This window comes from Arcticibacter sp. (assembly GCF_045629565.1).
Taxonomy (GTDB): domain Bacteria; phylum Bacteroidota; class Bacteroidia; order Sphingobacteriales; family Sphingobacteriaceae; genus Arcticibacter.
The window spans coordinates 57,672-100,598 of record NZ_JAZQRL010000091.1; the positions used below are offsets into that span (position 1 = coordinate 57,672).

Annotated in this window: 27 protein-coding genes and 1 pseudogene (1 of these 28 cut by a window edge); 23 read left to right on the forward strand and 5 right to left on the reverse strand. The window is 43.0% G+C overall.

What is annotated here, in order from left to right; translation table 11 throughout:
* Positions 1-811: the 5' portion of a DEAD/DEAH box helicase gene (locus ACKI5J_RS11095; protein ID WP_407429468.1), read on the reverse strand. 323 nt of this gene lie to the left of the window's left edge; only the first 811 of its 1,134 coding nucleotides appear in the window; its start codon is at positions 809-811; the stop codon falls past the left edge of the window.
* Positions 812-1,048: 237 nt separating this feature from the next.
* On the opposite strand from ACKI5J_RS11095, the gene ACKI5J_RS11100 reads away from it, so the two are divergent.
* A complete protein-coding gene (locus ACKI5J_RS11100) occupies positions 1,049-1,492 on the forward strand; it encodes a DoxX family protein (protein ID WP_407429470.1) in 444 nt (147 codons plus the stop codon).
* 123 nt (positions 1,493-1,615) lie between these two features.
* Here ACKI5J_RS11100 and ACKI5J_RS11105 read toward each other — a convergent pair whose 3' ends face one another.
* Positions 1,616-2,365, reverse strand: a complete 750-nt coding sequence (locus ACKI5J_RS11105) for a DeoR/GlpR family DNA-binding transcription regulator (RefSeq protein WP_407429472.1) — start codon at positions 2,363-2,365, stop codon at positions 1,616-1,618.
* A 210-nt stretch (positions 2,366-2,575) separates the two neighbouring features.
* Between ACKI5J_RS11105 and ACKI5J_RS11110 the strand changes: the two genes are divergently transcribed.
* The 10 genes from ACKI5J_RS11110 (at position 2,576) to ACKI5J_RS11155 (ending at position 20,146) form a co-directional block, all read left to right on the forward strand.
* Positions 2,576-5,680 (forward strand): SusC/RagA family TonB-linked outer membrane protein, encoded by a 3,105-nt coding sequence (locus tag ACKI5J_RS11110; protein ID WP_407429474.1) that lies wholly within the window; start codon positions 2,576-2,578, stop codon positions 5,678-5,680.
* 18 nt (positions 5,681-5,698) lie between these two features.
* A complete protein-coding gene (locus ACKI5J_RS11115) occupies positions 5,699-7,510 on the forward strand; it encodes a RagB/SusD family nutrient uptake outer membrane protein (RefSeq protein WP_407429476.1) in 1,812 nt (603 codons plus the stop codon).
* 26 nt (positions 7,511-7,536) lie between these two features.
* Positions 7,537-8,736, forward strand: a complete 1,200-nt coding sequence (locus tag ACKI5J_RS11120; RefSeq protein ID WP_407429478.1) for a BT_3987 domain-containing protein — start codon at positions 7,537-7,539, stop codon at positions 8,734-8,736.
* 6 nt (positions 8,737-8,742) lie between these two features.
* On the forward strand, positions 8,743-11,001 hold the full coding sequence (locus ACKI5J_RS11125) for an alpha-N-acetylglucosaminidase (protein ID WP_407429480.1): 2,259 nt from the start codon (positions 8,743-8,745) through the stop codon (positions 10,999-11,001).
* 11 nt (positions 11,002-11,012) lie between these two features.
* Positions 11,013-13,265, forward strand: a complete 2,253-nt coding sequence (locus ACKI5J_RS11130) for an alpha-N-acetylglucosaminidase (protein WP_407429482.1) — start codon at positions 11,013-11,015, stop codon at positions 13,263-13,265.
* Between the two features lie 61 nt (positions 13,266-13,326).
* Positions 13,327-14,145, forward strand: a complete 819-nt coding sequence (locus ACKI5J_RS11135; RefSeq protein WP_407429484.1) for an N-acetylmuramic acid 6-phosphate etherase — start codon at positions 13,327-13,329, stop codon at positions 14,143-14,145.
* 17 nt (positions 14,146-14,162) lie between these two features.
* Positions 14,163-16,010 (forward strand): beta-N-acetylhexosaminidase, encoded by a 1,848-nt coding sequence (locus tag ACKI5J_RS11140; protein ID WP_407429486.1) that lies wholly within the window; start codon positions 14,163-14,165, stop codon positions 16,008-16,010.
* Between the two features lie 38 nt (positions 16,011-16,048).
* The gene (locus ACKI5J_RS11145; RefSeq protein WP_407429488.1) at positions 16,049-17,974 is read left to right on the forward strand and encodes a hypothetical protein; all 1,926 of its coding nucleotides are present in this window, start codon (positions 16,049-16,051) and stop codon (positions 17,972-17,974) included.
* 3 nt (positions 17,975-17,977) lie between these two features.
* Positions 17,978-19,285, forward strand: coding sequence for a sugar MFS transporter (locus ACKI5J_RS11150; RefSeq protein ID WP_407429490.1), 1,308 nt, complete (start codon positions 17,978-17,980; stop codon positions 19,283-19,285).
* Positions 19,286-19,291: 6 nt separating this feature from the next.
* Complete coding sequence (locus tag ACKI5J_RS11155; protein ID WP_407429492.1) at positions 19,292-20,146, forward strand: N-acetylglucosamine kinase; 855 nt, start codon at positions 19,292-19,294, stop codon at positions 20,144-20,146.
* Between the two features lie 96 nt (positions 20,147-20,242).
* Here the strand turns inward: ACKI5J_RS11155 and ACKI5J_RS11160 are convergent, their stop codons facing one another.
* The gene (locus tag ACKI5J_RS11160; RefSeq protein WP_407429494.1) at positions 20,243-24,286 is read right to left on the reverse strand and encodes a two-component regulator propeller domain-containing protein; all 4,044 of its coding nucleotides are present in this window, start codon (positions 24,284-24,286) and stop codon (positions 20,243-20,245) included.
* Positions 24,287-24,472: 186 nt separating this feature from the next.
* Here ACKI5J_RS11160 and ACKI5J_RS11165 point away from each other — a divergent pair, with 186 nt between their 5' ends.
* The 6 genes from ACKI5J_RS11165 to ACKI5J_RS11190 all read left to right on the forward strand — a co-directional run bounded on the left by ACKI5J_RS11165 (position 24,473) and on the right by ACKI5J_RS11190 (position 36,121).
* A complete protein-coding gene (locus ACKI5J_RS11165; RefSeq protein ID WP_407429496.1) occupies positions 24,473-27,754 on the forward strand; it encodes a SusC/RagA family TonB-linked outer membrane protein in 3,282 nt (1,093 codons plus the stop codon).
* 65 nt (positions 27,755-27,819) lie between these two features.
* Complete coding sequence (locus ACKI5J_RS11170) at positions 27,820-29,751, forward strand: RagB/SusD family nutrient uptake outer membrane protein (RefSeq protein ID WP_407429498.1); 1,932 nt, start codon at positions 27,820-27,822, stop codon at positions 29,749-29,751.
* A 34-nt stretch (positions 29,752-29,785) separates the two neighbouring features.
* Positions 29,786-31,027, forward strand: coding sequence for a DUF3823 domain-containing protein (locus ACKI5J_RS11175; RefSeq protein WP_407429500.1), 1,242 nt, complete (start codon positions 29,786-29,788; stop codon positions 31,025-31,027).
* Positions 31,028-31,073: 46 nt separating this feature from the next.
* Complete coding sequence (locus tag ACKI5J_RS11180) at positions 31,074-33,323, forward strand: hypothetical protein (protein ID WP_407429502.1); 2,250 nt, start codon at positions 31,074-31,076, stop codon at positions 33,321-33,323.
* Entirely contained in the window at positions 33,310-34,251 is a 942-nt protein-coding gene (locus ACKI5J_RS11185; protein WP_407429504.1) for a hypothetical protein, read from the forward strand. The genes ACKI5J_RS11180 and ACKI5J_RS11185 overlap by 14 nt, the downstream gene beginning before the upstream one ends.
* 37 nt (positions 34,252-34,288) lie before the next feature.
* Positions 34,289-36,121 carry a glycoside hydrolase family 2 protein gene (locus ACKI5J_RS11190; protein ID WP_407429506.1) on the forward strand — a complete coding sequence of 611 codons (1,833 nt, stop codon included), beginning with the start codon at positions 34,289-34,291 and terminating at the stop codon, positions 36,119-36,121.
* Positions 36,122-36,538: 417 nt separating this feature from the next.
* Here ACKI5J_RS11190 and ACKI5J_RS11195 read toward each other — a convergent pair whose 3' ends face one another.
* Positions 36,539-36,685 (reverse strand): SDR family oxidoreductase, encoded by a 147-nt coding sequence (locus ACKI5J_RS11195; RefSeq protein WP_407429508.1) that lies wholly within the window; start codon positions 36,683-36,685, stop codon positions 36,539-36,541.
* 110 nt (positions 36,686-36,795) lie between these two features.
* Positions 36,796-37,233: pseudogene (locus tag ACKI5J_RS11200) on the reverse strand (SDR family NAD(P)-dependent oxidoreductase); the annotation flags it as partial.
* Between the two features lie 121 nt (positions 37,234-37,354).
* Here ACKI5J_RS11200 and ACKI5J_RS11205 point away from each other — a divergent pair.
* From ACKI5J_RS11205 to ACKI5J_RS11230, 6 genes are all read left to right on the forward strand, one after another.
* On the forward strand, positions 37,355-37,678 hold the full coding sequence (locus ACKI5J_RS11205) for an MmcQ/YjbR family DNA-binding protein (protein WP_407429510.1): 324 nt from the start codon (positions 37,355-37,357) through the stop codon (positions 37,676-37,678).
* A gap of 367 nt (positions 37,679-38,045) precedes the next feature.
* Positions 38,046-38,507, forward strand: coding sequence for a DinB family protein (locus ACKI5J_RS11210; RefSeq protein WP_407429512.1), 462 nt, complete (start codon positions 38,046-38,048; stop codon positions 38,505-38,507).
* A gap of 242 nt (positions 38,508-38,749) precedes the next feature.
* On the forward strand, positions 38,750-39,337 hold the full coding sequence (locus ACKI5J_RS11215) for a TetR/AcrR family transcriptional regulator (RefSeq protein WP_407429514.1): 588 nt from the start codon (positions 38,750-38,752) through the stop codon (positions 39,335-39,337).
* Positions 39,338-39,388: 51 nt separating this feature from the next.
* Complete coding sequence (locus ACKI5J_RS11220) at positions 39,389-39,850, forward strand: hypothetical protein (RefSeq protein WP_407429516.1); 462 nt, start codon at positions 39,389-39,391, stop codon at positions 39,848-39,850.
* A gap of 46 nt (positions 39,851-39,896) precedes the next feature.
* Positions 39,897-40,223, forward strand: a complete 327-nt coding sequence (locus ACKI5J_RS11225) for a DUF3817 domain-containing protein (RefSeq protein WP_407429518.1) — start codon at positions 39,897-39,899, stop codon at positions 40,221-40,223.
* 315 nt (positions 40,224-40,538) lie between these two features.
* On the forward strand, positions 40,539-42,927 hold a 2,389-nt coding region (locus ACKI5J_RS11230), incomplete at its 3' end, for a glycoside hydrolase family 2 TIM barrel-domain containing protein (RefSeq protein ID WP_407429520.1).

Here is a 42,927-nt window from a genome sequence, read left to right on the forward strand (position 1 = left end):
CGTCGATATTATTCTTCCGAAGTTTATTGACAACAGCATCAGCCTGGTGCACAGAGGATGCGAAAATCAGGACTTGCTTCATTTGGTGATGGTTGATCAGGTAACGCAGGAAAGGGCCTTTTTGATCCGGCGAGACGAGGTAAGCCACCTGTCTGATCGAATCCAATGAAGCTTCTTCTGCCGCTATCTTAACCACCACTGGTTCTCTAAGCATGATTTGGTGGATATGTTCGATATCGTCACTCAGCGTGGCCGATAACAATATATTCTGGCGTTTCACCGGCAAAAGTGCTATAATTTTATCCAGCTCATCTTTGAAGCCTAAACTGAGCATTTTATCCGCCTCATCAAGCACAAGTGTTTGAACGCCCGATAAGTTTATGGAATTGGCACCGACTAATTCCAATAATCTTCCCGGCGTGGCAACCAGCACATTCACGCCTTGTAATGCCATCATTTGTGGATTAATGGACACTCCGCCATATACTGCCATTGTCTTAACAGATTGCGGTAGTGCGCCGCTAAAAACCTGGAAAACACCATTTATTTGTTCAGCTAATTCACGGCTGGGGACCAAAACCAGCACATTGGCATGGCGGTTTTTCAGCCCTATAGATCCTTGCAAATTCGTGAGCAGAGGCAATACATAACTAGCGGTTTTTCCAGAGCCTGTTTTGGCTATAACCAAAACGTCTTTGTTAGCTAAAATAGCTGGTATGGCACGCTCCTGGATAGGAGTGGGTGTTGTAAAAGTTTGCTGTTCCAGCGTCTTTAACAAAGCAGGGGATAAACCAAGAGAACTAAATGGCATAGAGGTCGATTTTTTTAATGCACGAAGATACAATTACGAAATACATCAACAGCAGTGCCTTTGTATTTTACAGCGTTATGCAAATAAATTCAGTTTATCCAAACCGGCCGGAGACCAGTCACCCGTGGCCAGCGCAATCGGGTTGCCGGGAGATGAGCATCAGGCTTGTTTAAAAATATGATGTTGGAATTATTGAAAATCGATAAGAATGCATAACATTGCAGCTACCGACAGAGTATGATAACAAGGCTGTTAGAAACTGATAACTCACGTACTACCATTATAATCAGATTGATGGTCGGTGCAGTATTTGTTTCTGAAGGAATTCAGAAATTCCTTTTTACAGAGAAAATTGGTGCGGGAAGGTTTGCCCGAATAGGATTGCCCAATCCAGATTTCTTGGGTCCTTTCGTCGGGACCGTCGAAATACTGTGCGGAACATTGGTTCTTTTGGGCTTTTTAACCCGGTTTGCATCTGTTCCCTTGCTTATCATCATGATCGTTGCACTGACCTCCACGAAGTTACAGTTATTAAATGATAGTGGCTTCTGGACGATGCTTCACGATAGCAGAACGGACTGGTCCATGTTGCTGGGAAGCATATTTTTGATAATTAAAGGTGGTGGTAAGTGGTCTATAGATAACATGCGTATCTATTTTCTATTTCGTCAAGATAAATAGCTTTAAGGCGGTTCTGCCATTAAACGGTTCTCTTTCATCAGCCCCGGTGAAAAGTAAAATCACCATTTTTTCGGGATTTAGAGACAAACCAGCTTAGTTTGAAGTAAGGCTTCTTTTGGGCGGTTATAATAATTTCAAACCGTCATTGCGGTAGGCAACCAAAGACGGACTGTCACTTGGTAGTTCGGTGATTAAATAATTGACCTGATTGAAATCACAGATTTTTATCCTTTGCACGGTATTCAGCTTTTCTGAAATGGTTAAGATAGCTACTTTTTTCGCCGAACGGATTATTGCTTTCTTAACCTGGACGACTTCCCAGTCCATATCGCTGAGTCCGTCTTGAATGGAAAAAGCATTTGCTCCTAATAAACACAGATCGACTTTTATTTCAGATAGTTGGTTAACTACGATAGAACCGATGTGCAGGTTGGCGTTTTTATTTAACTTTCCTCCAATGGTAATGACGTCAAGATTGGTATGATCGGACAGCGTAATGGCTACCTGGGGACTTATAGTGAAAAAAGTGACCTTCAGGTTATCTGGGATCATCTTCGCCAATTCGAGGATTGTCGTTCCTCCTTCTGTGAGGATCACCATATTATTCTTGATAAGGCTTATCGTCTTTTCTGCAATCTTCTGCTTTTCGCTAACTGCGTATACTTCATTCTGGCTATTAAAAGGAGCAACAAAAGACTTACTTGCAGCTCCTCCATGTACTTTCAGAATCAATCCGCTTTCAGCTAATTCTTTGAGATCCCGCCTGACTGTATCGTCCGAAACATCTAGGAGTGTGCTTAAGTCTGTAGATAATACCTTGTTATGTAAATTAATCTCACGCAGAATTAATTTATGTCGGTCTTCTTTACGCATGGTGGCTTACTAAATTGACTAGGTGCAAAGCTATCAATTATTTTTTCAAAAAAATTTGCATTGATGAGTAAATGCGGTTATACTTGTTTACATAAACGCATAAAAAACGCAAATGCAGGATTTCTCAGTTAGTTACAAACATTATTGCGGTTTAAAATTCTATTTTGCGGATTTTGTGCGTTTTCCTGCGTCTCTAATTATCATTAATATATGTATAAAATTTTACAATTTCTATTAATTCTTTTGCTGGTAGTGGCAGAAGCTAGAGCCGGAAAGACACATTTACGTCCGGAATTTGCAGCCCGGGGGGCTAGCATCACAGGTGAGGGAGTACAGGTATCCTCTCACTATCAACAGGTTCTGGTTACGGGTCGGGTTGTAGACGAGAGGGATTTACCGCTTCCGGGGGTTTCCGTCCGGATAAAGGGAACAAGTCGAGGAAGCGTGACCAATGCCGATGGAAAATTCTCTATTGAGGCGAAACCTGCTGATTCCTTGCAGTTCTCATTTGTGGGCTATAAAGTACAGACTGTTGGGGTGGGTGCCAGGCGGATTCTTTCAATTAAGCTCTTACCGGATTTGGGAGTCCTTGATGAAGTTACGATTGTTGGTTACGGAACGCAGAAGAAAGTTTCGGTTACAGCTTCTCTATCCTCAGTTTCCGTTAAAGAGATGCAACGGGTTTCCACGCCATCTATTTCTAATGCAATCGCCGGAAAACTCCCTGGTATCATAACCCGGCAATCGAGCGGCGAACCAGGCTATGACGCGGCGCAGGTGTACATCAGAGGATTGTCGACCTTTGCGAACAACGGGCCACTCGTGTTGATTGACGGTGTAGAGCGTGATATGAACCAGATCAACGCTCAGGAAATAGAAAATTTTACTATTTTAAAAGATGCGTCTGCGACAGCGGTATACGGGGTGAGAGGTGCTAATGGTGTAATACTCATCAATACAAAGCGGGGCGAGCTAGGGAAACCTCAGGTGACGTTCAGGTCCGAAGCCGCCGGATTAACGGCAATGCGTCTTCCCGAATATATCAATGGAGCCGAATATGCTTCGTTGATGAATGAGGCACTTTCTTATGCGAATCAGGCTCCACGTTGGAGCGACGAAGAAATTCAAAAGTTTGCCGACGGGACTGACCCATACTTATATCCCAGTTCTGACTGGACGAAAGCGGTGCTCAAAAAAGACACCTGGCAGACCATCCAAAATCTAAGCGTTACAGGTGGATCTGATGTAATAAAATATTACACCAACGTGGGATTCACTCTACAGGACGGGATATATAAGCAGGATCCCGCAAATAAATTTAATACAAATGCAAATATCAAGCGATATAACTTTCGTAGCAATGTGGACATCAACTTATCCAAGAGTTTGACCATGCAACTTGGGTTAGGTGGAATCATTCAGAACGGGAATTATCCAGGATTTTCAGCACCTGATATTTTTAATTCTCTGAAGGTTATTTCGCCAATAGCCTACCCTATTACCAATCCAGATGGGACACCGGGAGGGGCGCAGACTTTTATCGGATGGAATCCATGGGGTCGCGTATCCCAATCGGGATATTCTACCCAGGACAGAAGCACCTTGCAAGGCACTTTCGCGGCTAACTGGGACCTGTCTAGTTTTACTACCAAAGGTTTGTCGCTAAGAGGCTTGTTTTCTTATGACCGCTACGCTCAGACAAACAACGTCAGGATAAAAGAATTTGAAGTGAAAAGGTACCTTGGGACGAACCCAGAGACCGGAGAAGATATGTACAGCGCTTCTTTTCGTGAGGAAAAACCCCTTTCGTATGGGATACAAAACGGGGGTAACCGTGCCATCTATACCGAGCTTCAACTTAACTACGATCGTGTTTTCAACCGCCATGCTGTAACATCCATGCTGCTATTCAATGAACGGGATTATGTGGATCTGACAGCCGGTGAATCAGTTTTGAATATTCCATATCGCAGGCGCGGGCTCGCAGGCAGGGCTACTTACAGTTACGATAATCGCTATTTGCTGGAAGCTAACTTCGGATATAATGGTTCTGAAAACTTTCCTAAAGGGAAAAAGTATGGATTTTTTCCTTCTTTATCGGCGGGTTGGGTCATTTCTAATGAGAAGTTCTGGGATATCCCCGTCGTGAGTAATTTCAAGATCAGAGCGTCACGTGGAAAGGTCGGAAATGACCAAATTGGTAGAAGATTCCTGTATATGAGTACCATCCGAACCAATGGACAGTCATACTTATTTGGCCCGGGTCAGGAGCTGATGTACGGAATGGAAGAGAATGCTATCGGAAATCCGGATGTCACCTGGGAAACAGCGATGAAGAACAATATAGGCCTCGATCTTGGGTTGTTTAGCGATAAGGTAACGCTCCAAATCGACGCCTTTAATGAGCATAGAAAAAACATATTGCTGCAGCGCCAGACCGTTCCGGCCGTAGCCGGGTTCTTTCCATGGTCGATCCCATTTGGAAACCTTGGTCAGGTTAAGAACAAAGGGATCGATGGCTTACTTGAAATTAGAAATACCACCTCTAAAGGTTTGTTTTATTCCTTCAGAGGGAACTTTACCTTTGCAAAGAATAAAGTTATTGAGAACGACGAACCCGTTCAACGTTTTCCATACCTAACCGGGAAGGGTCTTCCCCTTGGACAGTCATTTGCATTTGTTGCAGATGGTTTCTTTCAGAGTCAGGAAGAAATTGCAATGAGTCCCCGCCAGGTATTCTCTAACGTGAGGGTTGGAGATGTGAAATACAAGGATATTAATGGGGATGGTTTAGTAGACGCCTATGACCAGATACCAGTGGGAAATCCCCGTCTGCCTCAAATGACCTTCGGGTTCGGTACTACGTTTGCATTCAAAAACCTGGATGTCAGTGTCTATTTCACCGGTGCTGCCAAAACGAGCATTTTCTTGAGCGGACTATCGATGTGGCCGTTCTACGAAGGCCTGGGGGTTAATAACGTCCTAAACGAATACTATGATAACCGCTGGACTCCTGATAACCCTAATGCTCTGTATCCAGCTATTGATGTAGGGAATAATCCTAACAACTTCTTGAACTCTACTCTCTGGATGCGCAACGGAAATTATTTGCGCTTACGTAATGCGGAGTTGGGCTACACCTTTCCACAAAAGCTGTCGCGGAAGTTTGGCATGAGCACACTTCGGTTCTTCGTGAACGCAGTTAATCTGGTAACCTGGGATCACATCAAGATTATAGATCCGGAATCAAACGATGGTACCGGGGGATATCCGTTGCAAAGATCATTTAATGGTGGCTTTCAGGTCAATTTTTAAATCAATAGTCGTATTAACATGAAGAAATATATCAAATATATAGCCTCAGGCATCTTGATGCTCCAATTAGTAGCAGCCTCATCGTGTCGTAAAGATTTCCTGGATAAAAGCCCTGAAGAAGATATCGCCATTGAAGATGCTTTTCTGCAACGCCGGTATGCGGAGGCGTTTTTGGTAGACATATATGCGGGCTTACCGAATGAGATCTATTTCACGGATATGTCCGACATTAATCCCTTTATTGTGGCATCTGATGAGATGAATATCCCTTGGCCGGAGAAGTTTCCCAAGATGATGAATAAAGGGTCATGGAATGCGTTTAACGTAGCCGGCCAGATCTATAAGAACATGTACGAAGGGATCAGAAAAGCGAATATCTTTCTGAAGTACATTCCTCTTACACCCATTTCAGCTGAGTTTACTGAGGCAACCAAGCAGCGATGGATTGGTGAGGCGACTTTTCTCAGAGCCTTTTATCACTTTCAACTGATGCGTATTTACGGCCCTGTTGCGATCATGGATTATCCGGCAGGGGTGGCGGATGACTTCACTGCGATCAGGCGGAAACCACTGGAGGAATGTGTTGCCTTCGTTGTTGGCGAATGCGACAGGTCAATTGCCATGCTGCCCATGCACGTGGTCGAAAACAGAGACCTGGGCAGGCCCACAGCCGCTGCCGCACTCGCTTTAAAAGCGAGGGTTCTTTTGTATAACGCAAGTCCTCTTTGGAATGGAAATCCGGACTATAGGTCTTTCGCCGACAATCAGGGAACGAAGTTGTTCTCCCAGGAATACGATAGGAACAAATGGGCGTTGGCGGCTACGGCTGCAAAAGAATGTATATCTGCATGTGAGGCGGCGGGTTACCATCTGTATAGGAGATATCCTGCTAATCCTGTGCAAAATTATCAGCAACTTTTCATTGATAATAATAATTCCGAAGTGTTGTTTGCAAGAAATTCTGGACGTGATGCCTGGATGGAGTTGAGTGCATTTCCCGGAAGTTTGGGAGGTTGGAATGGCTGGAACCCTACACAAGGTCAAGTTGATGCATATGAAATGGAAAACGGCGTTCAGCCAATCACGGGATATATGGCAGATGGTTCGGCGATCATAGATCCTGCATCTGGATACACCGAATCAGGATATGCCGCCACAAAGGACTCGGAGGGACGCTGGCTGGAGGGGACGAACAATATGTACGTCCGCCGGGACCCCCGATTTTACGCTACCATCAATTTCAACGGCGCCTTTTTCGTTGATCGTCGCCTTCAGTTCTGGCAAACTGGTGCTGATGGAAGGGGGAACGCCGGCAGAGATTTCAACACTACGGGCTATCTGCTTAAAAAGTTCGTAGATCCCGGCGTCAGTATCACCCAACAGCGATACACGCTTAAAACCTGGATTTTCTTTCGTCTTGGGGAGTTCTATCTAAACTATGCTGAAGCACTCAATGAAGCAGAAGGCCCGGTAGCAGATGTTTACAAACATGTAAACGACATCCGCAATCGTGCCGGAATGCCAGACTTGCCATTGGGCCTTAGTGCGGAAGAGATGCGAAAAAGAATCTGGAACGAGCGTCGTGTCGAACTTGCCTTTGAGACACACCGATATTTTGACTGCCACCGCTGGAAGATCGCGGCTCAAACAGACAAAGCTCCCGTATATGGAATGAATATTTCGGCGGGTACGAGTTTAACTGATGATAGCTTCTATAAACGCACTTTAGTAGAAACGCGCGTGTTCAGTGCTCCTAAGCATTACCTGTTCCCGATCCCACAAAGTGAAATAGACAAAAATCCTAATCTAATTCAAAATCCCGGATGGTAATGCATTTCAAAAAGAGAATCACAGTCATGAAAAATATACTATATGTTCTAACTGCCCTCACCGGTATAGTACTGGTGGGATGCAGTAAGGAAGTTGAAATAGAGCTGGATATTCCGGGAGGACCGGAGTACGCGATGGTGTACATGCCTCAGGCAAACGAGAATCCAAAGGAGGTTGCACTGAGTATCACCGACTCCATTTTCCAGCTTACATACAGCGCCTACCTTGGCGGTACACATAAAGCTTCAGGTCCTATACGCGTTAAATTTGATGTGCTGCCCGCTATGGTAGACAGCTTCAATGTCAAAAACGGAACGTCCTTTCAGCTCATGCCGGAAGGAAGCTTTCAAATTGAAAATGCAGAAGCTATTATTGCCAAAGGCTCGTCATCCTCTGATGCGTTGAAGGTTAATATCAGATCTAAAGGTTTTATTGAACCGTTCCAATCTTACTTACTTCCCATAAGTCTTACCGAGGCTGAATCCAAGGTAAACACCTCACTCAGTACAGCCTACTTCATCATTACAGGCTCCTACGCTCCGGGCGAGGTTGAGCGCGAGAAAGCCTATGCGTTTGGTCAGGATGCGGGTCTTTCATTATTTGATTTTAATGGAAAGCTGGTTCAAAGGACACCTGATGGTGAATTACTTCTTTTCTCGGCTGACGAAAACGGACAGTTTGTGACGCCGAAGCAAATTGGTACCGGATGGGATGTATTCGACATGATCATTCCCTTTGGTGGAGACAGGTTTATTGGCCGATGGGCGAGCGGAGCGGGTGATATTACTCAGTATAAGGTAAGTGCGGACGGGGTCTTTGGTGCAAGCAAAACGATCGGATTTGGGTGGGGCACCTTTGCCAGGATCATACCATACAAAGAGAATCTTCTGGGCATTGATGCGGCTGGCGCGATGACGATGTATCCTTTAAACTCTGCCGGCGACTTTGATTTCGGGCGCATCAAGAATATCGGTGGAGGCTGGGGGATTTTCAAGCAGATTATTCCTTATCAAAATTCCCTGCTGGCGATCGATCAAGCTGGTGACATGTACGAATACCCATTGTCTGAGACCGGAGTATTCGGAAACCGGAAGAAAGTCGGTTCTGGCTGGGATATGCATACACTGGTAGTTGCGTCGGGCACCGACCTCCTTGCCCTCGATTCTGCAGGAGATCTGTGGAGATACAAATTTAATCCGCTGGGATTCTGGCCTCTAAAAAAATAAAATCTGATGAAGTTGATGATAATGAAGTCTTTGATAATTGCAGCTGTATGCTCAGTATTTACCATTCACTCGGCAGTCGGGAAGACATTAAGAGAGCCCCAAGCGCCTGACCTGAAGCCAGCTGCTGACTTGATTAAGAGAGTTCTTCCCAAGTATGCTGACCGGTTTAAGATTGTATACATCCCGAAGGAGGACAATAAAGATGTATTTGAGCTGGAAACCGAAGGCAGCAAGGTCGTTTTAAAAGGGAATAACGGCGTTTCCATTGCAAGCGCATTTAATTATTGGCTCAAAAACTATGCACATTGCGATATCAGCTGGAATGGAAGTAATCTGAATATTCCAAAGCCTTTCCCGCTGGTTTCTGAAAAGGTGCGGAAAGTTACCCCATATAAATACCGTCATTATCTTAACTATTGCACATTCAATTACACCGCCTCGTGGTGGGACTGGGAGCGTTGGCAATGGGAAATCGACTTCATGGCAATGAACGGAATCAATATGCCACTTGCTCTAACCGGTCAAAATTCAATATGGGATAAAGTGTACCGAAGCATGGGCTTTGGGGATCAGGATATGGATGCGTTCTTTAGCGGCCCAGCCTATTTTAACTGGTTTTGGATGGGAAATCTTGATGCCTGGGGAGGACCTTTATCAAAGGACTTCATGAAATTTCATGAGGATCTGCAGAAGCAAATTCTTGCCCGGGAGAGGGAGCTTGGAATGACCCCTGTACTGCCATCTTTCACCGGCCACGTTCCGCCTTCCTTTAAAGAAAAGTTTCCTGAAGTTAAATTAAACACTACTCAGTGGGGTATAAATGTGGCACCGGTATATGTTTTGGACCCGGAGACACCATTGTTTACAGAGATTGGCAAGAAGTTTCTGGAAGAACTTACCCGCACGTTCGGCACAGACCATCTTTACTCCGCAGATACGTTCAATGAGATGATCCCTCCAAGCAACGATTCCCTCTATCTGAATGGAATGGCTAAAAAGATCTTTAATTCGATGACTGCCGTCGACACGCAGGCCACCTGGGTGATGCAGGGCTGGATGTTTTTGGATAAGCCGAACTTCTGGCAACCCACACAGATGAAAGCGCTGTTTAGTGCCGTACCAGAGGATAAGCTGATTGTTCTAGACCTGAACAGTGAAGTATATCCCGTATGGAGCCGAACAGAGGCATTTTATGGTGAAAACTGGATATGGAACATGCTCCATAATTTCGGAGGAAGAGTAAGCATGTATGGCGATATGGAGAAAATTGCGAAGGATCCTGCCGACGCTCTTAATGATCCGAAGTCCGGAAAGATGGTTGGCATAGGTCTGACTATGGAGGCTATAGAGCAGAATCCTGCTATCTACGCGCTGATGTTTGAAAACGTGTGGCGGAAAGAGAGGATTCCCCTGGGAGATTGGCTAAAAGACTATGCGCATCGCCGTTACGGCAGCCGGAATCCGGAAGCAGAGAAAGGGTGGGAAATTCTTGAAAAAACCGTCTATGGGCACCAACCCTGGTGGGGAACCTCTTCTATCATAACAGGCAGACCAACTTTTGAAAAGGAGACAACGTGGACTTATACTCATATTCCTTATAATTCACTGGAGCTGTTTGGCGCATTGGAGCACTTCATAGCTGCTTCTGGTAATTTGAGGAAAAGTGAAGGGTTTCAATACGACCTGGTGGATATTACCAGGCAGGTACTTGCAAATTACTCCAACGTTTTGCAACAGGACTTTGCTAAAGATTACCACAATAAAGACATCCGCGCCTATTTGGAAAAAAGAAATCGTTTTCTTCAACTCATTGATGACATGGACAAGCTCCTGGCAACCCGAAAAGACTTTTTGCTGGGCCGGTGGTTGAACGAGGCTAGACGCCGCGGTTCCAACGATAGAGAGAAAGACCTTTTTGAGAAAAATGCGCGTGACCTGATCACACTGTGGCTCGATAAGGATTGTAATATCCATGAATACGCGGCAAAGGAGTGGTCAGGTATGCTGCGCGGATTCTATAAACCGCGGTGGGAAAAATTTTTCGCCTACGTTGACGAATGCGACGCCTCAGGGAAGGCCCCGGATATGAAACAATTTGAAGAGAACATTAAACACTGGGAATGGTCCTGGGTGAACGCAAATGAACCATACACCGAAAAACCGACTGGCGATCCGGTTAATGTGGCATTAGCCATGTTCAAAAAATACGCACCATTGATTAAAAGTGCTTATCCAAACTCGACACTTAGTAAAAATAATAAATAAACCCTACGATTATGACGAAAAAGAAATGGATGCTTTGCAAGCTTATTGCAATGATTATTTTCTTCACAGCCATTAGCAGTCATTTAGCACAAGCGCGGCAAGTTGATGAGACCAAGTTTAATAAACAAAGTTGTCTGGATCTCATTAAGAGAATACTTCCAAAATATGCAGATCGATTTGAAGTGGAGTATGTTCCGCAAAAAAATAATAAAGACGTATTTGAACTGGAAAGCAGAAACGGCAAGGTGGTCTTGCGAGGTAACAACGGGGTCTCTGTTGCCAGTGCGTTCAACCATTGGTTGAAGAATTATGCTCGTTGCGACATAAGCTGGAACGGAACAAACTTGGATATTCCATCGCCCTTTCCAATGCCGCAAGGCAAAATACATAAGGTGACACCTCATGACTACCGGCATTACTTTAATTACTGCACATTTAATTACACATCATCCTGGTGGGATTGGGAGCGATGGGAATGGGAAATCGACTTTATGGCTTTAAACGGCATTAATATGCCTTTGGCCATGACTGGACAGAATGCGCTCTGGGATCGGGTTTACCGAAGCATGGGATTCGACGACGCGGATATGGACGCGTTCTTCACTGGACCGGCCTACTTTATGTGGTTTTGGGCGGGAAATATTGACGGCTTAAACGGACCTCTCCCAAAGAGTTGGATGAAAAGCCATGAAGAGTTGCAGAAGAAGATACTCGCTCGCGAACGTGAGCTCGGGATGAAGCCGATCCTTCCGGCTTTTAGCGGACACGTTCCACCAACCTTTAAGAAGCGATTTCCAAACGCTCAGGTCGATACCCTCAATTGGGAAGGCCGCTTTGCAGATACATACGTTTTAAGTCCTGACGATCCTTTATTTCAGGAGATTGGTGATAAATTCATGCAGGAACAGGACAAGGCGTTTGGTAATACCGACCATCTTTATGGTGCCGATACCTTCAATGAGATGTTTCTTCCACACGAAGACACTGCTTATGTAAGAAAGATCGGTAGAGCTGTATACAACGGGATGGCCAAAGTTGATCCCCAAGCAGTGTGGGTAATGCAGGGATGGATGTTTTGGGACAAACGCGACTTTTGGAAGCCAGAACGGGTGAAGAACTACCTCAGCGACGTACCTGACGATAACCTGATTATACTTGATTTGTTCGGGGAAGAACAACCCATCTGGAACAAAACGGATGCCTTTTACGGAAAAAAATGGATCTGGTGCATGCTTCACAACTTCGGCGGCAAAAATCCTTTGTTCGGAGACCTTGATTATATAGGCCGAGAACCTGCAGAAATGGTGCACGATCCAAACAGGGGACGCCTGTCGGGAATCGGTCTGGTGCCTGAAGGTATTGAACAGAATCCGGTGGTGTATTCTCTGATGCTTAATCACGTTTGGGATGATCAACCTGTGAATGTCAAAGAGTGGCTTATAGATTATGCACACAGTCGTTATGGGAAGAGAAACCAATTTACGGAAGAGGCATGGAGGACGTTACACCAAACGGCTTATGCTCAGGAAGGGAGTCATGAAACCATCATTGTTGCGCGGCCTACCTTCGAAAAGGATAATGACTGGGCTTATACAAAAACGCCTTATGCACCTGAAAAATTGATTCCTGCCTGGGAAAGCTTTCTTAACGCAGCCGATGAATTAGGCAAGAACGATTGCTTTCAGTTTGATCTCGTAACTGTAGGCAGGCAGGTGCTTGCCGACTTCGCTTTGGTTGAACAGCAAAAGATGGCAAAGGCCTTTAAGGATGGTGATATGGAAGGCTTCAAGAGGTCGAGCTCGGATTTTCTGCGCTTGATTGAGGACATGGACAAGCTGATGGCAACCAGACGGGATTTTCTCTTGGGAAGATGGCTTAATGACGCCAAAAAATGGGGTACAAATCAAAGCGAAAAGCGCTTGTACGAAAAGAATGCCAGGGACCTGATCACCCTTTGGGGAGGAAAAGACGCTTCCTTACATGAGTATGCAAATAAGCAATGGTCTGGTTTGTTCAATGGGTTCTATAAAAAACGCTGGGAGATGTTCGTACGTGAGGTCGAATCTACAACAAGAGCAGGGAAGAAATTTGATCAGCAAGCTTTTAACGAGAAGGTCAAAGATTGGGAGTGGAATTGGGTAAACAGCACAGAAAGCTATCCAGACAAACCTAAGGGGAATCCCATAGCGGTTTCTAAAGCGATGTTCAAGAAATACGCTGATAAAATGAAAAAAGCTTACAGTGTTGCGCTGGCCGACAGGTAACCTGCAACCATATTAATAACAACAACGATACTAAATAACAACAACAGGAAAATTTATTGACATGATAAGAATTACAGAACAACCTTCTTTGTATAACGATTTGGAACAAAAAAGAATAGAAGAAATCACCGCGGGGATCAATACAGAAGACAAGAAGGTGGCTCTAGCAATAGAACAGGCACTCCCACAGGTAAACAAACTCATAGAAGCTATAGTAAATAAGCTGAAAAATGGAGGGAGGATGTTTTACCTCGGTGCGGGTAGCGGCGGGCGGCTCTCCGTTCTTGATGCGATAGAATTGCCTACCACTTATGGAGTGGACAGCGACCTTGTGAACGTTGTGCTCGCTGGAGGTGTGGAGAATCTGGTCAGTGCGCTTGAAGAAAAGGAAGATGATGTCGAGGAAGGCTGGGACACATTAAAGGAAGCGAATATCACTACTAAAGACATCGTGGTCGGGATCTCAGCAAGTGGTACGACGCCTTTTGTTATATCCGCACTTAAAGAGTGTCGGAAGAATAATATCACCACCGGATGTTTAGTGAGTAATGCAGACTCGCCGATCGCTGCTGAATCCGATTTTCCGGTGGAGGTGATTACAGGGCCGGAGTTTATCACAGGTAGTACCAGAATGAAATGTGGTACCGCACAGAAAATGCTATTTGACATGATTTCAACCACAGTAATGATCCAGTTGGGCAGGGTAGAAGGCAATAGTATGGTTAACGTGAAATTGATAAACGATAAGATCGTCGACCGTGGAGTAAAGATGTTGATGGCCAAGACCAATATTATCAATTACGACCAGGCCAAATCCTTTCTTCTGCAATATGGTAGCGTAAAAAAGGCTCTTGAAAATTACCTGACTATCACACACTAGTACGCCATTGATTGCTTATGAATTTCAAATTTATATTCAGTTGCCTCTTTCTCTTTTTCGCAGAAATCTGCAACGGGCAAACAAGTGAGCTGCCTATTATACCCGCACCTGCCAACGTGGTGCGGGGCAAAGGCAGCTTTGCGGTGACAACCCGAACTGAAATTGTTTATTCAAACGAGCAGTCACGCAAAAAAGCATCAATCCTTGCCGACTATTTCAAGAAGAACTACAATTTGAAGTTAGCACTTAAGAAAAAGCGGGAGGATAGCGAAATCAATACCATCAACTTTGTATGGGAAGACCGGCCAGAAGCGGAGAAAGAAGCCTATTTGCTTTCTGTTAAGCCGGGTTTAATAAGCATTTCAGGGGATGATGCCGGGTTGTTTTATGGACTTCAGACGCTCCTTCAAATGATGAGCAGCAAGGACGGAAAGGTCTCGATCGCATGTGCCGAGATCGTTGATAAGCCACGTTACCCATTTCGAGGTATCATGCAAGACGTAGGCTATCATATCTATCCGATATCGTTCATTAAAAGTCAGATTGAGATGCTTGCGAAGTATAAAATGAATGTCTACCACTGGCATTTGACTGAAGACCATGGTTGGCGTATCGAAATTAAGAAATATCCAAGACTGACTTCTGTTGGTGCTTACCGGGCAAGTAGTCCAGTAAGCCACTATACAGATTCACTTAGTGGAAACGACCACCTTGGTTATGGAGGTTTTTATACACAGGACGAGATTAAAGATGTGGTTGCTTTTGCGGCGGAACGACACGTTGCGGTTATTCCGGAAATTGAGTTACCAGGGCACTCACTCGCTGCACTGGCAGCATATCCCGAACTGGCATGCGGAGATAGTCCGGGCCCCTTCAAGGTAGCCGAGCAATGGGGCATTTATGAGGACGTTTATTGCGCCGGAAAGGAACAGACATTTAAATTTCTACAGGACGTTCTGACCGAAGTAATCGATCTGTTTCCGGCCACCTATATTCATATCGGCGGAGATGAGTGCCCAAAGGTGAAGTGGAAAGATTGCAAATATTGCCAAAAGCGGATTCAAGACAATAAACTGGAGGATGAATTTGAGCTGCAAAGCTACTTTGTAAAACGGATCGAAAAATTTGTCAATTCAAAAGGAAAAAAGATTATTGGTTGGGACGAAATCCTGGAAGGTGGTCTCGCCCCGAATGCGACAGTGATGAGTTGGAGAAATATCGAAGAAGGGGTGAAGGCAGCGCGGCAGGGCCATGATGTGGTCATGGCTCCAATGTCTCATCTTTATTTTGACTTTATTCAGGGAAAACGAGAACTGGAGCCCTTGGCCATAGGATGGGGATACAATACACTTCCTCGCGTTTACGCATACGATCCGACTCCGGGAGAACTAACCAGCGAGCAGAAAAAACACATTATTGGTGTGGAAGCACCAATCTGGACCGAACACATGGACACCCATCGCAAGGTGGAGTACATGCTATATCCCAGGTTAATGGCGCTTTCAGAAGTGGCCTGGACACAGCCAGAAAGAAAGGACTCGATTAGCTTTTTTGAACAGCGTCTACCTGTACATCTTGCACAGCTGGATAAGACCTCGAGGATTTACAGAGTTCCCGAACCAATCGGAATCTTGGATACTACATATTTCGGAAATGAATTTAAGCTCGAACTGAAAGCTCCGGTTGCTGGTGCAAGCATATACTACAATTTCGAAGGTCAGGATGCGCGGGAAACGGACTTCTTGTACGAGAAGCCGATTCATATCATTCTTCACAAAGGAGAGAAGAGACAAGTTAAAGCAATCGTAGTCACACCTTCCGGAAAACGGAGCCTGAATACTTCTGCGTTATTTATTAATCCCTAAAGGACGCACTTAATGCTCCTTCGACAACATAAGAAAACATGCAGCGAATATCTCATACATTATTTTCACTTATCTTTCTGTTGAGCTGTTTGACAGGTACAAGTCAAACCTCGTACCGCGCCGGTTTTGCAAAGGCAAGTATTGAACCCGGCTCGTTTCCCTTTTCTTTGGCTCTTGCCGGGTATGGCGCGCCAAGGGAAGGTCGTTTCTCTCTGGATTGGATTAAATGTGATAAGGTTAGTCCTGCTACGGCATTTACCGGACAGGCGGGCGATCTGCTAATCATAAGTGACGGTGATGTCAGACAAGCCTCGGTGTCCCTGATGAATTGGAGTACTTTAGCCGGGGCAAATGGAATTAAACTTCTGGCAGGCGGACAAAGAAATTTGTACGGCATAGATTCCCTTGGCAATGTGTATTTGTCGGCACCTCGGAAACGCCTGGGATGGAGAAAAGTGGGCTTTGTGAAAGACCCGGTAGCAGTTGCTGCTTCGGCTAAGGAGCTTTTTGTTGCTGACAGGTCTGGCGTCATATATCGGGCCGCTACATCTCAGAGAACGCTTAAATGGGATCGCTTGACGGGCCTGCCGGGTGTACAAAGCATTGTTTCCCACCTCGGCAGCATCTATGCCCTTACCAGTAATAATGATATTTTAAAGTTTGACTTGAGTAACAGCGGCGGAAAATGGCTCAAAGTTGCCGGCTTTAATAACGTCTCATATGATGTTCATATTCAACATTTAGCTGTTTCTGCAAATACGCTGTACGGTATCGATGACGATGGCAACATTTATAAAGGAGCCCATCAAACAGATGGCAACCTTTCTGTAACAGCACTTGCTATAGGATCAGGCAAGCAAACAGCGATCATCGTGGGAGCAGATTTATGTGGCTTCAATCATGAGTTCATCTCAAGTATAAAGGAGGAGGTTTTTAGAAAGCTTAAAATTCCTGCCTCAGCCATATTGATAAACGCATCCCACACTCATTTTGCTCCTGTAAGTCAGAATTGGCTCACCTGGGGAGAGCATACTCAAATACCTGATAGCGTTTATCTTAATAACACTGTTCGACCAGCCCTTGTAAATTCAATTGTAAACGCCGTGCGAAACATGTCGGATGCGGAACTCTTTTTTGGGAGAGGAAGCACCGCTATAGGTGCAAACCGCAGTATAACTGAAAGCCCTGTTCCGCACGACAAGGATGTCGATGTGCTAACTGTAATTCAAAAGAAAAGTAAAGAAAAGACCGTTCTGTTTTCAACGGGTTGCCATCCGGTATTCAACAATTCTGGTGCAGAGGGTTTTAGGATCAGTCCTAATTTCCCGGGGGTCACACGCAGCATACTCGAAAAGGATAGTGGCATCAGTAACGGGATATTTATTCAGGGATGTGCAGGAGATATCAATCCCCTGGACATGAGTCATCAGGTCACCGGAGAGAAGTTAGCATCAGAAATCAAAAAGGTTTTAGGTCGCCCCATGCAAAAACTCAGCGGCGGGGTTTCCTGCTTCCTCGACTCTTTGAATTTTCCGGTGAAGCACTGGGATAAGGACCGTATCCTCGCTTTCAGAAAGGAGAATCAAGAAGATAAGGGAAATGTGGGTTTGGAAAAAAACGTGAGGTGGGCTGATCTTATGTTAAAACTGGAAAAAGAAAATAACGTCCCCTCTACATTGCCGGTTTACGTTCAAACACTGAATATTGGTAGTTGGAAACTTGTGGGTCTATCCCGAGAAGCGGTTACGGAGTACAGTATCGGGATTAAAAAGATTTGGCCAGACAAGCTTGTTAGCGTAGCCGGATATTGCAACGACGTATCTAGTTATCTGCCAACCGAGCGTCACATCAACGCTGGTGTCTATGAGGGGATCGACTCTTTTTTCTGGTATGGACAGCCTTCGTTGTTTCCTGAATCAGTACTGGGAGATATTATTAGCAGAATAAAGGAAAATAATCATTAAGGCATGACCATAATAACAGACGAAGTACAACCAGTACGTGTTACAAAACCGGGAATGAACCCCCTGTTTATTATAGGAGCATTATTCTTTGTTTTCGGTTTTATCACCTGGCTAAGCTCCGTTTTAATACCTTATCTACAGATTGCCTGTGAACTAAACAACTTTGAATCCTATTTAGTCGCCTTTTCATTTTACGTCTCCTATCTGGTTATGGCCATTCCTTCAGGTTGGTTTTTGAAACTGACAGGCTTCAAGAATGGGATGTCGTATGGATTACTTATAATAGCAGTAGGCTCCCTGATTTTTATCCCTGCGGCTTTAACACGGACATATGGGTTGTTCCTGTTTGGATTGTTTGTTCAAGGCACAGGCCTGGCTGTGCTACAGACAGCCTCAAATCCATATGTAGCCGTGCTCGGCCCACTGGAGAGTGCTGCCAGGCGAATAAGTATTATGGGAATTTGCAATGGGATAGCAGGTGCTATAGCACCCGTAATATTGGGAGCTGTGATCTTGAGCGATGCCGACAAAATTAAAACCGATCTTTCCGCAATGTCTGCACAGCAAAGGATAATGGAATTGGATTCGCTCGCAAGAGAAGTCATCTTGCCATATGTATTAATTTTTCTTGTTCTCGGAGCCCTGGCATTCATCGTGTACCGATCGTCTTTGCCAGACATTGATACAGATACAGAAGACGACTTGAACGGTGTAGTGAATATGGATAAAACCAGTATCCTTCAATTTCCGCACCTGTTGCTAGGTGTGTTGTCACTATTCTGCTATGTGGGAGCCGAAGTTATTGCCGGCAATACCATTGTGGGCTATGCGAACTGGCAAGGGATGAACTTATCCGATGCCAAGTTCTTTACCTCATTGACCTTAATCGGCATGCTTGGGGGATATTTTGTCGGAATAGTTTGCATCCCAAGATATGTCTCCCAGGAAAATGCACTGAGGATATCAGCTGTCCTGGGTATCATTCTAACCCTGGCCGTATTGCATACTAATGGTGTCACTTCTGTGCTATTCGTTGCCCTGTTAGGTATAGCGAATTCGCTGATTTGGCCTTCGATTTGGCCACTTGCCATTGCTGATCTCGGGCGGTTTACAAAAATAGGATCCTCTTTGCTGGTGATGGCTATAGTTGGAGGGGCAGTGATCCCTCTTTTATACGGATACGTTGCAGATCTATCTGATCTCAGGACTGCCTATTGGTTATTGGTGCCATGTTATAGTGCGGTTTTATTTTATGCCCTATGGGGATATAAAATTCGTGCCGTAAGAAATACCTTAAATGAATTTAAATAATCGCACATGATATTAATTGCAGATGGAGGCTCTACCAAAACCAGCTGGTGTTTGGTTAACAATGAAGGCCGCGAAACTTATTTTGAAACGGAAGGATACAACCCGTATTTTGTAGATAGCAGCTATATTCTTAGATCTTTACATGAAAGCCTTCCTCCCCATCTAAAAGCCGATAAGGTAACTTCAGTAAGTTTTTACGGTGCGGGCTGCGGGAGTGAGAAAGACAGTGTAGTCATGGAAGCGCTTCAAGTTGTCTTTGCAAATGCCAGAGTAGAGGTGGCAATGGATCTGGTCGCTGCCGCCAGGGCACTGCTGGGTTCAACAGCAGGATTTGCCGCTATCTTAGGGACGGGAACCAATACCTGTTTATACGATGGGCGGGAGATAATTCAGAATATAGATTCCCTTGGCTTTATCCTTGGAGATGAAGGCAGCGGGGGAGCTATGGGAAAGAGGTTCCTCGGTGATTATATTCGGGGACTTCTTCCTCAAGAATTATCTGAGATCTTCGTTAAGACATACGACCTTAGTCCTGCTGAGATCATCGACCAAATCTATTCAAAACCGATGGCTAACAGGTTCTGTGCGGGTTTTAGTAAATTTATATATGACCACCTTGAATTTGACTATGCAACCAACCTGGTGAGAAGTAACTTTGACACCTTTTTCTCATCTCTGGTGAGTAAATATCCTGACTATACGAGTTACTCCTTCAACTGTATCGGTTCGGTAGGGTTCAGCTTCAGGCCCATTCTCGAAAAGTCGGCAGCCAGTTTCGGTATGCCCGTAGGTCGTGTGTTGAAATCACCCATGCCTGGTTTAGTTTCATACCATATGGAGTTAGCCGGTTGTCACCAATAGTGGAACCGTGTTTTAGCTCTTTTTAGTCATGGTCTAAGGCATGCTTATTCTGCAGCTGGGGTCATATTAGGTTTGAAAATGATTTAGATGTATATATTAATCATAATGGTATTCATCTGCACTGTTGGTTTTTTTGTTGCTGTCAAAATATTCCCTAGGGGTCATTCCAAATTGTTTTTGAAAATTCTTCGCAAAGTAGCTTTGTGAACTAAATCCGACAATATCACACACCTCAAAGATCTTATATTCTCCCAGTGCTAACAATTCTGCCCCCTTTTTCAAACGTGCAATCTTTATCATTTCATTAGGAGTTAAACTGGATATTGCTTTTATTTTCCTGTAAAGGGTAGGTCTGCTCATGTTCATTTCGCTCGCCAAAAACTCAATATCCAGATCTGTATCAGCCATGTTTTGTTGGATGACTTCGTTCAGTTTTTCAAGGAAAAGTTGGTCAGTTTTCGAACACCCTATTGATTTCATGTTCAAAAGGGGAGTGCGAGCGAAATACTCCTTAATTTTGTTTCGGTTAGAAAGTAGATTAGAGATCTGTACGTGAAGATGTTCGGGCGAAAAGGGCTTCTCAATGTAGGAATCAGCTCCGAGTTCCAGCCCTTTGATTTTTGAGCTTAAAGTATTCTTCGAGGTAAGCAGAATTAACGGAATATGGCTGAATTCTATGTTTGATTTTATGTATTCGCATAATTCAAAGCCATCCATTACCGGCATTCTCACATCACTTATAATCAGCTGGACCATAGTGTTTTCAATTATATTTATCGCCTCCCGGCCATTGGGTGCAGTGGAGACGGCATAGAAGGGAGATAGTTCTCGGGATAAATATTCAAGAATATCTTTATTGTCTTCGACGAGCAGGACAGTAGGTTTTAAAGTAGAAGGTACTTCATTTTCTTTCGATTCAACTGGATGGATTTCCTCTGTTTGGTCTTTTTCGTGATGTAATTGAAACTCTTTTTCATGACGAGCCGGTAGCGTTAATATAAATACATTCAAGTAGCTTATTGAGGTGACACATAAACTGCCTTTATGCAACTCAGTCAACGACCTCGCGATGGGTAAGCCTATTCCGGTCCCCAACTCGTTCTCAGACACCTCCATTCTATAGAATGGTTCAAATATTCTATCTCTTATCTCCTCTGGGATATATACCCCGTCATTTTTAATGCGTATGACAAAATTTTCTTCTTCCGCATCATGGGGAGCGAGTTCGATATAGACGTTTTTTTCCGAATATTTTATTGCATTGCTAAACAGATTACTCAAAATCTTGGTCACTGCCGCGACGTCGACGTAAGCCAGCACGTCTTTTTCCGGAAGCTCGATAATATAGGTTAAACCTTTGGAGTCTGCGGCGAGTTTGAATCTAAGAAAGGTCTCATGCAATAATTTTGAAATATTAACTCTGATGAAGGATAGACTGAAGCCCTTCGATTCTGCCTTTCTGAAATCCAATAGTTGATTAGTCAAATCTAAAAGATGATGTGTATTCTTTTCCATGATCTTCAGGCTATCTTTTATCTCCAAAGGACTCTTTTCGTTTTTTATTATATTTTCAAGGGGAGCCAATATGAGTGTAAGTGGAGTCCTGATTTCGTGTGTGACGTTGGTGAAGAACTCAATTTTGGCGTGATAAATCTCTCTCTCTTTCTCCGCTTCAAGATGTTCTATTTCACGCTCTTTTTCTATTTCTAATAGTTGTATTTTTCTTTTGTTTTTTTGTTCTTGTCGCTTATGGTAGTCGCGAACACAATAATACGTTGCTGCCAAAGCTAGCATAAAATAAATAATATATGCCCAATTTGATGCCCAGTATGGAGGGGAAATTTCAATAGTTAACCTCGCCGGCTCATCATTCCATACGCCGCTGTTATTAGCACCTTTCACGAGAAAGGTGTAGATTCCCGGAGGGAGGTTTGTAAAGTATATTTTTCTGTTGGTTTTTAAATAACTCCACTCATCATCCAGCCCTTCCATCTTATAGGCATACTCATTTACTTCTGGTGCGGTATAGCTTAATGCGGCAAAATCAATGCTGAATGTGGCCTGATTGTAATCGAGATGTATATAATTGGTAGAGGTAATCGATTCTTTGAGTGGCGAGTTCTCTTGGTTGATAGTTAATTCCCTGTCGTAGATCTGAAAGCCTGTTATATAAATTGGCGGCGTAAATCTGTTTCTCGAGAAGTTGTTAGGATCAAAGCTTATCATTCCGTCCACACTGCCGAAATACATTCGTCCATTGGTATCTTTATAAGCCGAATTGTAGTTAAACTGGTCTGTGAGCAGACCGTCAGCTTTTGTGAAAACCTTCACCGTTTCCAGTTTGGGATCAAAAAAAGTTAGACCCCTCGATGTACTTATCCATAGCTTCTTTGTTTTGTCTTCCAATATTCGGAACATGATATTGCTCGGAAAACCATCCTTAGTTGAATAACGCTTGAAAGTATTGGTCTTTCTGTGAAACTTGCAGAGGCCTCCCCCCTCAGTAGCAAACCACAAATCGTGATTGCTGTCTTCAAAAATGCTGTTGATAGCATTGCTGCTTATACTGTTACTGTCAGTTGCATGGTACCTATAATTACCACTTTCTTTTGTTTTGGGTCGGAAATAAAAAACACCGTTCTCAAGAGTTCCAGCCCAGATTGTTCCCGTGTGGTCTTCGAACACGGAGTAAATAAAGTCATTGGTAGCTATATCAGGCACCACGGTGAAGTTATCTTTAAGTGAATCATACCGATATAAACCAAGTCCGGTGCCGGCAAATATTTCCCCCGCAGATGTTTTATAAAGGGAGATTATAAAGTTGCTTCTGGAGGAACTGGTTCCATTATTCAAAGAATAGTGCTTGATCACATTGCCGGTATGGATATTAAGAACATCCAGACCTCTCTCAAAAGTGCCAATCCACAGCTCGTTGTCATTGGCTAGCAAACCATGGATATTAGAATAAGCCAGGCCTTTGGCAGTCCCTGTTGGCTTAATATGAATGAATTTTCCCGTCCTTTTGTCTAATTTGTTTAAGCCTGCATCCTCTGTTCCTATCCATAGGTTTTCGTTTTTATCTGCACAGATTTCTCTAACAGCATGTCCGCTTATGGAATTAACCAAACTTTGCGGAAAGAACTTTTCGAAAGGAGCATAAGGCTTAGGGAAATAGCTGATACCGCCGAAGTAGGTTCCTGCCCAAATTCCGCCTTCTTTATCTTTACACAAAGTATAAACGGCATTGTCAGCTAGCGAATATGGATTCGTATTACTCTTTTGTAGGTTGATAAAGTCGTTCTTGCCTGGATTGTAGATATAGATACCTGATTCGGTCGCTATCCAATACTCTCCATCCGCATTCTTGATGAAATCCCTGGCATAAATCTCTGTCTTATCTTGGTTGTAAGTTAAAACATCCTGATATGTCTTCTTTTCAATATCAAAAAGCTTAACACCCTGGCTGGAAGTGCCTATTAGTATGGTCTGATCACCTGTATAGTATATTTTTTTTATCCATTTGGAAGATGTATACTTTGATTGATTGAAGAGATCGAAATTCAGAAACGAATTGTTTTCTGGCAGGTATTTCTTAATATGACCATCGCCGGTAGATATCCATATATTATTATTTTCGATGCAGATAGATGTAATATTAAAGTTATCCCTCGCCTTGAAAGGTATCAGCTTTCTTGTTTTGATATTGTATTTTACAAGCGTTAAGCCTGAAAGGAACCACAGATTTCCCTGATCGTCCAGTTTTACATCACCAATATTATTACCGGCAGTGATTCCCAAGAGTGTAAAATCTTCTGTTTTTTCATTATATCGATATAAGCCTTTTGTTGTTCCAATCCACAGCGTACCGTAAGCATCTTCATAAATAGAACTTATGTAGTTGCTGCCTAGCGATTTCTTTTTTTTAGGATTGTGTCTGAACACTTTAAAGCTATATCCATCAAATCTGTTAAGGCCATCCCTCGTTCCGAACCACATAAATCCTTTCTTATCCTGAAGACTACAAAATACAATGTTATTAGAGAGCCCGTTTTCTACTTTAAAATGCTTAAAATAATACTGGGCATTAAGGTTTTGACTGCCTGCTATAAACAGGATAAGAAAGTAGGCTAGATATTTCAAGATTATAAATGGTTTATGCAAATATAAGTTTGAGAACCAATAAAGAGCGTTGTAGAGTAAGATTGAGACTTTCTTTTTCAATTCTGTTACGATTTTACTAATCATAACAGGTCAAAATAGTTTCCTTTGAACTACCAATTATACGGACCTGACGACCAACATTTAAACTTAAATAAACCTTAAATTATGAGACCAATTTTACGCAAAGTAGAGGGTGCCTGCCACTACGAGCATACATCTCTCGAGGATAATCAAAAAGTCAAAGAGACAGATTTCCCACTGTTCTTATTATTTTTTTTCTTGTTTATGGCTGCTGCAATCTTTGTTCAAGCACAGACAACCATCAAGGGAAAGGTTTCAGATGAAAAAGGTGAAGCTCTTCCCGGAGTAACAGTAAAAGTGAAAAACAGTACTATAGGCACTTTTACTGATCTTCAAGGTAATTATAGCATCTCCATTCCAGAACCCAATGCTCCTCTTGTTTTTAGTTTTATTGGATATACCCAGCAGGAGGTCGCGGTAAGAAACCAGCAGATTATTGACGTAACGATGAAGGCTCAAGCTGGAAGTTTGGAGGAGATCGTCGTTGTGGGTTATGCCACACAACGGAAAGGAAGCGTTGCAGCAGCGGTGAGCACAGTAAGAGCTGATGATCTGGCAAGAACAACCTCAACTACGGTAAGCGGGGCTCTGGTAGGTAAAACTTCGGGAATTTCATTCAGGCAGAAATCCGGTCAGCCAGGCAACGCTACCGCCATACAGATAAGAAATCTAGGCACTCCTTTGTATGTCATTGATGGTGTAATGAAGGACGAGGGCCAGTTCAATAATCTGGATGTAAATGATATTGAAAGCATTTCGGTGCTTAAAGACGGTTCCGCGGCAATTTATGGTGTCAAAGCGGCAAACGGAGTTATATTGGTTAGCACAAAAAAAGGGGGAATTAACCAGAAACCAGCCGTGACAGTTAATACCTATTACGGCGAGCAAGAGTGGTTCAGGTATCCTCAGTTGCTCACTGCATATGAATGGCACTATGCTAATTTGATGAAAGATGTTAATAACGGATCGTACACCGGAAATGTAGAGGCAGATAGAGCGATGTTGGAAAAATGGAGAACTGGAGTCTATAATTCTGAAACTGGAGAGGATTACAGGGGGTATGACTGGAAAGATAACTTTGTTAGCAACTCGGCGCCGCAAAAGTATATCAATGCGAACGTTTCGGGAGGTTCAGGAAAGTCGAGCTATTATATCTCATTAGGTCACATCGATCAGGACGCTGTATTTGCAGACTACAACTTCAACAGAACGAACGTTCAAACCAATTTTGAGACGAGTTTAACAGACCGATTTAAAGTTGGTGTTCAGGTTAATGGACGGATAGAATCAAGAGATAATCCAGGAATGCCCGGCGGTGATGATTATGAAGCTGCAAGAGCCGCCGTCTTTCTTCTTCCACCCATTTACAGACCATATGCTAATGATAATCCTTTGTATTTGAATGCAATACCGAACCGACTGGGTGCTAACTTAGCCGCAATGACAAACGAAAATGCAGGTCACTTTCAAAGCGATTGGCGGGTCTTGCAGTCAAACTGGAATGCAGAATATAAAACAGTCGTAAAGGGATTGACTTTAAGAGGATTATATTCATACTATTACGCCAACAGAACTACAGACAACTTTGAGAAAGGTTGGCAAGAATACACGTATGACAGGATCGCAGATAGCTATAAAGTAGCTTACGATAAAACCGCAGCCGGTAATACCTATTTAGTAAAAGGACGTGAAAATATCCAGGAACATACGGGCCAGCTTACATTAAATTTTGACAATACATTTAACCATTTGCATCATATTACGGGTGTTGCTGGCTTCGAATTCTATGAAAGAGGCGGCAATTCTCTAAGCGTACAGCAGAATCCGGTAGATAACAATTTTATAGATCTTATTGCTACTAATCCCCAGAATACAGTTTCAAATACTAGGTACACCCATTCCACAGCAAGTTTCGTTCTAAGGGCGGGGTATGATTATAAGCAAAAGTATATTTTAGAATTTGCCGGTAGATACGATGGTTCATGGAAGTTTCCCAAGAATAAACGCTGGGGATTGTTTCCATCTGTGCAAACCGCTTGGAGACTATCTGAAGAAAGTTTCTTTAAAAACTCTTCCATCTCAAACTGGTTTACAAGTGCTAAACTCCGCGCTTCCTATGGAGAAATGGGAGATGACAATCTGGGCTTCTATCCCGATTTCGCTTATTTGCCAGGCTACAACTACAATGCAGGAGGCTATTACATGACACCTTTCCCAAGTAGCACCACAGAGGGGAGAAGAATTTCAGGCATTCAATATAAAGGATTACCTATTACCGACATTTCATGGATGACATCTTCGATGCTGAATGCCGGAATTGACTTGGGCTTTTTAAATAATCGCCTTAACGCGGAATTTGATTTGTTTAAGAGAAAGCGTTCCGGAATCCCAATTATTCCGAATGATATTAGATTCCCGTTAGAAACAGGCTTGGGCGCTCTGCCTCAAAACTTAGATGCAGACCAAACAATAGGGTTTGATGCTTTTATCAGGTGGAATGATAAAATCGATCATTTCGGATATCATATTGGTGTAAATGTAACGCTCGCCCGTCAGAAGTTTGGTGCCAGGTATGGTGAACTTTTCTTCAATTCATGGGACCAGTATCGCTGGTCTCAGAAAGATCGTTGGTCTAATGTATCCGGAGATACACAAACCTGGATGTGGGAAGTGATAGGCCAGTTCCAAACTCAGGAAGAAATTGATAATTACCCCGTAAATATAGATGGTGCAAATAACGCGAACCTTCGCCCGGGCGACTTGATCTTCAAGGACATCAACGGGGACGGCATCATGGATCAGCATGATGAAAGGCCCTTAGGCTATGCCGGTGCAGACTTTCCTGGGAATTCTTCGCTTGGCAATAGAACTCCTCTGATGACTATGGGTTTTAATGTGGGACTTACTTGGAAAGGGATAGATATTGCTGCAGATTTTGCAGGAGGGTTTATGAACACCTTTGTCGGAGATTGGCAAACAAAATGGGGGGTTGACAGAACAACAAATGGCTATTATTATAACAGCATGGACGTTTGGCGGCATGAAGATATTTTAGATCCCAAAAGTCCCTGGATACCGGGCGAATTCCCTTCTATAGGTACGGTATCTGCCCGCTGGTGGAATAACTTTTATACCACCAATGTGAACTACCTGCGCTTGCGAAACTTAGTTTTTGGCTATACGCTACCATTGAAATGGACCCAGAGAGCAGCAGTCTCGAAATTCAGGCTGTATTTCCAAGGTTCTAATCTCGCCTCATGGGATAACCTGAAACGACAGGGATTTGACCCTGAAATTTCTACTGTGAACGGTCAAGACTATCCACAGCATAAGATTTTAACTTTTGGATTAGCAGCAACTTTTTAAATCAGTAATCCTATCGGATTTTAACAAGAGAGATTCTCTTTTGAAAGGCACAATTTATTATGAAAATGAAAACTTTAAATATTTACGAATGCATGCTACTGGTTTTAACATCCTTGGGATTAGGAGCCTGCAGCGACAATTTTTTAGACCAGGAACCTAGCAATCTGATATCTACAACCCAGGCCTATTCATCGCTGGAAGGTGTCAACGGCATCGCCGCGAACTTGTATGCAAGGATCCGGTATGAGCAAGATTTTGCCAGAGACAATGAATCATATGACATCTCAAGGATCGATGAACTGTATAACAATAGCGCTTACAGCTTCGGGCAAGACCCCCTGGGAAATGGTTACAGGCAGTACTATGATTATGGCCTAATTCGCGAAATAAATCTTCATCTGCAAGGCCTTAACAATGTCGGTAATGCGATAACCCCGGTGCAACAAAAATATTTCATAGCAGAAGCACGGTTTATCAGAGCAATGGTGTATTTCCAGATGGTATCGAGAATGGGAGGAATACCCATTATAACAGAAGCCTATGATTATACGAATCAGCCAGCAGTATATGCCAAAGCCAGAGATAAAGAAAGCGATGTCTATGACTTCATCGCTAAAGAGGTTGATGAAATATCAGACGATCTGAATCTCTCAGTAAATGGAAATTACAGTAAAAACAGGGCAACAAAAGGTGCCGCCCTTGCACTTAAATGCCGTGCAATGTTGTATGCTGGTTCCCTTGCACGGAATGAAGCAAAAAGTCGTTCCAAAAACGTTTTCCTTCAAAGTGGAGCTGTTGGTATTCCAGCTAGTATGGCAAACGGATATTTTCAGAAATGTCTGGATGCATTTGAGGAAATCAAAGCGATGGGCTATACATTATACCAGGCTGACAATAATCTTTCGGAGAATTTCTCCAATGCTTTCCAAAGAAAGGGTAATGAAAATAAGGAATTGATCTTTATTAGAGATTACGATGGTGTAACTGTTTTGAATACGTTTACCCAAAGAGCTATTCCTCGTTCACAACGCACAGTAAATAACTCAGGTTCTCAGGTGAATCCCACCTTAAACCTGGCTGAATCTTTCGAGGTGGTTGCAACGCGTCTAAACAGCCCTTTTAGAACCAATGCATTGGCAGAGGTGGTCGAAGAAATGGAGACTCAAAGCTCGAGGCTTTCTTACGTGGTTTACGACCGTCCCAATGATATTTTTAATGGTAGAGATCCACGTCTGGCCGGTACAATTTTAACCCCGGGCTCTCAGTTTCGTGGCAAAGACGTACAGCTTCAGGCAGGATTAGCTGTCTGGAATGGTACTGGTTACGATTTCAAAGCTGTCGACGTGATAGAAAATGTAGGTGCTCCAGTAGGTTTATTCAATGGAATACCCATGACGGGAATAGACGGCCCACATTTCAGGAGCTTCTATACCTCACATTCGGGGTTTTTATTAAGAAAGTTTGTAGATGTAGACCCTGGTTCTGAATCTGTCGGAAAGAGCGATGTGCCCTATGTGATATTCAGGTACGGAGAAATGCTTTTAAACGCCGCAGAAGCAGCCTTTGAACTTGGACTTATGCCTCAAGCCCTGGCTTACATCAATCAGCTCAGAGAAAGGGCTGGCGGTAATACATTTAAGATCACGGAGGGGGAATTAACATTCGAAAGAATCATGAATGAGAGAAGAGTGGAGCTGGCCTGTGAAGACCATCGTTTTTATGATGTTAAACGGTGGAGAACAGCAGATGAGATTTGGAACGGAAGCCAGACCAATCCTTCGGCGGTATTGTACGCCCTGTGGCCTTACAGGATTTACCGCCCGGGGCATGAAACTGACGGTAAATGGCTTTTCAGACGTCTTAGGTTACGGGGAACTCACATCGTAAATGGAGCTGGAAGACAGCCGTTGAAGTTTAACCTCGGAGTTTATTATTCAGACATTCCAGGAAACGCTCTCGGTAATAATCCTTTACTCGAAAAAAACCCTAACCATTAAGTTCCGATATCCAAAGGATGAAAAAGATAAATTTATGAAAAAGACACTATATACATTGACGCTTTTTATCGTTGTTTTCTGCGCTTCCTGCGAATACGATAATTATGACCCACCCCAAATAGAATTTTCAGGTAGATTGACCTATGCGGGCAAAACACTTCAATTCGACGGCGCAGATGGAAGTTTGTCGAAGATAGTAGAGCTTTACCAAACCGGATTCGACAAAGCAGGTGGTGCCATTCCTGCAGTGGTATCGGCAAATGGGACTTTTAAACAACTCGTTTTTCCGGGAGATTACCAGGTTGTCATGAGGAACACACCTTACCCCTTTACTTTCGATAGTTGGGCAACCAAGCCTAACGGAGGGTATGATTCTCTCAGGGTTAGTATAACAGACAGCTATAACCTTGATATACCAGTCACTCCATATTTTGATATAAGTGATGTCAAATGGGAGACGTTAGGGACAAACCTGAATGTAACTTTCAAAATAAATCAGATACAACCAGGTGCTAGGGTAACAAAAGCCCGTGTATTTGTGAATACAGCTGCTATCGTGAATAGCAGTGCGAGGTCAAGTGCGGAAACAACTGTTACCGATATTTCAAATCCGGTAACGGTGCGAGTTAGCATACCAGATTACAGGTCAAAATATGCCAATAACTTTCGCGAATATGCTTTTATAAGAGTGGCACTCGAAACAGACAAATCCCCTACATACTTTCTCTGGTCGGAGGTATACAACGTCAAAGGTCTTCCTGTTGAATTTAATGACGTAACAGCAGACTATTTGACTAATTACAAACAGGAGTTCGAGCATACTCCATTAATTGATGGTCGAAGAGCAACCGTGATAGGCTGGAGCTTCGACTCATCGATGCAAGCAACAATGTATGACGGCTGGAGCGACCGCAGGTTTATGGGAGCCGAAAACTGGGGTGGACCGAATCTCCTTGCAGGATCGGTATGGCAAAGTCCAACATTGCCTGCAGGTAAGTATGTATTCGTGGCGCGGCGTGGCTGGAATTCAGGTGATCTGGGAGGACGTACCGACAGAGCTTACCTTGTGGTCTCCAAAGGAGAGACACTACAACTTGAAGGCTCCGGTCTTTTAGGTAAAGCCGATTGCGGCTTACCTGCAAACAGCCAGTCTATGTCTATAAATTTTGAATTAAATGAACAAACCAGAGTGAGCATGGGCTATAGTGTAAACTTTAAGGCGAGAGAAACCAACGCGGTATCCTTTACAAGTTTCTCGATTCTTAAGGTAGATTAAACTATGTGACCTGCTCTTTTCCGGTTGATGATCAAACATTATTTAAATGATTTTATCTAAATATTTAACTGCTGTGCTCATTATTTTTTGCTGCAGTAAAGTAATCTCGCAGCAGTTATCTTATAAGGAGGCGCGATTAGTTGTGGTAGGAATTGGAACTCAAAACAAAGGAATAGCGTTTATCTACAATGGCAATACTTATACCGGTCCGACAAAACACCCGGTTACTTTGATTAAGGATTCCGTTCATCTGAACAGCTATTATTCCACAGTGAAGCAGGAGGGTAAACTAATCATTTGTAAGGCGACTATCAAAACGGAAGCAGGCTCGGTATTTGACGTTACGGATAAGTACAGCAGTGATAGTCTGGGTTTCCGGCTGGACAGAGAAATTAAGGTGGCCAAGGATAATCCTGCCGATTTGTGGTTCAACTCTTTTTTTACATTAAGGACTGCTGTTAAATCCGAACTGGATGATTTTGAGTTTTTCGCGCCCGGGATATGGTATAAAGACAATAATTATCTGTCTTCGAATGCATTGGCCAGTGATTACAGTCACCATTACTTTTACTTTAGGGAAGACCGGCTGCCCTTGCCTGTTGTCATGCGCAGGAATAAAGTATCTGGAGCAACGGTCACCTTAATTCATTCTAATGCCTTTCCCAGAACGTTCAATAAAGATTTTGGGCTCAGTCGAATTGTAGATGAGCGAATGCAGTTCGGTGCCCTTGGCTTTAGCCAGTTAAACGAGAAGAATGCTATCACGTTCATGTTTCCGGGATCAGAGGGAGAGAAGACTTATATTTCTGCGAGAAGAATCCATGGCAGAGAGAACAAGCAATGGGCTTTGCGCAGTCATCCGGTGAAGAAAGTTGTATCCCACCGTTACCAATTAATAGTTAGGTTTTCTAATTCTAAAACTTATCCACAGGCTGTAAGTGAGGCCTGGAGAACAGCTTATAAAGCCTATGATCCTATCATTCACAAAGAGAACATGCAGCATGTCTATCAGGAAGAGATAAAGCTTCTGAACGACTATTGGAGAAATATCAATGGTGCGCCTGGATGGCCATTCTCTATTTATATCCCGAATGGAAATGTACGAGCATACAATTACCAGATGGGCTTTATTGGTTTTCAATTACCCAATGCCTATTACCTGTTGCGGAGTGGTTTGGAAAACGGGAATGCTGAGATGATTAAGAAGGCTTCTCTTGTAGTGGATTTTTGGGTGAATAATTCCTTAACGGCCCAGGGTTTACCCAAACCCTGGGTAACTCCAAATATAGACCAACCCGCAGAGTGGCGTAAATACCCATCGTATATGAGAATTTCAGGAGACGGGATGGAAGGGGCTTTAAATGCCTGGAGCATCATGAAAAAACATGGTATAGATAAACCTGAGTGGCTAGAATATTGCGAAAATTTCGGCGAATGGTTGGTTAAGAATCAGAACCCTGATGGCAGCTTTTACCTTGCGTACGACTGGTGGGACAAAGCGAAAATATCGAACGATAATAAGCATACTTCCACTAATGTTATTCGATACCTCCTGGCGCTTTATAAAGTTACCAGGAAAACCCAATACTTGAATGCAGCATTAAAAGCAGGAGACTTTAGCTATGATTTCATCCATGACGACTATTTGTATGTAGCGGGCGTAATCGATAACCCTCGGGTGAAAGATCGTGAGTCCGGCCAGCAGGCACTTTATGCTTTTCTCTCGCTTTATGATGTTACTGCGGATCAAAAATGGCTTAATGCGGCTACGCAGGCGGCATATTATACAGAAACCTTCATTTACGCTTACAATGTGCCTATGGCTGAAGGAGACAGCTTGACAGATTTTCCATCGCAAAAATCCACTACCGGACAAACGCTTATTGCAACCGGGCATTCCGGTGTAGATAACGGTATCTCCTTCTCCTCTTTTCAGTATTACAGGCTATACCTGCTCACAGGTGACAGGCATCTGCTGGATATATCCAAAATGCTCATGTACAACACCCTTCAGACCATGGATTTAGATGGAAAGATGGGCTATAAATACGCGGCTCTCCAAACAGAGGCATTTTCGCTGGTAGGAGGGACAAGGGGGCATAGCGTACGACAATGGCTTGCCTGGAATACCGCGGCCGTGCTGGATCCCTTATTACGTTTTAAAGATGCATTTAATGAATTTGATATCGAAAAGCTTGAAAAACTGCCTATAGAAGAAAGACTGAATATGAGCAGGGCTTACGCAAAATCTTTCGGCTTATCTCAGCAAACGGAGGCGGCAGATGGAAAGAATTAAACGAATACTCGGTATGATCCTCTTTCTTTCTTCTACGATCGTCGTAGTCGGTCAACCTATCGGAAAGAAGAATTATAACTGGCATGGCTATGCGCCTTTTTACCTAAGCGCAACTTTTACAAAAAGCTTTTGGATAGACGATTTGTTGCCGTTTGGATTTAAGTTAAGCAAGCAATCCCGTGTGAAGATGGATACTGTGGAACAGAGCGGTTCCCTACCTGTCACCGACAGCACTTTTTTCGCCTCTGCAACTTATTTTTTTAATGATTCGGTTGTTCAAAAAGTAAGGCTTTATCCTGTTAAAGATAGGGCTATATTGAAGATTCGTGATACGTTAGAGAACGTGCTGGATGCCTATTTTCTTCGAAAGGACTTTTCTAACACAAAAGAGACCGTTTACTCTGACGAAGACCTACTGGTAAGTGTAAATATCGAACATAATTTTTTGGAGATCAGTTCTTTGAACCACCAGCGTTTGTTTGAAGAAGTTGTGTCTGTCATTGGACTCAGAAATTATAGCATTGATAGCCGAAGCAGTTATAGCCTGGCCTTAGACGAGGTTCTACACCTTAGCTTCTTCAATCAAATCACGAAAGAAAATAATGTACAGCTCGCTTTCAGCATTCGGTATAATAGTACCAAACCTATCTATTTTGAAGAGATAATATTCGAACTATCCGAAGGCAAAAAGATTCGCTTTCCGGTGAAGCCTTTAAAAGAACCGTACGAAGAAAAAGTAAGTCGTTGTTTCATAGGGGTAGAAGAACTAAAACGAATTTTGAAATCAGAAAAAGTGCGGATAATCTTATCAGGAAGTCAAACCAGATCGTATTTGATGCCCGACTATCAAAGGCACTCCTTAAAAACAGCCTTACAGTTTTATAAAGAAAATGTAACCCATCCGCTTATTCATTATCCCGGCTGGTGAAAATTCCAATAATTACTTAACAAAGCACCGTAAACAAATGAAGAAGATCCTCATTGCATTTATTACCCTCCTGAATTTCTCCGGCGATTTACTTGCTCAGGAAAATACAACCCGGCAGATGCTCACCCCTTGGTCGGGGAAATTAGATAAAGAAAAACCTCTGAATAACTATCCACGGCCTAGCCTGGTAAGGGCAGGATGGGAGAACCTCAACGGCCGGTGGGATTATGCCATAACGCGCCAAAGCAACGGAATTCCCAACAGGTGGCATGGTGAAATTATCGTTCCCTTTCCGGTAGAATCTTATCTGTCAGACGTAAAAAAAAGCGTCGGAAAAGATAGCTTACTGTGGTACAAAAGAACTTTTACTGTAGATAGGGAAAATTCTGGTAAGAAAATACTGCTGCATTTTGGCGCATCTGACTGGCGAACGGAAGTGTACATCAATAACAGGAAAGTAGGTCGCCATGAAGGCGGTTATACTGAGTTTACTTTTGACATATCACCGTACCTAAAAGGGGGTAAAGAAGAGCTGATGGTTAGTGTATGGGATCCTACTGATGACGGTAGGCAAGCCCGAGGCAAGCAAGTAAAGAAGCCGGGAGGGATATATTATACACCTGTAACCGGTATTTGGCAAACTGTATGGTTAGAGATAGTGCCTGAAACTTATGTAGAGTCATATCGGATCAAGACAGATATAGATCAGTCCATTGTAACCATCAACCCTGTTGTTCTTAACGCCCAAAACAGAGATTCACTTATGTTGACCATTTTAGATGGCGCAAAAGAGATTTTAAATAGAAAGTTTACAGCAAATATGGAAATGACTTTTAACCTTCCGGGCGCAAAGCTATGGAGTCCGGATGCGCCAAACCTTTATAATTTCCAACTCAGGGTTCTAAGAAACGAGAAAACTCTCGACAGGATAGACGGCTATTTTGGCATGCGTAAAATAGAGGTGACTAAGGATGAAAAAGGGGTAGATCGGTTGTTTTTAAATAATAAAGCGGTGTTCCAATATGGACCTCTGGATCAAGGCTATTGGCCTGATGGTATATATACCGCCCCAACAGAAGAAGCCCTTGTCTCAGATATTATGATGATGAAGGAATCCGGTTTTAACATGGTGCGTAAGCATGTAAAGGTCGAACCTGCCAGGTGGTATTATCACTGTGACAAACTTGGCTTAATTGTTTGGCAGGATATGCCAAGTGGCTACGGCGAGATTGTACCCGTTAAGGATCATGATCAGTCTGTTAATGGCAGTTGGCTGGATAAAAACTATAAAGATGTAGATCGGGACAGTATTTCCGAATTATCATTCCGTAAAGAATGGTCAAGTATCATTTCCCAGCTTTATAATCATCCAAGCATCTGTGTGTGGGTGCCTTTTAATGAAAGTTGGGGACAGTTTAAAACCAACGAAATCTTAAAGTGGACGAAAACTTTAGATCCAACTCGTATAGTTGATGGTCCGAGCGGATGGATAGACAGGGGAGAAGGCGAGACCCGCGATTATCATCTATATGGCGACCGTTTGAAAGGAATACCACTTGAAAAGGACCGGGCACTGGTGATCGGCGAATTTGGAGGATTAGGATACGCAGTTCCCAACCATATTTACTCGAGCAATGCCTGGAGTTATAAGGGATTTAAAAATAGTAAGGAATTGGGAATTGCCTATAAAAAGTTAATAGATAAAATTGAAATATTAAAGAATCAAGGCTTTTCAGGTGCAGTATATACCCAGTTAACAGACGTGGAGACTGAAATTAACGGTCTGATTACCTATGACAGGCAGAAGATAAAGATTCCTGTAAGCAATTTGAAGAAATTACATAACAGGCTGATCAGAAAAGACAAGTGAAACGGAGTAAGACAGGAAAATTGAGGTACCTTGCCGTATTTCTATCCTGTATATTTGACGATAAAATAAGCTAATCGGGGTTGCCTGGTATCTGCTTTTATCGTCAAACTTCCGTCTATTAAGGTGGTACATGAAACCCGATATTGGAAGACACAGAACCAGAGGCAGTCGTGATAGAGAAAAGCGACTTCAATATCGCATAGCTCGGATATATTAGTAGGCTTCTCATCACCGAATTATTTAGCCAAACGTTAAGAGGAAAGTTTGGGATTCCACCGTCTTAATATTTGCAGATGAAGCGTCAATCTTATCAACAAAGAGGGATTAAGGTTGAATCCCTCTTCAACCACTCCAATAGGTTCTCTGTAATCAACACCACCATACACAGCAACGGTTAAATTTTGATAAAAGTACAGATCAAACAGTTGGTATAGTTCCTCCATCAATCACATACTCAGTCCCCGTCGGGTAGCCAGCCCGGTCGGAAACCAGGAAGCCAACCAATTCCGCAACATCTTCCGGTTGGGCCGGTCTGCCGATAGGAATACCTCCAAGAGCATCCATACGCTCTGCGTAGCCTGCTCTATGGTCACTTTAGCACTATCGGCAATACGCTCCATCATTCGCGTAGCAGCATGTGTCATGATCCAGCCGGGAGAGACGGTGAGTACGCGAACTCCCTTAGCTGCAACTTCGTTGGAGAGACTCTTGCTGTAGTTTAACAGAGCCGCTTTCGCTGCCGCATAGGGTAGGGTTGAGTCGTACAGAGGAAGTCTGGCCTGAATAGAGGCAATATAAATGATCACCCCGCTGCCGAGCTGCAGCATCTGCGGTAGAAAGCCCCTGTCGAGACGTACCGGTGCCAGCAGGTTGGTGGATAGGGTTGATTCCAAATCCTTGTCCGTCAGAACAGCAAAGCCACCGCCAGGCGTTTCAGAACCTCCAAGATTATTGATCAGGATGTCGAGCCTTCCCCATTTTTTTAGTACTTCATCGATAACCTTCCTGGTTCGTTCAGGCTTACTCAGGTCCGCCTGAACGAAATGCAACGCTCCTTTGGTAAGTCGCTGATACCCGTGATCAGCGCAATAGGCTTGTGGGGCGATGAGCATCAGGATCGTTTAAGAAACTTGATATGGAAGCGGTGTTCCATATTAAGAAAAGGTGATTATATTAGTAGTGCATCCTTGTATCATAGGTAATTAATCCAGTTACTTAAAACCGATTAGAATTATGGTAACCATCGACAACATGCGGAAATTAGCGCTTTCGTTTCCTCAAACTACGGAAGAACCGCATTTTGAGAAGACTTCTTTCAGAGTGAAAAAGAAAATATTTGCAACGTATGACGATAAAAACAAAAGGGCTTGCCTTAAACTTTCGGAGATAGACCAAGACGTCTTTTCTTCAGCAGACAGAACAATCATTTATCCCGTAGATAGCAAATGGGGCAAACAAGGATGGACAACAATAGAAATGGAAAGGGTAAATAAGGATTTGTTCATTGACGCTTTAACAACGGCATATAAAGAAGTTGCGCCTAAAAATATTCAGTGACAAAGCACAGCGGCTGTCCGGATCTTCACGCTTATTTTAGTTTCAGAACTTTTATACCCCCATCACCTGTAGCATTTGAAAAAAACATCTTTCACTTACTGCCATGCTGGACTCCATCTACATAGATGATCAGTTTTAAGAGTACGTCTTAGGTGCAACTACTCCGAACTCAATCGATAAAAGAACGTTAGGTTATAATTATTCAAAGCCACATTAGGTTAGGCAGAGCCAATAACCTAAGCATAGTATCCGCAGAATTTTACTTAATTTGCTTGACGATGAGGTTTTTAACGATTTTAGAAAAACGTGGACGCATTAACCCTTATCGTAGTAATAATAAGATTTGAAATTATAGCAGTATTAGGCCATGTTAGATTTTGTAATAAAAAGGCTAACCTATTTATGTGAGATCATACCACCGCTTTTAGCAAATATAGGTGAGCCTTTATTCTCAACGAGACCAGATATCAACAAATGGAGCAAAAAGGAAATAATAGGTCACCTGATAGATAGTGCTACAAACAACCATCAACGCTTTATACGTGCCCAATTTGAACTTTGCCCTTTGATCAGTTATGACCAAAATAAATGGAATCAGTTCAATTTTTATCAACATATAAATGGAGAGCAAGTTATTTTATTTTGGACAGTATATAATAAGCAATTGATAGAGTTGTTTAAGCAAATTCCCGAAGAAAGTTTGAAGTTAGAATGTAAAACAACCCCGGAGAACTCGTTAACCATTGACTTTTTAATCAATGATTACCTTGAACATTTGGAGTATCATTTAAGGCAAGTAGTAAATTATCCACCTCATAATGCGACCTAGCATATGCTAAAGCAAGAACCGCCGGAATTACTGGTGCCTTGTTGTCTTTTGCAATAAGAAAGTGAGTATAGAGCGGAGACCTCGTCAAAGCCATTAATAGCAAAATTCATTTATGGATTAGTAAACGTTGAGTCAGCAAAAGGAATATCAATATTTATACCTATTTACTTATTGATGACCAAAGAACCTAGCGGAGACAAATATTTTTATTTACTTTCGTAAAACATACTAGTTAGTATCTTATGTCAAAAGCAGAAGCAACACGCAGCTATATACTTCAAAAGTCATTTGATCTAATCTATCAAAAGGGTTATCAGTCGACAAGTATTGATGAAATCATTGCAACTACGCAAGTAACAAAAGGTGCATTTTTTTATCATTTCAAAAATAAAGAAGAAATGGGTCTTGCTGTTATCAGTGAGATTATGTCTCCGAGTATGAGTGATTTTTCTACTGCATACTTGAAAGAAGGAGGAGATGTGCGTACGAATATCTATAAGATGATGGAAGCGCTGTTACTTAAAAACGACTTTTTCAAAGTAGAGTACGGGTGCCCTTTAGTCAATTTGATTGAAGAAATGTCCGCACATAACCAAGCATTTAGAAAGTTGCTTAGACGTGTGGTCGTTGCCTGGCAGACGGAAATTGAGTCCGCGCTGTCAGTGGCTCAGAACGAGGGGCAAATTGCGGGGGAGCATGATCCCACGCAGATCGCACAATATATTACTGCAAACTATGGCGGCGTTCGTTACCTTGGTAAGGTCTTTGGCAAACAGTCCTACAAAACATTTCTGCACGAATTCAAGAAATACCTAGACTGTCTACACTAATTTCTTTAAACAGAAACATACCATTCAGTATGTTCACAAACCCTATTTCTCATGTACACATTTTTATTACCTCTCCATTCTTTATTCCGGTGGCTGGTACTCGGCAGTCTGCTGTGTTCTATCTTTTTCTCCTATAAGGGCTTGTTACAAAAGAGCGTGTTCACACCAATGGCAAATAACTTGCGTCACTGGACTGCAACTATTGCTCATATCCAACTTCTTATCGGTATGACGCTTTATTTTCAGAGTCCCATTATTATGTTCGGGATGTTTGAAACGACTGGTGGAATCTTGAGCGATCATAACTTTTTTCGTTATCTGCACGCATCACTGATGATCTCCGCAACTGTGGTGATCACAATCGGATCAGCTAAAGCGAAACGCCAAGCAGATGATCAGGCCAAATACCAGACCATATTGCGATGGTTTATCTTGGGATTGGTGATTATTTTTATCGCTATTCCATGGCCTTTCTCCCCACTCGCAACCAGGCCATTGTTCAGACATTTTTAAAATGCCCTCTGATTATATCTAAACATTTTTTATGACGAATAATACTATGAAACAATTACTTGCAACACAATTAGGGCGTTTAAGGTTGGTAAGCTACCTGGAGGGCATATCGCTTCTCGTACTGCTCGGAGTCGCAGTTCCACTTAAGTATATCGCCTCAGATCCGACTATGGTTAAAATTATTGGCCCATTGCATGGGTTGTTATTCCTTTGGTTTATCCTTAGTACGCTAAGCGTTGGGGTAGAAAGACAGTGGAGATGGCAAACTACCTGTAAGGTCTTAGTTGCCTGCATTATTCCATTCGGCACATTCTACATTGATCGCCACATATTACAACTAGCTTCAGAAACCGGGGGCCAGACAGGTAAATAATCCTTACTGATCACCGACATGTAAAGATTTAGAATCTTAACAACAGCCTGCATTTAGCCGGGAGATAAACATTTGTTACATGAAATTGACTACTCGTACCATCACCATGGCTTATTACTCCAGATATTTGATTGCAAATCCCTCGACTTTCTCTCCTAGCCAATTATACAGACTGAGTACACAAGGATTAAAGATTGACATGAAAACTAAATAAGTACTGATAGAGGCTGTAAATAGATTTCTGAAAGAAAAGCTAAACGGGAAAGGATTTGTGTTCAAAATTTAGTCTTCTATCCCGGTATAACGTAATCGAGTATGAAAAAAATAGTTGGTTTATTGATCACTCTGGCAAGTTTTACAGTGTCAGCACAGCAGTCGAATTTTGAAAACGTTTATCCTTTCATCGAAAATGTAGAGGTATTTGAAATCAACCAGACTGAAGGCCACACGGTTTGTATCCCTATAAAATCGGTTGAAGAAGCATTAAATCTTCAGAAATGGAAGTCAGAAAATGTGCTTTCGTTGAATGGAAGCTGGAAATTCCATTTTGCTAATACTCCGGAAGGTACACCCAGGAACTTTTTTACATCAAATTTTAATGATCAGAAATGGTCTGAAATTAAAGTTCCTTCCAACTGGGAAATGCAAGGCTTTGGAGATGCTTTTTTCCGAAATGTTGCCCATCCGTTCCGCTCCAATCCGCCTTTTGTCCCTCGCGAATACAACCCGACTGGCTCGTATCGAAAAACATTTAACCTACCTGCAAATTGGAAAAGCAAACGCATTTTATTACGCATGGAGAAAACCGCTTCGGCATCGTTCGTCTGGATCAACGGACAGGAAGTTGGCTATAATGAAGGAGCGCACGAGCCTGCTGAATATGATGTTACCAGATTCCTTAAACCAGGAAAAAATACCATTGCCGTCAACGTAATTAAATATTCAGATGGAGTGTATCTTGAAAGTCAGGACTATTGGCGCCTGGCAGGTATTTTCGATGATGTCTGGCTGTATGCAAAATCGGATGTACATATCTTCGACTGGCATGCCACTACCGATCTGGACAATAATTATCAGAACGCAAAACTGAATCTGCAGATTACGGTAAATAACCAATCGAAAACTGACAAGAAGAATTACAAGGTTCGAGCTTCGCTATTTAATTCAGACAATGTGTTGGTTAAGAATTTTACCTCTGATGCAGTTCAAATAACTGCTGATAATAAGCAAATTTTTAATATTTCATCAGATGTAGTTGACCCTAAAAAGTGGACTGCTGAAACGCCCAATCTTTACCGGTTAACGTTGGAATTAATCAACAGCGAGGGTAAAACCGAAGAGATAGTTGCCGGTCGCATTGGCTTTAAAGAGACTGAAATTCGTCATCAGGTTTTCTATCTGAATGGAAAAGCCATCAAACTTAACGGCATCAATACGCACATGCAGCACCCCGATTTAGGACACACGATGGACGAAGCGACCATCCGGAAAGACTTTGAGATACTGAAGCAATTCAATATCAATTGTATACGCATATCACACTATCCACCTGTAAGACGCTATTTAGAATTGGCAGACGAATATGGGTTTTACATCATCGATGAAACCGGAAATGAGGCACATGCTACTGAATATTTGAGCGATAAGGCCGAGTGGGAACCCATGTACCGTGAGCGGGTGCGCAAGATGGTGTTGAACGACCGAAATCATCCATCCATTCTGTTTTGGAGTGCTGGGAACGAAAGTGGCGAAGGAAAGAATATTTGTGCCGTAATTGATGAAGGACGGAAATTTGATACTACCAGATATTGGATGTATGGAGGAAATGCTTTTTCGCATTCTTGCGAAGAAATCATCGGCCCACGATACCCATCACCTTTTGATCTTAAAAATCAGGTAGGGATGGTTCCTGAGAGTGTTGATCCGAGACCATCATTCATGGACGAATACCTTTCGGTGGCTGGAAATGCCGGTGGCGGACTTGACGAATATTGGGATGTGATTTACCAGTATCCACGCATTATGGGCGGGGCAATCTGGGATTTCGTGAGTCCGGGATTGCGCGAGACAGTTCGCAAATTGACAGATACTTCGCCAAATAAGGTCGCCACTCACATCATGGGACGCGCCAAGCTGGTTGCCGGACACGATGGAAAAGGTATTGATCTGAATGGTCACGATCAGTGGGTGGAAGTTTTTCAGGATAGAAAAATTGAAATCTCCGGTAATGAACTAACCGTTTCCTTCTGGATCTTTCCACGCGACTTAATGAAAATGGGCGGAACACTACTCACCAAAGGAAACAATCAATTTGGTTTGCAGCAGATTGGTGCAGATTCGCTCGATTTCTATATCTACACTTCAAAAAAGACAGTTGCACGTGGTGAATTACCCAAAGATTGGACACGAAACTGGCATCATGTCGCAGGTATTTATAACGGGAAGTCAATATCACTATTTATCGACAACAAAAAGGTGGCTGAAAACCCTGTCACCGGGAACATTACTAACTTCCCTTTTCCTCTTAACGTGGGCAAGAACGCCGAGACACATGGCCAGCATACCTCGGTGTATTTGTGCGATGCTATTATCGATCAGGTGGGTATTTTCACAAAAGCGATTGAAATCAATGACTTATTTGCAGCGAAACCTGACTTAAAAGACCGTGCAGCTTTGTGGCTCGATTTTGAACAGGAGCAAAACA

Bases quoted from the DNA above. Each gene is read 5' to 3' on its own strand.
- ACKI5J_RS11100 (WP_407429470.1), top strand. From the start codon at position 1,049: ATGATAACAAGGCTGTTAGAAACTGATAACTCACGTACTACCATTATA.
- ACKI5J_RS11105 (WP_407429472.1), bottom strand. From the start codon at position 2,365: ATGCGTAAAGAAGACCGACATAAATTAATTCTGCGTGAGATTAATTTA.
- ACKI5J_RS11110 (WP_407429474.1), top strand. From the start codon at position 2,576: ATGTATAAAATTTTACAATTTCTATTAATTCTTTTGCTGGTAGTGGCA.
- ACKI5J_RS11115 (WP_407429476.1), top strand. From the start codon at position 5,699: ATGAAGAAATATATCAAATATATAGCCTCAGGCATCTTGATGCTCCAA.
- ACKI5J_RS11120 (WP_407429478.1), top strand. From the start codon at position 7,537: ATGAAAAATATACTATATGTTCTAACTGCCCTCACCGGTATAGTACTG.
- ACKI5J_RS11125 (WP_407429480.1), top strand. From the start codon at position 8,743: ATGAAGTTGATGATAATGAAGTCTTTGATAATTGCAGCTGTATGCTCA.
- ACKI5J_RS11130 (WP_407429482.1), top strand. From the start codon at position 11,013: ATGACGAAAAAGAAATGGATGCTTTGCAAGCTTATTGCAATGATTATT.
- ACKI5J_RS11135 (WP_407429484.1), top strand. From the start codon at position 13,327: ATGATAAGAATTACAGAACAACCTTCTTTGTATAACGATTTGGAACAA.
- ACKI5J_RS11140 (WP_407429486.1), top strand. From the start codon at position 14,163: ATGAATTTCAAATTTATATTCAGTTGCCTCTTTCTCTTTTTCGCAGAA.
- ACKI5J_RS11145 (WP_407429488.1), top strand. From the start codon at position 16,049: ATGCAGCGAATATCTCATACATTATTTTCACTTATCTTTCTGTTGAGC.
- ACKI5J_RS11150 (WP_407429490.1), top strand. From the start codon at position 17,978: ATGACCATAATAACAGACGAAGTACAACCAGTACGTGTTACAAAACCG.
- ACKI5J_RS11155 (WP_407429492.1), top strand. From the start codon at position 19,292: ATGATATTAATTGCAGATGGAGGCTCTACCAAAACCAGCTGGTGTTTG.
- ACKI5J_RS11165 (WP_407429496.1), top strand. From the start codon at position 24,473: ATGAGACCAATTTTACGCAAAGTAGAGGGTGCCTGCCACTACGAGCAT.
- ACKI5J_RS11170 (WP_407429498.1), top strand. From the start codon at position 27,820: ATGAAAACTTTAAATATTTACGAATGCATGCTACTGGTTTTAACATCC.
- ACKI5J_RS11175 (WP_407429500.1), top strand. From the start codon at position 29,786: ATGAAAAAGACACTATATACATTGACGCTTTTTATCGTTGTTTTCTGC.
- ACKI5J_RS11180 (WP_407429502.1), top strand. From the start codon at position 31,074: ATGATTTTATCTAAATATTTAACTGCTGTGCTCATTATTTTTTGCTGC.
- ACKI5J_RS11185 (WP_407429504.1), top strand. From the start codon at position 33,310: ATGGAAAGAATTAAACGAATACTCGGTATGATCCTCTTTCTTTCTTCT.
- ACKI5J_RS11190 (WP_407429506.1), top strand. From the start codon at position 34,289: ATGAAGAAGATCCTCATTGCATTTATTACCCTCCTGAATTTCTCCGGC.
- ACKI5J_RS11195 (WP_407429508.1), bottom strand. From the start codon at position 36,685: ATGGATGCTCTTGGAGGTATTCCTATCGGCAGACCGGCCCAACCGGAA.
- ACKI5J_RS11205 (WP_407429510.1), top strand. From the start codon at position 37,355: ATGGTAACCATCGACAACATGCGGAAATTAGCGCTTTCGTTTCCTCAA.
- ACKI5J_RS11210 (WP_407429512.1), top strand. From the start codon at position 38,046: ATGTTAGATTTTGTAATAAAAAGGCTAACCTATTTATGTGAGATCATA.
- ACKI5J_RS11215 (WP_407429514.1), top strand. From the start codon at position 38,750: ATGTCAAAAGCAGAAGCAACACGCAGCTATATACTTCAAAAGTCATTT.
- ACKI5J_RS11220 (WP_407429516.1), top strand. From the start codon at position 39,389: ATGTACACATTTTTATTACCTCTCCATTCTTTATTCCGGTGGCTGGTA.
- ACKI5J_RS11225 (WP_407429518.1), top strand. From the start codon at position 39,897: ATGAAACAATTACTTGCAACACAATTAGGGCGTTTAAGGTTGGTAAGC.